The following is a 57,671-nucleotide window of genomic DNA, read 5'->3' on the forward strand; positions in this document are numbered from 1 at the left end:
GTTTGACCTTCTCCCAAAAAACCGGATCAGTTAAAAGTAGAGATTTTTCAAGAAATACTTAAATTTAAATAAAGAAAAATCTAATGAAACCTAACGCAATGGTTAGGCGTAGCCAAAAAGAGCAGATTTACAGAGAGTCAGATTATTTTTGCATTGAAGCAGTCTGAAACGGGGGTGAAAGTTGAAGAAGTTTGTCGTAAAATGGGTATAAGTGAGGCAACTTTCTACAATTGGAAGAAGAATCAGACAGGATCTGCAAATTATATCCCTATATAGATGTTTTTATGATTGTTATACATAATGTCAGCCACGATCTGCAAAAATTTTTTCAGGATATCTTAGAAAGTTTTAAAGACCTGCTCTCGGAAGTTCAGGAAGCGATCGATCGCAAAGAGATCAATTATCCTGATGCACAAGTATTTTTAAGCGATCTGTTTTCACTATCATCCTTTTCTTACATCTTTAACAATTTTTTTAGCACTTTGAAAATTCCTTTACATAAAAAGTCCATTTTTGATGATTGTAACAATAAGAACAGAAGAATTCTGAATATTCTTTTTGAAAGCAATTAAGTAATAAAAAGTTAGAATTACATTGATGATATAGTGTCGGATGTAAAGAGAGAATCTATCACCGTTTTTTGACAGGACCATTATTTTCTATAAGAGTTTATCTGGTAGAATAATTTTTTCATCACTTTCTTTTAATTCTTGTGCGTAGGGTATCTAGGGCTTGGAAATATTGAAAAGGAAGCAGTGACTTTGCTTATGCTTGTGACGGAGGAAGTGTTTTTCAAATAATAGTATTTTTACGTTAGATCATTCTGAGTAGTGAAAAAAAAGGATAAAAAAAAGGCGCCAACTGGAAACAGTTGGCGCCATTTGGCATTTTGTGACCTCGACAGGATTCAAACCTGTAACCTTCTGAGCCGTAATCAGATGCGCTATTCAGTTGCGCCACGAGGCCGTTAATAAAGGTTTGCAAATATAACACTTTTTTAGTTTCTTTGAAAGATGAAACCAAGAATTTTATTATTAATTGCATTTTTGACGCTAACTTCTTGTAAAAGAGAACAGAAAATTTCGGCTTCCGGACAGGCGGTGATCTCCAGCCTGGTGCAGTACAGCGAAAAAGACAGCATTTTGCATATCCAGTCGGGAAAGTTTACCTATGATCTTAAAGAAAATCAGCTTCCCCTGAAAAAAATTATTCTTCTGAATGCGAGCATGGCCGGATATATTTCAGCACTGGGAGCGGAAAACAGGGTAGCCGGAGTTTCAAGCCCGGAATATATTTATGATCAGAAAATTCACGATTTACTGAGAGGCGGCAAGATTCAGCCAGTGGGAAATGACCAGAAATATGATGTGGAAAAGATTATTTCACTGAAGCCCGATGCTGTCTTTACCAATTATATCCCAAGCTTTGACAATACCTACCAGCTGTTGAAAAATAACGGGATCCAGGTGATTTTCCTCGATGAATACAGGGAGCAGGAACCGTTGGAAAAAACGGCTTACCTCAAGCTGTTCGGAAAGCTCCTGGGGAAATCTGAAGAGGCTGAAAAAACATACCGGGAAATTGAGGAGCATTACAACGAGCTGAAGAAACTGGCCCTTCAGGCAAAAGAAAAGCCTGAGGTGCTGGCCAACGAAATGTATGGTGATGTCTGGTACCTTCCGGGCGGGAAGACGTCCGTCGCCCGTTTTATTTCCGATGCCAATGCAGAGTATATTCTGAAAAACAATACCGAAGAAAAAGCGGTGACCATGAGTTTTGAGGAAGTATTTGCCAAGTCGGCCGGTGTGCAGTACTGGATCAATGCAGGCAACCATAGCTCAAAAAAGGAAATGCTCAGCAAAAATCCTTTTTACAGCAAGATCAGTGCTTTTAATAAAGGCAAGGTATACAGTATTACAGGTAAGGAAAGAGGGCAGGCCAACGATTTTTTTGAAAGCGGCATCGTGCGGTCAGACCTGGTCCTGAAGGATTATATCAAAATCTTCCATCCCGGACTTCTGCCCGATGAGCCGCTTTCGTACATGAAAGAATTGCAATAACTCAGACTATTTCCTTATTTTTGGCATTCCTTTGTATAAAATTATGTGGAATAAAATTAAAAAAGTCATATTCATCATTTTGGTACTGAACGTCCTGTTTATTGTTTGGGGAAGGTTTTTTAACCCGCCCATCACCATTACCCAGATCGGTGGGCTTTTGGAATACGGAAGGCTTCAGAGGGATTATGTCTCTTACGATGACATGGGGAATAATGTGAAAAAAGCGGTCATTGCGTCAGAAGACCAGAATTTTTTTATTCATGACGGTTTCGATTACAAGGCCATCGAAAGAGCGATGAAGAGCAATAAACAGGGGAAAAAGCTGAGAGGCGGAAGCACGATCTCCCAACAGACCGCTAAAAATATTTTTCTTTGGCAGGGAAGAAGCTGGCTGAGAAAAGGGCTGGAAGCCATGTATACCTTCATTATTGAAAAAGTATGGACTAAAGATATTATTCTTGAAAGGTACCTGAATTCCATTGAAATGGGGCAGGGCGTATTCGGCGTGGAAGCCGCTTCCCAGTATTATTTCGGTAAATCTTCAAAAAGCCTCACCGTATCCGAAGCAGCCTGGATTGCAGCGGTTTTGCCCAATCCCAAGAAATATGATCCTAAAAATCCGTCAGCCTATCTCAGAAAGAAACATAACTGGATCATGAGACAAATGAGGAATGTGGGTTTGAAATAGTATCTTTGCACCGATGAAACTCTTTAACTCCAGCACCAATTTTGAGTCTGTTCTTAAAAAATATTTCTCTTTTAAGAATGAAACCCTCTCTCTGGAGCCGTTCGCGGAACTTCTGGAGAGCGTAAAGAGTGCGGATTTTACCGATGTTCTCAATTTTTTCAGGACCCATCCCCAGATCACGGAAAGCTTTAAACAGTACCTTCATCATATTTTTAGCGGGAAGACCTTTAACCTGTCATTGACCGAGGCCAATATTTTATCTGAAAATGCCTTCGTACCCGAGCTCAAAAAGAGGATCCTTAACAAAGTGCTGCCTCCGATTGTCAATGAAAAGACGATCTGGTACATGATCGACAATGTGAGCTTCCGCCCGAAAAATGATCTGAAATTCTTCCATAACCTTCCTGAAAATGAAATTGATGAGCTCTTTGTGATGCTTGGGATCTCAGATTTTATCATCATGCCGGAGGTAAAAAGGGAGATCCTTTTCTCCATGAATATCCTTTCATGGCGCGTAACGGGATCGGCGATGGAAACCGAAGTGGTAAGGATGGCCCCGGAATACCGTAATTTCGACAATCCGTTTCTGGCTTTGCAGAATGAGCTTGAAGACCTGGCCTCAGAGTTTGAGAAAAACCCTGAACTGCAGCTGCATTCCAAAGACAGCCGGTACAAACAGATCAAAATTTACATTGAACAGTGCCTGGAGTTTGTGAATATTGCCTTTAAGAATTCTTCCAAATACGGGATTTCAGGAAAAATCAACCAGTCGCTCATCAAAATCCGACAGCAGGTTCAGCGGATCTATGAGATCGTTCAGCTGCTGGTGATCGACGATGAAAAGGATATTTTAATCAATTCGAAAAGTTTAGTTTTCAACATTTTAAGATATAAATCCCACAGGAATAACATCTCGGAACTGATCAATGACAGTACGAGGCTGATTTCCCATCTGATTACCAACCACACGGCAGAAACGGGCACGCATTATATAACATCAACCCGGAAAGAATACATGACCATGTTCTACAAAGCCAGCGGCGGAGGGATTATTGTAGGGGCCTTATGCGTGCTGAAAATGCTGTACGGCTATATTCCGGGAAGCGATTTTTCGCATGCGTTTTTATATTCCATGAATTACGCCATGGGCTTTGTGATGATCTACCTGATGAGGTTTACTTTAGCCACGAAGCAGCCGGCTATGACCGCAGCCACCATGACCAAGGTGCTGTCGGAAGAGGGAAATATCAAAAGCGGCAGTACGGAATTTGCCCATCTGGTTTCAAAACTGTTCAGGAGCCAGTTTATTGCTTTTGTCGGGAATGTATTATTGTCCTTTCCGATTGCTCTGATCATTGTGTATGGCCTTGATGTATTCTTCTCACAGAACATGGCTGTGGAAAGGTCTGATAAGTTGTTGAAAGACCTTGACCCTTTCCAGTCCAAAGCAATTCTCCACGCCTGTATCGCCGGTTTTTACCTTTTCATATCCGGGATTATATCGGGAAATATCGGGAACAATTCTGTATTTTATCAGATCCCGGAAAGGATTTCAAAGAACATTTCCATCAGAAGGCTCCTGGGGAAAAACTTTGCGAAAGGAATGTCAGCGTATTATGCTAAAAACTGGCCTGGAATCGTGTCGAATTTCTGGTTCGGGGTTTTTCTGGGGGCTACCGCGCCGATAGGCTTGTTTTTGGGGCTGGACCTTGATATCCGCCACATTACCTTTGCGGCCGGAAACTTTGCGATCGGGCTGTACGGAAAAGATTTCTCCGTGGATTCCTATACGTTCTGGATCTCTTTTGTCACGGTTTTCCTGATCGGGTTCTTTAACTTCCTCGTGAGCTTCAGTTTATCCATGTTCCTGGCATTCAGGTCGAGAAAGCTGAACTTTGGTCAGGTCAGTGAAATTTATAAAGGCATTTTCAGGTATTTTATGAAAAATCCGCTGAGGTTTTTTATTCCGTTAAGTTCCGGCCTGGATAAAAGAGCGGATGATCTGATGAACAGCTCCCTTACTACAAAATCTGAAGATCGTTAAACCGGTCAGCTCCGAACTTATCCTGGAATTTTTTCAGATAAAAACTTTTGCGCATCTGGAAGTCATGTTTCAGCAGAGGAGAGTAGATACTGATGATAATCCGCTTATCTTCGATATTCACACTTTTGATTTCACAGAACAGGCTTTCATCAAGGTATTCTTCCAGGAAATCTTTGATCTCAAAGGCAACCAGCTTATTTTCAAAGCCATAAATCCTTGCGAAAGATTTCACAAGGTCGGATGACTGGTATTCGCGTCTTTTCTTTTTCATGTTCAGATTTCAAAAATGATGCTTTCTTCATTAATCTTTTTCACCACGCTTTCGGTACGTTCCCTGTGGGTATCCGTAATGAAAATCTGTCCGAAGTTTTCCTGGTTCACCAGCTCAATCAGCTGGGAAACCCGCGTATCATCCAGTTTGTCAAAAATATCATCGAGTAAAAGGATCGGGGTCTTGCTGGTGAGTTCTTTGATCAGGCTCATCTGTGCCAGTTTTAACGAAATCAGGAACGATTTCTGCTGGCCCTGGGAACCCGTCTTTTTAATTAATACCGAATCCATTTCAAAAAGGAGGTCGTCTTTGTGGATGCCTTTTGAAGTATACGTCAGCATCCGGTCTTTATCCAGGCTTTCCGTTAAAAGGTCGCGGAACTTCCGGTCAGGTTGGGCGGTATCAAAACCTTCAATGAGATGCGACTCATAAAGGACGGAAACGCTTTCCTTTCCGCCTGAAATGATCTTATAGAAACTCTGGACAATCGGGTTGAGCTTCTCGACAAAATCTTTCCTTTTGAGAAAAATTTTGGTTCCGGAACGGATGATCGGATCATCATAGATGTCTAAGGAATCTTTGTCCCAGACCCTGTTTTTGGCGAAATATTTTAATAAGGCATTTCTCTGCTGAACGGTTTTCTGATACTGGATCAGGTCAAAAAGATATCCTGAATCCGTCTGAGAAATCATGGAATCCAGAAATCTCCTCCGGCTTTCCCCTGAATCTGAAATCAGGTTGGAGTCATACGGGGAAATCATCACGCTCGGTAAATATCCGATGTGGTCGGCCAGCCGGTCGTAGCTTTTATCATTTTTTTTGATGGTCTTTTTCGCTTCTTTCGGCTGCAGTATTTTAATGAGGTCTTCGCTGCCGTCGTTCTGGATTTCAGCATCGATGGTGAAAAAATCTTCATCATTTTTAATGTTGTTAAGATCGGTATTCCCCAGGAAGCTCTTTCCGACGGAAAGATAGTGAAGCGCATCCAGGATATTCGTTTTTCCCACCCCGTTGTTGCCGACGAAGCAATTGATCTGCGGTGAGAACTCGAATCTTTTCTCCGAATGGTTTTTAAAATTGTACAGGGAAAGTTTCTTAATAATCATTCGTCAAAAATACTCCATTATAAGCAAAAATAAAAAGGGAAGTGCAGAACATGTTTCCACCCCGAATGAGAAATAAGCGTCATCCCGCTCATTTTCAGAGAAATAAATAAGAATATAAGTGACGATACCTGACAAATAAAAAGCAATGGAACTGTTGATGCTTAAATAACCGGCCGCAAGGATATTGCTTAGGAAGATCAGAACATAGGCAAGGTATTTCGTATTCTGAACACCGATGATCGCCGGGAATGTTTTTACCGTATCTGCTTTCATATCACGGATATCGAACGGCAGAACCAGAGCCGTAATAAAAAAGAAACTTATTAAAAATATAGGAATGCTGAATTCCGGCAGCGTAAGCCAGCAGTTCATCAGTGCCCAGACCAGCCCTACATAGAAAACTTTCAGCAGCGGGATCTTCCGGATGTAGGTGTCCAGGAAAAAACTGTTATACAGAAGCCCGAGAATCACAATGATGCCCCATTTCACCAGGCGTATTTCATTGTGGTTATGAATGATTAAAAAAGCGCAGACCATGCCGGTAATCACATTGAAAAGTAAAATTCCCGGAAAATGTCTGGTCTTCTGATATTTGGTATAGAGATAGCCGCTGAAATAAGTGATGAAAATAAAGCAGACCGTAGGATACCGGAAGGTATTTTGTTCATTCATGAAAAATACGGCAAAAAGAGTCCCCGTTAAGGATACGTAAAACTGACTGTCAATAACGGATTTTTTCAGTACTTTTAAGGTATTCATTTACCAAAAATAACACATATGAAAAGATTCTCCAAGATTTTTATGCTTTTGCTTCTCCTGCTGAATTGTTCGGGTATTTTTGCCCAGAAATATTATGATGAACAGTGGAAGGAGGTAGCGGAAGGATATAAAAACGGAATGTTTAAGTCGAGCTTTCCCATCATTCTGGAGATTCAGAAAAAAGCCATTCGGGATAAAAACGCATTACAGCTGATCCGTTCTCTGAAAGCAGAATTCGCCATTTATAAAGATACGCAGGACGATCCGAAAAATGATTACGCTTCGGTTTTCTTTTCTAAAATTAAAAATACTGAAAATCAGCTGAAAGGCGATGATCTGCTGTTTTTTAAAATATTGGAAATCGAGTTTTTTGAAGGCTACATGAATGCCAGCCAATGGCAGATTCTGCAGCGTACCAATCTTGCCAAAAGCGATATCACTGAACTGGAATCCTGGACGAAGCTTGATTTTAAAAATTATTACACGGAAAAATTAAGCGAATTAAATAAAGCGGATGCCCAACTGAAACAAATTCAGTTAGAAAAATATAAAGATGTTTTTGCCAAAGAAAAAGATTTTGAATTTTTTCCTACCCTTTATGATTGGAAAACAAAGAAAAATATTGAATTCCTGAAGAATGAGTTTTTGTTTACAAAGAATGAATTGAAGGAAAACCAAAAGACCATATTATCATTATATCAGGACCTGATTACTTTTAATAACAACAACCCGAAACTTTATTTTCAGTTTGAAAAATTAAATTTCCGGAATCAGATTGCTAATGATAAAAAGTATACCGATAAACTGAAAGAGCTCATCAATTCACCGGTAAAAGGAGATTACAAAATCATGATCGCCGTAACCGCAGCCTCTCTTCTGCATAACGAAAAAAACTCCCGGGAAGCCGTGCAGCTGATCGATCAGGTAAAAGCAGAATATCAGGATTCCCAATTCATCAATCATTTGATATCGCTGGAGAATAATATCAGAGCTTCCGGCCTGCAGGTTTTTTATGAAGAAAACAACCTGCCGGATCAGCCGGTTCACCTCGTTGCCAAGCATAGGAATGCAGATCATTTCAGCATTAAAATTTACCGGGTGAATGATTTTAAGAACCAGTTGCCCTATCTGCAATCCCTCGGCTACGATGAATATTATAAAAAAATAAATAAAACGCTATTCCGTACCAATACATTTACCTTACCGGGTCTGAACGATTACCAGGAGCATACAACGTCTCTGGAGATGAAATCTCTTCCCAAAGGAATGTACGTCGGTGAATACATCAACGGATCAGAAGTTTCTAAATTTTTGTTTGTCATTACCTCTTCAAGGGTCATTTTTGATGAAAAAAGAAATTATATACTGGTTTCAAGGGAAAACGGCGCCTCAAAGAACAATACCCTGCTCGAATATTACAGGTTTATGGATTATTCTAAAACCAGCGAAACACCGGTTCTGATAAAAACGGATGGGGCAGGGAAATTTTCAGGGCAATTAAACTGGAATGATTCAAATTATCTGGTCTATGCTCCCGGTTCCAATGATTTTAATATACTCAGAAGAGAATATAATGATTGGGAAAGGGAATGGAAACGGGATCCTCAAATTCAGATTTTCCTCGACAGACAAATTTACAGACCCGGGCAAACCGTTTATTTCAAGGCCATCGCAACATATCCTGACTATGAAAAAAGATCTGATTTTGTCATGAAGGATGATGAACAGGAAATTTCTTTGTATGATGCTAATGATCAGAAAATGACATCACAAAAATTCAAAACCAATGAATTCGGCTCTTACACCGGAAGTTTTGTCCTTCCCAAAGATCGTCTTAACGGAAAGTTTTCCCTTCGGGGCAGAAGTGAGACGAGAAGTAATATGGATGGATCTGTCGCTTTTTCAGTTGAAGAATACAAGCGTCCGAAATTTGAAATTATTTTTGATACGATTAAAAACGAATATAAATACGGGCAGGCCATCGAATTGAAAGGAAAAGTCATGACTTTTTCAGGAATCCCTCTGAGCAATTCAACCATTAATTTTGATATTAAAAGAGAAAACATCCGCTATAGGTATTTCTGGTGGTATCCGTATGATTCGGGCAATGAAAATACGGTTTTGGGAAAGGCCGAAACCAATGAAAAAGGAGAATTTACCATCAAAATCGATCTTAAAAAAGATGAAAATACGGAAGGAATCCAGGTACATAACTATCATGTGAATGCTTCCTTAACCGACGTCAACGGAGAAACCCAGTCTGCCGAAACGGATGTGAAAGTGGCTTCGGTTTCCCATTATCTGAAAGCGAATGATATCAAAGAGGAATTTGCCGAAAATGAGGTCAAACTCAAAGTGGAAGCTTTCAATTATAACGATATTGCCCTGACGAAAAGTTACCAGGTAAAACTGATGAAACTTCAGGAACCTCAACGGGTTTTAAGGGATAATTTCAAAAATGTGATCCAGGACCTGCCGAAACTTTCGAAAGAAGAATTCTTAGCAAAATTCCCGCATGACCGTTATGATAAATTTGATGATAAAAAGAACTGGAAAGTTGAAAGAGTTGTTTCAGAACGCATCGAAAATACCAAAAGCCTTAATCTGGGGAAACTGGAAGCCGGAGAATACCGGCTTGAGCTTTATAACATTGAAGGAAAAGATACGGTAAAAGTACAGCAGGATTTCGGGGTCTGGAGCAAGAAAGGTGTGGGAAAGAGCCAGTTTCCGTTTTTGAAAATTATCGGCCCGGAAGAGCCGGTTTCAAGGGGGGCTCAGGCTTTAGTCTATGTATATTCTAAAATTCCGGATGCTGTGGTCCATATTTATCTGCAGGATGGAACCGGCGATACTAAGTTTGAAAACGGTAAGTTTAACAATGGTTTATTGGTTTATAAACTTCCGGTTTCTCAGGATAAAAGGATTGTGAAATACAATGTTCAGTTTTCAGTTGTTCATTACAATGATGTTCAGAATCAGTTTGTTAATATCAATGTGAAAGACGCAGATGATCCGCTGAAAATTGAACTGACCACCTTCCGTGATAAGCTCGAGCCCAATTCAAAAGAAAAATGGAGCATAAAAATCACCGGGAAAAGCAAAGAAAAAACAGTTGCCGAAGTTCTGGCCAATATGTACGATAAATCCCTGGATAAATTTGCGCCCAACACTTATGCATTCAGCACCCTATATAAGCCTCAGAATATCGTAAGGGATTTTAATATCCGGTCTTATCCAAGCGTTTTATACTGGAACCAGAAAATCAAATACCTGGAAGGTAAAAATGTGTATCAGCCGCAATTTTCATGGTTTGATAAAAATATTTTCTTTGACCTGATGCTGAAATACGGATTGATAAAAGATACGGACGGTGACGGCGTAGACGATGAACACGACGAGTGTCCTACCGTTCCGGGACAGGAGTATTATAAAGGATGCCCTGCCTCATCAAGAAACGTACAATCAAGGATTTCTGAAGAAGTTGTTTTATCAAAGGTATCTGCAAGATTCGAGAGTACGGACGGAGACGGAGTCTTAGATAAAGACGATGCTCGTCAAAAAGCAGAAAAACCTAAAGAAGACCCGGAAAATGTTCAGGCCCGTAAAAACCTTAACGAAACCGCATTTTTCTATCCTCAGTTGAAAACCGATGCCAATGGAAACGTAAATTTTGAATTTACCACACCTGAAGCACTCACAAAATGGAAATTAATGTTTCTGGCTCATACGACAGATGCGAGAAGCGCGGTGTTGGAACAGGATATCATTACCCGGAAGAAATTTTCGGTGACACCGAATTATCCGAGATTTCTAAGAGAAGGGGATGAGCTGAATTTTCAGGCAAAAATTTCCAACCTTGAAGATAAAGCGCTTGCGGGTTCGGCATCTTTACAGATTTTAAATGCGGAAACCAATGAAGATATTTCCGCACTGTTCGGAATCATTTCTGTGCAGAATTTTGAGGTGAATGCGGCTGGAAATGCTGTCATAAGCTGGAATTTAAAGGCTCCTTTCAATAAAGTAAGCTCAGTTATTATTAAAGTGGTGGCCAAAGCAGGCGAATATTCAGACGGCGAACAGATTCCTGTCGGAATATTATCCAACAGAATGCTGCTGACAGATGCGCTTCCGGTTTTTGTAAAAGAAGGACAGACGAAAACGTTTACCCTGGAAAGTTTAAAGAATAATACATCCGCAACAGTAGCGAATTTCAGCAATACCCTGGAACTGAAAACCAATCCGGTCTGGGAAATTATTTTTGCGCTTCCGAATTTAAGCGACAACTTAAATATATCTTCCGATGCCATATTCAACACCTGGTTTGCCGATGTAGTGGGCTCTGAGATATTTAAAGCCAACCCAAGAATGCAGGCTGTATTCAGTGAATATAAAAATGCGGATCAGCTGAAAAGCAATCTTGAAAAAAATCAGGAGCTGAAACAATTGCTTTTGGAGGAAACCCCATGGGTACTGCAGTCCCAGTCTGAAACCGAAACGATGAACAGCCTTTCAAGGCTTTTTGATGTGAGTGCTATGAGAAGTTCAATCAATAAAGACTGGTCACATTTAAAACAATACCAAAACGGCGACGGCGGTTTCCCGTGGCTTCCCGGTTTTGAAAGTTCGTACACCAGTTCTTTATACATTCTGAGAAACTTAGGAAAAATGAATGAGTGGCTGAAAGACGATATTTCTTTGTACCAGACAGATCAGGATGCCATGGTTGCAAGATTGATCGGTTATATTGATTCTGAACTTGAAAAATACTGGAAAGAAAGCGAAGACAGTCCGTGGAGCAATTTTGCACTGGATTACCTGGATACCCGACGGTATTGGGAAAAGCAGTATCCGCTTTCAGGAAAAGGACAATTATTGAAATCGATGATCATCAACCGTTCTGAGAAGTTCAAATTTACAGATCTTACGTTCTACGGATTACACAGATCTGCATTGATTTTTGATCATTACGGCTTGAAAAAACCTTCCGACAGGCTGATCAGCTACATCAAAGAAACTTCCACCTCTTCGGAAACACAGGGCATTTACTGGAAACAGAATTTCAATGACTGGGGCTGGTACAATTCTAAAACCGTGAACCACGCCGGAGCCATAGAAGCTTTAAATAAACTGGATGCTAAAGATGTGAATTTTATTGAAGAAGCCAAAGTCTGGCTGGCCACTCAGAAAGAGGTGAATTCGTGGGGGAATTCAAGAAATACAGCAGAAGTTGTTTACGTTATGATGAATTCCGGGAAATCATGGACAGGAACAGAATCCGATAAAGCAACCGTTATTTGGGGTGGTAAAGAAGTGATTCCGCAGACAAAAACTACGGGATATCTTAAACAAACTATAAAAACTGATGTGTTGGATAAAAACTTAGGAACCGTTACCATAACAAAACCTGGCCCGGGAATTGTTCAGGGAGGATTATTCTGGCAGTATTTTGAAAACCTGGACGAGGTGAAATCTACCGAAACCTATATTGCTATGACAAGAGAATATTACAAAAAAGTAAAAACAACGAATGGCGATCAATTGGTTAAGATTGAGGAAAAAAGCCCGCTGACGGTTGGTGATAAAATAACCGTAAGAATGATTTTAGACAGCGACCGGCCGATGCAGTATGTGCATCTGAAAGATATGAGAGCAGCAGGACTGGAGCCTGTAGATGTGATTTCAGGTTACCAGTGGAAGAATAATCTTGGGTATTATCAGGCAACCAAAGATGCCTCGACGAACTTTTATATTTATTATATGCCGAAAGGAAAATATGTTTTTGAATACGATCTGATCTGCAACGCTTCCGGAAGTTTTTCAAGCGGTTTTGCAACGCTGCAGAATTATTACGCGTCTCAGATGAATGCCAGAACAAAAGGCAATAAAATTGAAATTAAAAAATCAACACCATAAATCAATGAAAAATATTAAGATTTTAATAATACTCATGTGCTTTGGAATTTTCAATACACTCCAGGCCCAGAAATATTATGATGAACAGTGGAAAAAAATAGAAGACGGCGACAAAAAAGGAGCATATAAATCTAATCTTCCCCTTATATTGGATATTCAGAAACGGGCCATGAAAGAAAATAATGCATTGCAGCTAATCCGGTCTTTAAAAGGCGAGTTCAGCATTGTGAACAGGACGGCAGATGATGACCAGAATGCTGCTGCCTCAAAATTTTTCACTAAAATCCAGAATGCCAGGAGACCTTTAAAAGGGGAAGACAAAATCATATTTGACGTTCTGCTCAACGGTTTTTTCCTGGATTATTACAACCAGAACCTGTGGAGGATAAACAGCAGAACCGGTTTGAATTCCCAGGATGTTTCACAAATAGAAACCTGGAGCAAACTGGATTTTAAAAATTACCTGATTAAAAATTTTCAGCAGCTTGATCAGCAGAAAGCTGAAATGAAAAAAACGGCTTTGGTAAAATATAAAGATCTTTTCCTGAATACAAAAGATATTAACTATTTCCCGACTTTAGCAGACTGGTATGCCCTGAAAAAAATTGCTTTCCTGTCCGGCAACGGGCTTTTCACAAAAAATGAGCTTGCAGAAAACAGAAAACAGATTGATGTTATTTTTGATGAGCTGATCGCGCAGAACAACGGAAATCCGAAGCTGTACTTTATGCATCAGAAGCTGGAAGAGAACTGCCGTTTCAGTCAGTGCAAAGATAAACTGCAACAGCTTCAGGCCCTTGTGAAATCAAGTACAGAAGGGGATTACAAGGTTTTAATAATGGATCAGATCATGTCTGAATTCATTGAGAAAAAGCAGGCAAAAGCAGCTTTGTCCATTGCCGCTGAAGCAAAGTCCCAATACCCGAAATCCCCTTTTATTGAAAATATTAAAAATACGGAAGCGCAGATCACCGTGCCTTCTCTTGTTTTTCATTATGAACAGCAGACGCAGCCCAACCTGCCGGTTCATTTTGTCGTGGACCACAAAAATGTTTCAGAATTTTCTTTAACTATTTATGAAGTAAAACAGGATTTTGCCTCTTTTTTTCCCTATGCCCTGAATTCTGATACAGGTTTATATGGGAATATTAAAAAAAGCCTGATAAGAAAAGAAACCTACCGGCTGACAGACTCCAAAGATTATCAGAGCCACTCGACTTCTCTGGAAATAAAACCTCTTCCTTCAGGAATTTATATCGCAGAATATACAGTCTCGGAAGGAAAGAGTGAAAACCGCCAGAATTTCTATTTCCTGATTTCCAATAATAAAATTATTTATCAGAACAAATCCGGTCGTAACACTGATTCTGACCAACTTAAACTGGTAAACAGTGAAAACGGCAAACCGGTTACCGGTGAAAACCTCACCTTTTATGAATCTGTAAATGGCAAAAGCCTGACCCGGACTTCCGGTAAAACAGATGAGAAAGGCGTTTTCAGATTTCCGGCAGGTAAAGAATATTACAGAACCTATCTCGTTCAGCAGGCCAGAACCAATGATTATCAGATCCTGCATGTTTACGGGGAATATAATTACGCTGATGAAAACCTTAATAAACAAACCCGAACCAAAGCTCAGATCTTTACGGACAGAGCCATCTACAGGCCCGGACAAACGGTTTATTTCAAAGTCATTGATACGAAAATTGATAAAGAAATCGAATCTGTAGCATCAGGATTAAAACAGAAGATCATTTTAACGGATGCCAACGGGCAGGAAATCTCCAGCCAAAACTTTACCACCAATGAATTCGGTTCTTACCACGGCAGTTTTATTCTTCCTAAAGGAAAGCTGAACGGAACCTTTTTTCTGAGAACGGATAATGAAACACAGGGATCTAAGGATATTCAGGTTGAAGAATATAAAAGGCCGAAATTCGAAGTGACTCTTGAGCCGGTAAAAGATGAATACAAATACGGGCAAACGATCGAATTAAAAGGGAAGGCAATGATGTTTTCCGGAGTTGCCCTGAGCAATACGACGGTACATTATGAAATTAAAAAACATAACATCCGCTGGCGGTATTTCAGCGGCTATCCTCAGGGTAATGATAATGAGAATTCGGTTCTGGGAGAGGCTGAAACCAATGAAAAAGGAGAGTTTACGATTCGCCTGGCTCTTAAAAAAGACGAAAATATTGAAGGCATTCAGATTGATAATTATGAAATCAATGCTTCGGTAACGGATATCAACGGGGAAAGCCAGTCAGCGCAAACGAACCTGAAAGTGGCCTCCGTTTCACATTACATCAAGGCAGATGAGATCAGAAATACCTTTACCGATGAAAATGTCAAACTGAAGGTCGAGACTAAGAACTATAATGAGCAAAGTCTTAAAAAGCCGTATCAGGTAAAGCTTTCCAGACTTGAGACACCGGACAGGTTTATAAGGAATAATTTTACAGCAGAAGTTCAGGATCTGCCGAAATTCTCAAAAGCAGAATTCATCAGCAGATTCCCGCATGATTTGTTTGATCAGAATGAAGAGGTAAAAAACCGGAAGGCCTCATCTGTTATTTTAGACGGAGTGAAGCGAAGTGAAGCATCTCTTGATCTCGGAAAATTGGAACCGGGGGATTATCAGCTCGAACTCTATAATATTGAAGGAAGAGATACGATAAAAAGTGCTCAGAATTTCAGTGTCTGGGATAAAGGCGCTTTAAAATCCGATCAGAAAACATTCCTGACGGTTGTGGAACCTGAAAATGAGTTTCCAAGAGGCGGAAAAGCAAAAGTGTATGTATATTCTGCAATTCCCGATGCGCTGGTAAATATTTTCATTCAGGACGGTTCGGGGAAAACCACTACGGATGTCCGAAGTTTCAGAAACGGTGTTCTGGAATATACCGTTGATATTCCCACTGATAAGACAGTTTCGTCTTTAAATATTCAGTTCCAGATAGCCGCTTTTAATGATGTTCAGACACAGGGGACAGATTTGAAAATAAAAAATTCTGAACAGCCCTTGAAAATAGAAACGGTTACTTTTAGGGATAAAATCGAGCCTGGTGCAAAAGAAAAATGGTCTGTAAAAATTTCAGGAAACCAGAAAGAGAAGATCAATGTCGAAGTTTTGGCCAGTATGTACGACCTATCTCTGGACCAGTTTGCAGTGAACCGGTTTGCCTGGCAGAATTTATATTCCCGTTATTCGGCCGTTTCTTCATACGATATGAGAAGCAGTCTCTTATCAGAATATTATGAAAAAAGGGCCGAATATTTTACTGGTAATGATGTAGAGGTCCCTGAGTTTAACTGGTTTGACTATTATATGTCTTATAACACGGTACAAAGAGGTCTGAGTGGGAGAGCCCCAGGAGTTGCAATCCGTGAAGCTGCGCTTCCTGCTCCCATGGCTATGGCAAAAATGAAAGTTGAATCTTCAAGAACGGATGATGAAGCAATAGATATTTTAAATTCAGGGAGACAGCTTACTAAGCAGGAAAAGAGTGGATTTACAGATTTGGACGCAGATAAAAATAATAGAGGGAATCTTGAAAAAATCCCCGTCCGTAAGAACCTCAACGAAACCGCTTTTTTCTATCCGGATCTGAAAACAGATTCCGAAGGCAACGTAAGTTTTAAATTTACTTCTCCGGAAGCTCTGACAAAATGGAAACTGATGTTTTTGGCCCATACCCAAGATGCGAGAGCGGCAACCTTGGAAAAAGAAGTGGTGACCCAGAAAGAGTTTTCAGTAACGCCGAACTATCCGAGATTTTTAAGAGAAGGGGATGAGCTGAATCTTCAGTCAAAATTATCAAACTTAACGAACAAAAAACTCAATGGTTCGGCAAGCTTACAAATATTAGATGCTTTCACAAACGAAGATATTTCATCTCAATTCGGTCTGAATTCAAGCGTCCAGAATTTTGATTTAAATGAAAACGGCAATACGGCTTTAACCTGGAAATTAAAAGTTCCAAACAATGTTTCCTCTGTCATTTTAAAAGTGATGGCACAGGCAGGCGCCTATTCTGACGGCGAGCAACAGGCTATTGCCATACTGCCGAACAGAATGCTGGTAACCGATGCCGTTCCGGTTTTCGTCAGGGAAGGCGAAACCAAAACCTTTGTTTTGGAAAACCTTAAGAATACCGGTTCAGCAACGGCTTCAAATGTGTCCAATACGCTGGAGCTGACGACCAATCCGATCTGGGAAATTATGTTTGCCCTTCCGGGCCTGAAGAATGATCAGAACAATTCTGCTGATGTCATCTTTAATAAATGGTTTGCCGATGTGCTGGCTTCTGAAATTTTTAAGGCCAATCCTAAAATGAAAACGGTTTTTGAAGAATATCAGACCAAAGGATTACTGAATTCAAATCTGGAGAAAAACCAGGAATTGAAGCAGCTCTTGCTGGAAGAAACGCCTTGGGTGCTGGAAAGCAGAAATGAAAGCGAGCAGATGCAGAAACTGGCATTGTTGTTTGATGCCAATACCATGAAAAATTCAATCGGTCAGGATTGGGATGATTTCAGGAAACTGCAGAATCCTGATGGCGGGTTCTCTTGGTATCAGGGATATCCGAGCTCGTACAGCACCTCCCTTTACATTCTGAAGAGTTTGGGAAAAATCAATGTATGGCTGAAAGAAAACGTGAAGGATTATCAGAATGTTGAACAGGATGAGCTGGTAGCGAAATTGGTTCAGTATGTAGACCATGAAATCAATACTTATGGTAATATAAAAGAAAACGTCTGGAATAATTCAGTGATCGATTATCTTGATACAAGGAATTATTGGGAGAAAAAATATCCTTTAAAAGGAAAAGGTGCCGCTTTAAAAGCATCAGTACAACAGAAAGCAAAAATGGCGAAGCTCACTGATTTCACCTTCTTCGGATTACACCGAATGGCTTTACTGATGAACAATTATGGGTTAAAAGATGTTTCAGATAGACTAATGGCTTATATGAAGGAAACCTCTGTCGACTCAAAAACCCAAGGCGTTTACTGGAAGCAGAATCTTGACGACTGGGGTTGGTTCAGTTCCAAAGTGGTGAACCAGGCCGGGGCTCTGGAAGCCTTCAATACACTGAAGCCGAACGATCAGAAATTCATTGAAGACATTAAAATCTGGCTGATCACCCAGAAAGAAGTGAATTCCTGGGGAAGTTCGAGAGGAACGGCAGAAGTGATTTTTACGATTTTAAATTCAGGGAAATCCTGGACAGGCGCAGAAAGTGATAAAGCCACCATCATTTGGGGCGGAAAAGAACTGCAGCCGCAGACTCAGGCAACAGGCTATGTGAAATCTTCTGTGAAAACGGATGTCGTGGACAAAAACCTGGCCACTGTTACGGTAACAAAACCTGGCCCCGGAATCGTGCAGGGCGGGTTATTCTGGCAGTATTATGAAGACCTTGATAAAGTTCAGTCTTCTGAAAACTACCTTTCCGTAACGAAAGAGCTGTACCGAAAGATTAAAACAGTCAATGGGGAAGAGTTACAGAAAATCTCTGCCGAAACGCCGCTGAAAGTCGGTGATAAGGTAACCGTAAGAATGATTCTGAATACAGACCGCGCAATGGAATTTATCCATATCAAAGATATGAGAGCAGCGGGATTTGAACCGGTAGATGTCCTTTCGGGCTATCAATGGAAAAATAATTTAGGCTATTACCAGTCCGCCAAGGATGCTTCAACGAATTTCTATATTCAGTATATGCCGAAAGGGAAATATGTATTCGAATATGATGTGATGGCGAATGCCTCCGGAATGTTCTCCAATGGGATCACTACCATCCAGAATTACTATGCGCCTCAGATGAACGCGCATACCAAAGGGATAAATGTCCGGATTGCGGAATAATAAAGATCATCAATATATTTAACTGAAGCTCCCCACAAACGGTGGGGAGCTTTTTTTGAATTGATGCGGGATAATGATCAGAAAAAACTGATATATTTGCCCTTTAAGAATCAGACAAACTATGGAAAACGTATTCGATGCGAAAGCGGCTCAGCATTATATTGACAGAATTAATAAGCTTACCCCGGAAACAGAAGGGCTGTGGGGGAAAATGACTGTTGATCAGATGCTGGCCCACTGTAATGTATCCTACGAAATGGTCTATGAACCCGAAAAACACAAAAAACCGGGAGGTATTGCAAAATTTATCCTGAAAACATTTGTAAAGCCTAAAGTGGTGGGCGAAAAAGCATATACACGGAACGGGCCCACTTCACCCCAGTTCCTTATTTCAGAAAGGAAAGATTTCGCTGATGAAAAGAAACGCCTGATCGGGTTTATCCAGAAAACACAGCAACTGGGCGCTTCGGCCTTCAACGGAAAAGAATCATTCTCATTCGGGAAACTGAAAGCGCAGGAATGGAGCAATATGTTTGCAAAGCATCTGAACCATCATCTGTCACAATTCGGCGTGTGATCACATGAAGAATATACTACGGTTGTTATGGGGATATGTTTCCCATTTTCTTTCGGGCAGCCGAATGATTTCCCTTTGAAAAATGAAGATTTCAGTTCCCTTTTAATGAATAATGAAATTCCTTTTCACGGGATGATTTCGTTTACGGGAGTTTCTGTAGAAGACAAACATTCATATCATATTCAAACAAAACAAGTATGAAACTAGGAGCATTTTCAATCAGTTTAAGTGTAAAAGACCTTCAGAAGTCCAAAGATTTCTATGAAAAATTAGGGTTCAGTGAAATGGGCGGAAACATGGATCAGAATTATGTGATCATGAAAAACGGGGATCATATCATCGGGCTTTTTCAGGCGATGTTCGAAGGGAATATGCTCACGTTCAATCCGGGATGGGACCAGAATGCCCGGAATCTGGAGGCTTTTGATGATGTCCGGGATATTCAGAGACAGCTACAGGAGCATGGCATTGAACTTCAGAAAGAAGCTGATGAAACTACTTCCGGACCGGAACATATTTATCTGAAAGATCCGGATGGAAATATGATTTTAATTGATCAGCACAGATAATCAGCTTGAACAGCTTTTGCATCCAAATCTTTTGATTCAAAAATAAAGATTAATCAAATTCAAAACGAAAACTAAACTTTAGATAAAACTATGGCAACGGTAAATGTATATTTAACATTCAACGGAAACTGCAGGGAAGCTTTCGATTTTTATAAGTCGATTTTCGGAGGTGAATATCCTTACGTGGGAACTTTCGGGGACATGCCTCCGGTGGACGGTAAAGAAATTCCTGAGGAAGACAAAAACAAGATTATGCACATTACGCTTCCGATCTCCAGGGAAACCATGCTGTTGGGAAGTGATACAGGCGGGGAATGGGGTTCCCATCATCATCAGGGAAACAATTTCTCAATCTCGATCAATGCGGACTCCAAAGAAGAAGCAGACCAGCTTTTCAACGGCCTTTCCGGAGGAGGAAAAGTAACCATGCCTATGGAAGATACATTCTGGGGGGCTTATTTCGGAATGTTTACCGATAAATTCGGGATCAACTGGATGGTTAATTATGATGATCCTGCAAAAGTGCAGCAGCATCCGTAATTTTTAATCAGATATATATCATAGCCGGCAGAATATTCTGTCGGTTTTTAGTTTTAATAATCTGAAGAGATTAAAATCTGTTTTAAATGATCTGAATATATATTCTTCTGCTTCGGTAAAAAGATAATTTTGCGTATTATTGATAATCGATATTGAATTTTAATTATTTAATAGATTTTAATAATAAAATTACAGGAAATGAAAAGGATAAGATCGTTGGCTTTAGGCATTTTTATGCTGGGTGCTCCATTTTTAAAAGCTCAGAAAAGTGACTTGGGAGCCTGGTATATGTATTTCGGAAATAATAAAATCAGTAAAAAACTGAATTTCCACAATGAAATCCAGTACCGGAATTTTGATGCAGCAGGAGATCTGGAGCAACTTCTGATCCGTACCGGAATCGGGTATGACCTTACGGAAAACAACAATAATGTTTTGCTGGGCTACGGTTTCATCCTGAGCAGGCCGTATGTAAACGGTGAAAAAACTGAAAATACGGAGCACAGGATTTTCCAGCAGTATATCACGAAGCAAAAGTTCGGGCGGTTCAACATCCAGCACCGCTACCGGCTGGAAGAAAGGTTTCTTGAAGAGGATTTCAGGATGAGGTTCAGGTATTACTTAGGCTTCAATATTCCGATCAGCAGTAAAGAAATGCTGCCGAAAACAATTTATGCATCGGCGTACAATGAAATATTCCTGCATCTTGATAGTCCGGTTTTCGACAGGAACAGGGTGTACGGGGCATTGGGCTATGTGATTAATAAAAATATGAGGATCGAAGTCGGCTATATGAACCAGATCCAGGAAAATAAAAACCGGGGACAGATCCAGATCGGTTTTTATAACAACATCCCGTTTACAAAAAATTAAGAATCAGGGCTAAATTTAAATCCGGTCTATCATCATGCAGTTTAAGTTGTCCTACCACACAGGCTACAATTTCTTCAACATCTTCGTGAAATTGGCAGTGGGCAATAAAATTTTACTAATTTTGGAGAAATTATTTTAAAAATTAAATGAAAAAAAATATTATAGCAGGTTTTGCCGCAATTTTGTTGCTGGCAGCCTGTAAAGATGATAAAAAGATTCTGGATTCCCTGGCAGATTACAATAATTCGATGGAGCAGAAAGGCTACCATTTCGGCGATAAGCTGGCCCTGCCGGAAGAGGTGACCGGTGATGCGGAAAGTATCTCGATCAGCTTCGGGGATAAAGAAACTTCGAACCTGACCGTCGATCCTAAATTTTTCACGTTGGGGGACAATGCCGTAACATTCAACATCAAGACAAAAGGAGGGGAAACGCTTACCCAGGATGCAACGATTAATGTTTTTGCAAAAAATCCTGAAAAGAGTATTGCCTACGAGATCGTGGCGGAATATCCCCATGATCCGAAGAATTTTGTTCAGGGATTCCAGGCGGAAGGAAACACGATTTATGAAAGTGACGGGCAGAACGGTTCCTCACAGATCCTGAAATATACATTGGGGACCACGACCCCTCTGGCTTCGACAAAACAGGGGCAGCAGGATTTTTCTGAGGGAAGTACGATTGTAGGCGATAAAGTCTATCAGCTGACCTGGCAGAGCAAAAAAGGGTATGTTTATGATAAGAATTCCTTGAAATTATTATCTGAATTCGCTTACCCGAATGTCCTGGGAGAAGGCTGGGGGCTTACGTATGACGGTAAAAACCTGATTGCATCAGACGGAAGCAAGCTGCTGTATTTCCTTGATCCTGCGGATCCGTCCAAACTGGTAAAATATATTGCCGTAGCGGGAAGCTCGCAGATCTATGATCAGCTTAATGAGCTTGAATACCACAACGGATTTATCTATGCCAACGTATGGCAGAAACCCGTTATTCTTAAGATCAATCCATCCAACGGAGAAGTAGTGGGAACCTTTGATTTTACGGAGATTGCCAAGCAGAATACCAAAGGAAGCGATGATGTGCTGAACGGAATTGCCTTTAAAGGGGAAAATATGCTGGTTACCGGAAAGAACTGGTCGAAAATTTATGAAGTGGCCGTCAAATAATTTCTGATCCATTACCATTAACTTGAAAAAAAGTCTGATCACAGGCTGTGCTGCTGTTTTGCTGCTGCTCTCCTGTAACAATGATAAAAAAATGCCTGATGCACTGGCGGATTATACCCATTCGATGGACGATAAGAGGTTCCATTTCGGTGACAAACTCATGCTTCCGAAAGAGGTGACTGACCGTGCAGAAAGTATATCCATCAGTTTTGGAGACCGGGAAACTTCAGATTTGACGATTGATCCGAAGTTTTTTGAATTCGGGGATAATGAAGTTACCTTCAACATCAAAACGAAAGGGGGCGAAACGTTGAATCAGGATGTCAACATTAGGATCTTTACAAAGAATCCCGAACAGAACATCGCGTACGTAATTGTTGCAGAATATCCTCGTGACCCCAGAAATTTCGTAGAAGGCTTTCTTCTTGAAGGGAACACCGTGTATGAAAGTACCGGGATGAAAGGGGAATCCCGACTTGAAACATATGCTCTGGGAAGTACCACTCCGGCCTTATCTGAAAAACAGGCTCCTGAAATTTTTTCAGAGGGCTGTACCATCGTCGGGGATAAAATGTATCAGCTGACCTATCAGAATAAAACCGGGTTTGTTTACGATAAAAATACTTTTAAGAAGATTTCAGAATTTCCTCTGCCTGATGAATTTGCCGAAGGCTGGGGACTAACGTACGACGGAAAATACCTTATCGCAGATACCGGTTCAAACGACCTGTATTTTTCAGATGCCGGTAACCCTTCAAAAGTCATGAAAAAGCTACCGGTCGGCGGAAATAAGGATGTTTATGACCAGATCAATGAACTGGAATACTACAACGGATTTATTTATGCCAATGTCTGGCATCAGCCCTTTATTGTAAAGATCAATCCGGCAAACGGGGAGGTCACCGGGAGGTTTGATTTTACAGAAATCACGGAGGAAAATACCCGGAATAACAGCGAACACGTTTTAAACGGAATTGCTTTTAAGGGGGACCATATGCTGGTGACAGGGAAAAACTGGCCGAAGATATATGAAGTGGCCATTAAATAGTTAAAATTGAATAACAATACAATAAATTAAGTAAATTGGCAGCGTTGCTTAGGGAACGCTTCTTTAGTAAAACAAGTTGAGAAGACTACATTTAATATTCATATTGCTTTTCTGTTCATTATCTGCGCAGAAAGTACTTCCGTTAGACACACTGAAGCTGAAGGAAGCCAAAGATATGCTGGCCGATGATTACGGAAATCTGTATATCTATAAAAACAAGGACTTCAGTCTGACCAAGTACGATTCGCTGGGAAAGCAGCTGGGGCAGATGATGCTTACGGTTCCTTATAAAATACAGTCCGTACAAAATCCGTTAACCGTCGCGCTGTTTTCTGAAAACGCCCAGGAAATGAAATTTATAGACCAGAATATGAATGAAATCCAGCGGGTGGATTTCAGGAATAAATTCGGCTTTATCAAAATGGCCTATGCTGAAGACCTGCAGCAGCTTTGGCTGCTGGATGACAGTACCAAACGCCTGATCCAGTATAATTTCAGGAATGAAACCATTATTAATTCCTATCCTTTCGATGCAAGCTTTGATGAGCTGTCTGACCTTTTGGTGTATGAAAACAGGGTGTATATCCTGACGAAAAAACAGATCCGGGTCTATACGTTTAAGTTTGAAAAGATTTTTGAAGCCGATCTTGAGAACGGAAAGCGTTTCAGGAGAGAAAATGAAGCGGTATTGGTCATCACAGACCATTCGGTTGTCAAGTACGTTCCCGAAAAAGAACTGGTAACGGTTTTTACCCATCCCGAGGCGCGGATTGTGGATAAAAATACGCTTTCTTATTTTGAAATCAAAGCCAACAAACTTTATCTTTACAGCCTGGAAAAGAACGAAGAAAGGATGCAGGATGCCGGCCTTCAGACGGAGCCTGACCCTAAGCAGAAAGATACGGTACAGGATGCAGAACGGTCAGAGGAAAAGTCTGCGGAACCCGACAGCCCGGAAGGGAAACTGGAGAAGAAAACAGACGATATCGAAAGTAAAAACCCGGCAGAAAGCTCACTGCAGAAACTGATTGAGGATTCTTCGGAAGTACAGTCTGCCGGCGTTTAATTTATTCATCAACATTATAATAGTAAGGGAAACATATGCATATTGCAGTTACAGGAAACATTGGCGCAGGCAAAACGACATTGACGACCATGCTTTCGAAACATTACGGCTGGGATGCCCAGTTTGAAGACGTGGACCACAATCCTTACCTGGAAGATTTCTATGCCGATATGAGCAAATGGAGCTTTGCCCTGCAGATCTACTTTTTGGGAAGCCGGTTCCGCCAGGTGAAGGAAATCAGGGAAAGCGGGAAAAATATTATCCAGGACCGTACCATCTATGAAGATGCTCACATCTTTGCGGAAAACCTGAATGATATGAAACTTCTTTCAGACAGGGATTTCAATAATTATGTAGCAGTTTTCAGCCTGATGAAATCATTCGTATCCGCGCCTGATCTTTTGATTTATCTTAAGTCTGATGTGCCTAACCTAGTGAAGAAGATTTACAAAAGGGGAAGGGAGTATGAAGCCTCCATCAGCATCGAATACCTCTCCAAGCTGAACCAGAAATATGAAAAATGGATTTCCGATTATACGGAAGGCAAATTGCTGATTATTGAAGTGGATGACCTGGATTTTGTGGAAAAACCGGAAGACTTCGGATTTATTCTGGAAAAAATAGAAGGGGAACTGAATGGCCTGTTTTAGGAAATAAACGCAATCTTATTGATTTAACCTGATTTCTCCTTAACTTTACGGTAAACAGAACAAGTTTAATTTTTAAAGGCAACTGAATACATATGGTAGTGAAAGTTTTACATAATGGCAGCTGTTCAAAATCCAATGCGGTTTTGGAATATCTTGACGAAAACGGAGTTCCGTTCGAGATGATTAATTTTATGGAAGAGCCGCTGAGTGTGTTGGAAATTAAAACGCTTTTAAAAAAAATGAACCAGAACGTTTTCCATATCATCAGAAAGTCAGAAAGACTGTATAGGGAAAAATTCGCCGATAAAAACCTTTCTGAAGAAGAATGGATCAAAGTATTATCCGAAAACCCTTCATTGATCCAAAGGCCTATTCTGATCAAAGGTTCTGTGGCCATGTTGGGGAGGCCTGTTGAAAACGTAAAGTTTTTTATTGAGAAATAAATGAGAGTAAAATAAAATAAAAAAGTCAGCAGCAACGCTGACTTTTTTGTGTTCTATAATAAAATAACGCCTTCTATTTTGGCGACTTCTTTATAAATAGCAATGACCTGATCGGCATCTAAAACAAATGCATTGATATTGCACGCCGTATATTTTCCGTTTTTGCTTTCGCGGTTTCCCAGTGTGAATTTAATGCCGTCGAAAACCTTATAGATTTCGGTCAGTTTTGCCTCGTCAGTCGGAATAATAAACTTAAATAAATAATCTTCCGGAAAATCATGATGATCTTCCAGTTTCTCCTTCAAAGACTTATAAAAATCCTCAGGATTCGCATGCGGGTTCCCTTGTAATATGTCCATCTACAAATTTTAAATATAAATATACTGAAGATTTTTTTATTTTCCAAGCGGCCCTAAAAGCGACTTCGAGTTTTCAACTTCGTAATTTTCAATAATATTGAACATGCCGTTCACCAACTGTTCGGAAGCCAGCTGTGTTAAACCTCCGGCATTTACTGTTGTTTTGTTTCCGCCTAATAAGCTCCCTAGAAGATTACCTCCTGCCAGAGCCGTATTGATGCTCTTAACAATCCCGTACTGATTCAGCTGCTCGTCAACCTTCGGCGCAATGGCCGCAATCAGTTGCTGGGATGTTTTTTCTTTCAGAATCTGGGTGGCTGTGCCTTTCTCTCCCTGGATGATGCGGGTTACATCCTGTGCATTCAGGCTGTTTACGGCACTGACTAAAATCGGTTTTGAAATATTTACGGTATATACCGCTGCATCTGCAATATAGGCCCTCTCTTTAGCGACCAGTGAAGGGGCTACTTTTTCCAGCATGGCATTGATTTCTCTCAGCTGCTTGGGAAGCGCCTTGTCCACCATGTTGTTCTGAAGAAACGACTCCCTGTTGCTGTAGACACTGACCCCTTTATCAATTCCGTTTAAAAGGAATCTTTTAATAATGGACAGGCCTACATCCGTTGTTGCCAAAGTGCTGCAGGATTGCAGGGTGGTATGGATAACAGTCCCTGTTCCTAATATAAGGGCAGCAGCAATAATATATTTTTTCATTGATATTGATTAAATTGTATGTACCTTCAAATAACGAACCAAAGATTATAATAATCATTCTTTTAACGCATTTTTAAATAAGTGTTAATTTCATTATATCCAAAGTTAATATTTAAAATATTTTAATTCATTTTATGATAAGTAACGGGAAGCGTTATTTAATTTGATTTAAGATGCAATTTTGGGTATTCATTTTAAATTATATCTGAAATTGGAGTTATTGTTGATAATTCGTTAAAAATCAAAACGTATGCTGATTGTTTGTTCAAATTGATTGGGTTAAAAATCAGGCAAAATTATTAAGTGAAATTAACATTATTGAAGATATTTTTATAATTTTGGCTAATGTCTTTTTATGAGAAAAGGTTATTATGAGGTGAAACTGTAAAATAATAATCTCCTCTCTATTTTGATTGTACGAATAAAATTAAACTATATGAAACAAAGTGATTTAAAGTATTCATGTCTCATTGCTGTTCTCTACTTCGGTATGAACGTCAATGCGCAGACTGCACCACGCGATACGGTTGCCAAAGAGCAGAAGATTGAGGAGGTAGTGATGATCGGGTATGGTAGCCGTAAGAAAGTGGATAATACTACATCAATTAGTTCCATTGGTGCTGAGGAAGTAACGAGAACTAAAGTTCTTAATGCGTCTCAAGCTATTCAGGGAAAAGCTGCTGGGGTACAAATAACAGCGTCGGATTTACCAGGATCTACGCCTACTGTTATGATTAGAGGACTTGGAACTGTTTTAGGTGGAAGAACTCCATTATATGTTGTAGATGGAATGTTCATGGAGAATATTAATAATATCAATTCCAATGACATTCTTTCGTATGATATTTTAAAAGACGCTGCTGCATTAGCTATTTATGGTAACAGAGCAGCGAATGGTGTGATTATAATCACTACAAAATCTGGTAGAGGAAAGATTAATGTAGAATATGATGGATTTGTCGGTGTGCGAACTCCTTTGAAAAAAGTGAAAATGGCAAATGCTAGCGAGTTTATAAACTATAATAATACTGCTAATAATTATCTAATTCCTCCTGGAAGATCATTTTCTACAAATCAACCATATAATACCAATTGGTTTAAAGAAATTACAAGAACGGGTATTTATAATCAACATAACGTTGCTATTTCTGGTTCATCAGAAGCTGCCAAATACTTCTTTAGTTTAAGTAACTATGATGAACAATCTATATTAAAAGGAACTGATTATAATAGAACTACTGTTAGAACAAATAATGAGTTTAAGATTTCTAAAAAAATAACATTATCTCAAAATCTAAGTGTTGCATTCACTAATACTACACCGAAACCTCTTAGTGCTTTTACCAATGCTTATAAACAATCTCCGCTAGTTCCAGTTTATTATCCATCAGGCCAATATGGTCAACCAATTTACGATGCTAATGGAAACATCAGTTATTCAGGAGGACGATTTAATAATGTAGGAAATCCTGTTAGTCAATTAGACTTTAACAATGAAAAAAATAGGAGCATGCTAATGCAGGGAGGTCTGAAGTTAGATGTGGAAATTGTGAAAGGGTTAAAATTTACTTCTCAATTTTCAGGTGAATATTCAAACTACAAAGCATATAATTTCTCTGATGATTTAGGGATTTGGCTTGCTGCAGATCCAACGAGGATTCCTTCTTTGTTTGATGGAAATGCAAAGAATACTTTGACTAATACTAAACAAGATTATTACAATTGGTCTCTAACAAATTATTTGAATTATAACAGGACATTTGGTGATCATAACATTGATGTAACGTTAGGAACAGAATCTTTTGTTAAGAATGGAATTGAAGAATTGATCGTAAAAAGAAAAGACTTAGGAACTGTTGCTAATTATTGGGATCTTTCAGGAACTGAATACATCAACAGTATTTTGTCTTTTAATTCTGTAAAATACAATAAGAATACGACAAATTCTTATTTTGCAAGAGCACAATATAAATTCATGAACCGATACCTTGTAAGTGCAACTGTTAGAAGAGATGGTTCTTCTCAGTTTGCAGAAGGTAACAAATGGGGAACTTTTCCATCATTTGGTGCTGGATGGATAGTTTCCGAAGAGTCATTTATGGAGGAAGGTTTCTTTAACCTACTTAAGTTAAGAGGAGGTTGGGGAAGATTAGGGAATCAGAATGTACCATTAAATTATCTCCCTTTGGCTTCTGGTAGTTCTTATAATTATGCATTTGGGTCTAACCCTGTAAGTAATGGAGTTACTATTAATAAGGGGCTTGATCCTAACTTGGGATGGGAGATTACTGAAGAGTCATCTTTAGGCTTGGATTTTGGTATTCTTAATAATAGATTAACGGGTACGTTTGATTTATATAACAGAAAAACAACGAATCTTATTCTTGATGTTTCAAACTATTTGACATCAGGTCAAAGTGATAAATTCAATTCACATGTAGGTTCTGTATCTAATAAAGGAGTTGAGGCATCACTAAACTGGTCAGATAAAGTAGGGGAAGATTTTACTTATTCAATAGGAGCTAATTATTCATATAATAAGAATGAGTTAACCCGTGTAAATGATGCTAATATTTCACCAATAAATGGTGGTAATTTAGGAAATGGTCAATCAACTAAATTATTTAATACCACAACAGTTGGGCATGCATTGGGGAGTTTTTACCTTTGGGAGTTTGATGGCTATGATGCTAACGGTAATATGAAATATAAAGATAATGATGGTGATGGTATTACAGGATCAGCTGATGCAGCTGATAGAAAATATTTTGATTCTTATATACCGAAATCCACTTTAGGATTAAATATTTCAATGGCATACAAAAATTGGGATTTCAACCTTAGTGGTTATGGTGCTTTTGGATTTAGTGTTTATAATGGTAAGAAAGCACAACGAACTTCTGGAGAAAATGTTGAAGCTTCTATAGCTAATGATTTCTGGACAACTTCAAATACTAATGCAGGTAATCCAAAACCATATACAACTATTCCTATTGCCTCTACATTTTTCTTAGAAAAAGGGGATTATTTTAGAATTAATAATATTTCCGTTGGATATACTATTAAAAATATAGTGGATTATGTGAAATCAGTAAGATTGTATGTTAGTGCGATTAATCCTTTTATTTTTACGAAATATTCAGGATATAATTCTGAGCTAAATGCTGATGGAAATCCTTATAACCTTACGGGTGTTGAGTTGGATTCTTATCCCTCACTTAGAACTTTTGTATTTGGTTTAAATGTTAATTTTTAAGAAAATGAAAAAGAAATATATAATAATATCCGCTCTTCTTCTAACAGGTGTTTTTAGTCAAAGCTGTAGTGATGACTTTATAGATGTATCTCCCACTGAGCAGGTAAGTGTAGAGGATTTATCACTTTATAATAATAATTCAGGAGCAACTGGTTTTGTGAATGCTATCTATGCTAAGTTTTTAGATTGGGATATGAGTACATTTGCTTGGATTGGTGTCACTTCCATAACTTCTGACGATGCAGATAAAGGTAGTACAGCCGGAGATGCAGGAACAGATAAGGATATTTTAGATGCCCTAACTTTTACGCCATCTACGCCTTCTTTTGAAAGTTTGTTTTCTTCAAACTACCAAGGAATCAACAGATGTAATCAAGCTCTTAAATATCTTCCTCAGCTAAATAATGCAGATGAAAGTTTAAGATCCAGATTAACGGGAGAAGCTAAATTTCTTCGTGCTTTTATGTATTTTACTTTAGTAAAATCGTTTGGAGGGGTCCCATTAATAGATCATGTTCCTACTTCAAGTCCCGAAGATGTGGAAATGCAATTAACGAGAAAAACTAAGGAAGAAATTTATGCTTTTATTGAAAAAGATTTAATAGAAGCAGCAGCTGCATTACCAGATAGAACAACTTACGGAGGTAGTGACGCTGGTCGTGCATCTAGAGGTGCTGCCCATGCATTACTTGCTAAAGTTTATCTTTATCAGAAAAAATACCAATTAGCAGTTGATCAGTGTAATCTTGTTACTGGTTATTCTCTTACGCCTAACTTCATTGATATATATAAACTTTCTGGTGAGAACAATGCGGAATCTATTTTTGAGATACAAGGTTCTGGTATTGAAACAGGTAAGGGAATTAAGCAATATACACAGGTTCAGGGAGCTAGAGGCACAGGTGGTTGGGGTTGGGGCTTTAACACACCGACTCAAAACTTGTACGATGCTTATACTGCAGAAGGTGATACCGAAAGAAGAGATGCAACTATTATCCGTAAAGGTATGACATTATATGACGGTAGAGTTGTTGGGGCAGATGCAGATAATGAATACTATAGTTATAAAGCATACTCATCTGCATATACCACACAAGAGTTTACAGATACTAATATTCGTTATCTTAGATATGCGGAAATATTATTGATTAAAGCAGAAGCTTTGAATGAACTTGGTCAGACCTCCACAGCAATTCCATTATTGAATCAAGTTAGACAAAGAGCAAATATAAGTAATACTACTGCCTCTTCACAATCAGAAGTTAGAACGGCAATTTGGAAAGAGAGAAGATTAGAATTGGCATTTGAACATGATAGATGGTTTGATTTGGTGAGAACAGGCCAAGCTCAGTCTGCTATGGCTGCTAATGGAAAGACATTTATAGTTGGAAGGCATGAAGTTTTTCCTTTGCCTCAAACATTTATTACTGAAGCTAAAGGTCGTTCAGCTCAAAATCCCGGCTACTAAAAATTTTTATATAACTTGAGAGGAGAATGAAAGTTCTCCTCTTCTTTTAGTATTAAAAAAAGATTTCATGAAAAGGATTATACTGTCAATTGCCGCCATCTCGTTTCTTGCCGGTTCATGTAAAAACGCTCGTATTCTCAAACCCGGTTCTTCCGGAACGTCAGCAGTTCAAAGCAGCATCACTGACAATCAGCTGATGGATAAAGTGCAGAAAGATGCACTGAAATATTTCTGGGACTATGCAGAGCCCAATTCTTTGCTGGGAAGAGAACGCTATCACGAAGATAATATCTATCCGGATAATGATAAACACGTGGTTACCACGGGCGGTTCAGGATTCGGTCTGGCAACGATTTTAGTCGGGGTGGAGCGAGGGTTTGTTCCGAGGAAAGAAGCGGTGAAACGATTGACTGTCATGATGGATTTCCTGGCAAAAGCAGATCGCCACAAAGGCGCTTGGTCCCACTGGATCAACGGCGAAACCGGGAAAACGGTTCCTTTCGGCAAAAAAGATAACGGCGGGGATCTGGTAGAAACCGCATTCCTGACATCGGGCATCCTGATGGTCCGGGAATATTTTAAAAACGGAAATGCCGAAGAGAAGGCGTTAGCCCAAAAATGTGATGAACTCTGGAAAGGGGTTCAGTGGAACTGGTACACCAAGGGCGGAGAAAAAGTGCTGTACTGGCACTGGTCGCCGGATTACCAGTGGGAAATGAATTTCCCGTTGCAGGGGTACAACGAATGCCTGATTACCTATATCCTGGCAGCATCGTCACCCACCTATTCCATTGATGCCGAAACGTATTATAAAGGCTGGGCCAGAAACGGGACCTTCCTTTCTGATAAAGAAAAATACGGGCTTCCCATGTACGTAAAACACAATGGCGCAGAAGAATACGGCGGGCCGTTATTCTGGGCTCATTATTCTTATATCGGTTTAGATCCGACCAATTTATCCGATAAACTGATAAAAAATTACTTTGACTTAAATAAAAATCAGGTGTTGATCGACTACCGGTACTGCATCGAAAATCCAAAACAATGGAAAGGATACGGGCCGGATTACTGGGGATTAACGGCAGGCTATTCAAGAAATCAGGACGGAAGTGCTGGCTACGATGCCCACTTTCCACAAAATGATCATGGGATAATTACTCCGACTGCCGCATTGAGCAGCTTTCCCTATACACCGAAAGAATCCATGGATTTTTTAAGATTTATCTACACGCAGAAACCTGAGTTTATCGGTTCCGCAGGGCCTTATGATGCGACTTCCATCCATTATAATAACTGGACGACTCCAAGATATCTGGCCATCGACCAGGGAACCATTGCCCCGATGATTGAAAATTACCGCACCGGATTTTTGTGGAAACTGTTCATGAATGCACCTGAAATTCAACAGGGACTGAAGAAATTAGATTTTCATTCCAAAAGGTATGGATGGTAGAAATATGATAAATTTTTTCAGGAATGTAACATTTCAAAGCATAATATTTTATACATTTTGTTGCTTAGCGGTGTTGATTTTGGATTATTTTTTTCCGGGTGGATCTCATACTCCAGGTTTTGGGATTCTTATTATTCCTTTAACCATGATCATAGCCTTAATTTTTTCTTTATTATGTTTAGTTAAATTTTTAAAAGGTAATAAAAATTATATATTGCCATTTATCATCCATCTTTTCGTATTTACAGCGATTTTTGGATTATTTATAACATCAATATAAGTCTCATTATAGAATTAACTTACATTTATCTCAAAATATTAAAAATGAATTTGAAATTAAATAAACTGCTTCTCTTACTGTTCCCATTTTCTCTAAGCGTAAACGCTCAGGAAATAAACGCGGAACTTAATAAAGAAGTCAGAAGTCAGGAAAAAATATCATATATTCTGGACTATCCCCAACCAGCCAAAGGAAATGTCCCTTTGATCGTATTCCTGCACGGGTCAGGAGAACGGGGCAATAATCTGGAAATCGTAAAGACACACAGCCCGTTTACCTATAAAAAACTGATCAAAGAACCGGTCGCGATTTTAGCACCGCAGTGCCCGGAAAATACCTGGTGGGATACCGTAACGGTGTATCATCTCATTAAAGAAATCCAGGCAAAATATAAAATAGACCCTTCCCGGATTTACCTTACCGGGCTCTCCATGGGAGGCTGGGGGACCCTGAAGCTGGCTATGGAACATCCTGAAATGTTTGCCGCCGTCGTTTCGGTGTGCGCTCCTACAGACCGGGTGATGTATGCCAACATCGACCAGTATAAAAACCTGCCGATGAAAATATTTCACGGCGGAATGGATGATGTCGTTTTACCCGAAAATGCTTTGAATTTTTATCAGGCCCTTCATCCGGTAAACCCAACGGCAGAATTAACCATTTTCCCGAACGATAATCATAATTCCTGGGATTCAACCTATTCGAATCCTGCATTGTATGAATGGATGCTGAGTAAAAAATTGAATAAATGAATTTAATTTTTATTGCATTAGATAAACCAGATGATGATATTCTTCTTAATGAAGAATTATTTAACGAAAAATATATTTTTGCAAGCGAAGAACTCTCTTTTGAAAGCAAATTTATTAATGATGAAAATTTTTCTAATTTTTTAAATTTTGTTTTTCAAACTGAAGTGAAAATTAATAAAGTCAAAGAATCGGAGAATAGAAAACTGATTGATTTCTCTCGTTATAAAGGAACCCATCTTCATCCAGATGATTTTGAAAAAAAATATTTAGAATGGTTAAATATTTCCAAAAATGATAATACAATGACTGAGTACGGAAGTTTTATTTGTGTTTTAGGATATTTGGAAATCAATAAAAAGAAAGACGAGCTATACTTAATTATAGAATAGCTTAAAAATTGATAAAATATAATTTAAGAAGATAGATATATGAAAAAGTTAATTGTAATCGCCACTCTGGCGCTGGCTCCGATGTTTTCGGCACAGGAAATGGTCACCAAGCCTGTTCAGTCTTACCAGACTGCCAAGTATCAGTCAAAGAAAAAAGCTTTTGTTGAAAACCTTTTGTCTAAAATGACACTGGATGAAAAAATAGGACAGCTCAATTTGCCAAGTTCAGGTGATTTTACGACAGGGCTGGCAAAAAGCTCAGACATCGGTAAAAAAGTGGAGCAGGGATTAGTCGGTGGACTGTTCAATATAAAAGGGGCAGAAAAAATCAAAGCCGTTCAGAAAGTAGCCGTTGAAAACAGCCGACTGAAAATTCCCTTGATTTTCGGGATGGATGTGATTCACGGTTATGAAACCACTTTCCCGATTCCGTTGGGATTGGCCGCTTCATGGGATATGAACCTGGTGCAGCAGTCGGCCAGAGTAGCGGCCAGAGAAGCGGCGGCAGACGGAATCAACTGGACGTTCTCTCCGATGGTGGATATTTCCCGTGAACCGAGATGGGGGAGGGTTTCCGAAGGCTCCGGGGAAGACCCGTATTTAGGCAGCGAGATTGCCAGGAATATGGTATACGGCTACCAGGGGAAAGACCTTGCCAACGGGACCAATATCTTAGCCTGTGTTAAACATTTTGCTTTATACGGAGCCGGGGAAGCGGGAAGGGATTACAATACCGTAGACATGAGCCACGTAAGAATGTTCAATGAATATTTCCCGCCTTACAAGGCCGCTGTTGATGCAGGGGTTGCCTCGGTAATGGCTTCTTTCAATGAAGTGGACGGTGTTCCCGCTACCGGAAACAGATGGCTTCAGACGGAAGTACTGAGGAACCAGTGGAAATTCAAAGGCTTCGTCGTGACCGATTATACCGGGATCAATGAAATGGTGGACCACGGAATGGGAGACCTTCAGCAGGTTTCTGCATTGGCGCTGAAAGCCGGGGTTGACATGGACATGGTGGGTGAAGGCTTTTTAACCACCTTAAAAAAATCTTTGGCTGAAGGAAAAGTTACCCAGGCTGAAATTGATATGGCAGCCAGAAGGGTTCTGGAATCAAAATACGACTTGGGCTTATTCGATAATCCATACAAACATGGTGATGCCAAATTAGCGGCAAAAGAAGTCTACAGCATGGAAAATCGCAATATCGCAAGAAATGCTGCTGCCCAGTCGATGGTACTGATGAAAAACGACAACCAGGTACTGCCGTTGAAAAAGTCAGGAACTGTGGCCGTAATCGGTCCGTTGGTGAATAACTCGATGAACATGGCCGGAACCTGGAGTGTGGCCACAAAACATGCCATTTCTGTTAATCTGATGCAGGGACTTGAAGCAAACTATGGCAAAGAAGTGAAATTCCTGTCTGCAAAAGGAGCCAACATCGATTACGATGCCAAACTGGAAGATATTTACGCGGCACACGGCAAGAAAACCGACAGGGACAACCGTTCCAAAGAAGCTTTATTAAAAGAAGCGGTAGATATTGCCAACAAAGCAGACGTTATTGTTCTGGCCATCGGGGAATCTGCGGAAATGAGCGGTGAATCTTCATCAAGAACTGAAATTACCATTCCCCAGTCTCAGGTAGATTTACTGAACGAATTGAAAAAGACCGGAAAACCGATCGCCATGGTATTGTTTACGGGCCGTCCGTTAGCCTTAACCAATGTGAAAGATACGCCTGATGCCATCCTGAATGCATGGTTCCCGGGATCAGAAGCGGGAAGCGCTATTGCAGATGTCCTTTTCGGAAAAGTAAACCCTTCGGGAAAACTTCCGATGACATTCCCGAGAAGCTTAGGGCAGGTGCCGATCTATTACAATGCAAAGAATACAGGCCGTCCGCTGGATCAGAACTTGACCGATAAATGCGAATACCAGAGATTCCGTTCCAATTATATGGATGAGTGCAATACGCCGCTGTATCCTTTTGGTTACGGATTGAGCTATACAAAATTCAATTATTCGGATATCACGGTTTCCAATGCCAATCCGAAAGGAAACCAGACCGTTCAGGCATCCGTAACCGTTACGAACTCCGGAAATTACGACGGGGCGGAAGTGGTGCAGCTGTACATCCGGGATTTGGTGGGAACCATCACGAGACCTGTCAAAGAGCTGAAAGGCTTCCAGAAAGTAATGCTGAAAAAAGGGGAATCTAAAAAAGTAACTTTTGATATTACCCCCGAAAACCTGAAATTCTATAATGGCGACCTTAAATATGACTGGGAACCGGGAGAATTTGATATTATGATCGGAACCAGTTCCGAAGAGGTGAAACATTCAAAAATCAACTGGACCAAATAATCCATACAGGCCACTCAGACAGGAGTGGCTTTTTTATTGGCTTCAGTTTTTATGATATGGAATCATGACATTATTTCCTGTTTATGCCTTATCTTCTTTCATCAGTCTGTATGGGTCATGTATCCATGGGCTGAAGAAAGTGAGGTGAGTTGAATATCTTAATGAAAAGGCCGTTGTATGGAAGCCCTCCGTAAAAAAGCATTTTTCTCTCTCAACCAAAATCCGTATTTTTGTGCATCTAAAAGTAAAAGAAGAATGAATTCCTACAAAAATCCATTGGAAGAGCGCTACTCCAGCGAAGAAATGTTATTTAATTTCTCACATAATAACAAATTCCGTACTTGGAGACAGCTTTGGATTGCTCTTGCTGAAATCGAAAAAGACCTCGGGCTTGACATCACAGATGAGCAGATCGCTGAGTTAAAAGCCAACGCAGAAAACATCGATTACGATAAAGCAGCGGAGTATGAGAAAAAATTCCGTCATGATGTAATGGCTCATGTTCATACCTATGGTGATGTGGCGCCTTCAGCAAAAGGAATTATCCATCTGGGAGCTACTTCGGCATTTGTAGGAGACAACACCGACTTAATTCAGATCCGTGACGGGCTTTTGATCTTAAAGAAAAAGCTGGTGAATGTGATGAAAAATCTTTCTGATTTTGCCATCCAGTATAAAGATCTGCCGACTTTAGGTTTTACGCATTTTCAGCCGGCTCAGTTAACAACTGTCGGAAAAAGAGCAACGCTTTGGTTACAAAGTCTGGTTCTTGATATTGAAGAACTTGATTTCTTCCTGGAAACACTGCGTTTCAGAGGCGTAAAAGGAACTACGGGAACCGCTGCAAGTTTCCTGGAGCTTTTCAACGGTGATTATTCCAAAGTGAAACACCTGGATAAAGAGCTTTCAAAAAGATTCGGTTTCGAAAAGGTTTTCGGCGTTTCCGGACAGACATACGACCGTAAAATTGATGCGAAAGTAGTGGCTTTACTAGGAAATATCGCACAGTCTGCACACAAATTCACCAACGATTTACGGTTACTCCAGAATCTTAAAGAAGTTGAAGAACCGTTCGAGAAAAACCAGATCGGTTCATCGGCCATGGCCTACAAGCGTAACCCGATGAGAAGCGAAAGAATCGGGGCACTGGCAAAATACGTAATGTCTTTAACAACAAGTTCTGCCATGGTAGCCTCAACCCAGTGGTTTGAAAGAACACTGGATGATTCGGCAAACAAGAGACTCACCATTCCGCAGGCGTTTTTGGCGGTGGATGCGATCCTGTTAATCTGGAACAACATCATGAACGGAATCGTAGTATACCCGAACAGGATCAACAAACATATTATGGAGGAGCTTCCTTTCATGGCGACGGAATACATCATCATGGAAGAAGTGAAAGCCGGCGGTGACCGTCAGGAAATCCACGAAGTGATCCGGGTTCATTCCATGGAAGCTTCCAAGAAAGTAAAAGAAGAAGGGAAAGAAAATGACCTGATCGAAAGGATCTTGAACGATCATTCCTTAAAACTGGACAAATCAAAATTAAAAGAAGTTTTGGATCCTAAGAACTTTATCGGTTTTGCACCGATCCAGACGGAAGAATTCATTGCTAATGAAGTTCAGCCGATTCTGGACCAGAATAAAGACCTGATAGGATTGGAAGCTGATCTTAAAGTATAAATCAATATGCAGTCTTCCCGGCTGCATTTTTATTTTGTCGGAACCTGAAAGCCAGATATAAAAGATCCCTATTCGAGTTAACGTCATGAGTATTCAGCAATACATTTAAATAATTTCACTGTGTATGAAAAAAGTACTTTTAACAGGTTTATTGATTCCAATGATTTCTTTTGCCCAGAAGAAAGAAGTTTTAAAGTATTTCATATCAAAAGATTCTTTGGTCGGGGTGAAAAATCAGGAGGGTAAAATCATCGTTCCGGCTCAGTTCAGAATTTTTTCGAATATTGAAAACGGTGAATTGGCAGATGGGGAAACCATTTATTTTGACGGTGTTAAAAAAGATGAAATAAAAGAAAAAAATGCATGGGGATATGTGTACGACAAAAAAGGAAATTTCCTGTACAGGCCGTTCTTTTATGACAATGGAGCCGATTATTTCTCAGAAGGGGTAAGAAGGTTTGTCAAAAACGGGAAGGTCGGTTTTGCAGACCGGAACGGTAAAACCATTATTAAAGCCGAACATGATTTTGCATCACCTTTTAATTACGGATATGCGGCATTCTGTGACGGTTGCGACTGGGAAAAAACCGAGGATGAGCATAAATCTATTGTGGGCGGAATCTGGGGAGTAATGAATTTCAAAGGGGAAATCGTTCGGCCTATTGCAAACTCTGAAAATGCAGTAGAGGTTGAAGGTAAATATTTTCCGTATCCGTTCAGTTACAGTGAAAAAGAGAAGGCGGTTCTTGAGTTCTTTAATAAACAGAATAAGAAGCTTTCAGAGATCTATTATGTCAACCACTATACAAAATTAAGGGATAATGAAAAGAACCTCTACTTTGAAATTGTAGAGAGGCCTAAGGAGAACTTTCCGTTTTATCAGGTTAATACCTATGATTACAGAAAAATGGAAGTCGGAATATCCAGTTTTAAATTTCTGGTTTCGGAGAATGGGCATGAGGTTTTTGCGCTGGAATATGATAATGAAAAGGTTCCCTTTGAAAAATGGCTGAAAAATGAAATGAAGGAAGCTGAAAATTTTCAGAAAGAACATCCGGATAATCCGAATAAATTAAGTAAATAAGTCTAATAATACTAAATATCTGACATCTAATGTCTCAAAACAAAAGAATTTTCGTAGAAAAAAGAGGAGTTTTCGATGTGGAAAGTCCAAAAATTTTTGATGAAGTACAGGCGGTAGCTCCGGACGTAAAAGGAGTGAAAGTGTACAATATATATGATATCTTCGGATTGAATGACGGAGAATTTGAAAAGGTGGTCAACAGCACTTTTGTAGATCCGGTTACGGATATTTTACATACCGAGAATCCTGCAGCTTCCGTTCAGTTTGCCATGGAGTTTTTACCGGGGCAGTATGACCAGCGTGCCGATTCTGCGCAGCAATGTATTGCATTACTCACAGAGAATGAAAAATCCAAAGTGAGAAGCGGAAAACTGATTCAGTTTGAAGGAGTTTCCGAAGCTGATTTGGTGAAAGTAAAAGACTTGGTAATCAATAAGGTAGAATCACAGGAGAAAGATTTATCAGTACTCAGTATCCCTGCAGAGGAAAAGCCGTCAGAAGTTCTGGTGCATGAAGGATTCATTAATTTTGATGATGCCCAGCTTGAAAGTTTCTACGGCAACCATGGTTTTGCCTTGGGACTGGATGATTTAAAATTTATTCAGGAATATTTCAAGACTGAAAAAAGAAATCCTACGGAAACCGAACTGAAGGTACTGGATACCTATTGGAGCGACCACTGCCGCCACACCACTTTTGAAACGGAATTGTCAAATATTGAATTTGAAGGACCGTTTAAACATACCCTTGAAACGATTTTCAATGACTATATTGAAAAAAGGAAATTATTAGGCCGCGAGCTGAAGCCCATTTCTTTAATGGACCTCGCAACGGTTTGTGCAAGATACTTCCATAAAACAGGCAATCTGGAAAACCTGGTGGTTTCAGACGAAATCAATGCCTGTACCATCCAGATCGAAGCGGAATACGACGGTAAAAAAGAACCGTGGTATCTGTTATTCAAGAATGAAACCCACAATCACCCGACGGAAATTGAACCTTTCGGGGGAGCTTCTACCTGTTTAGGCGGTGCCATCAGAGATCCGTTGTCCGGACGTTCTTACGTTTTCCAGGCGATGAGACTGACAGGGGCTGCTGATGTTCTGGAACCGGTTGACAAAACATTACCGGGAAAATTACCGCAGAAAACCATCACAAAACAGGCGGCCAACGGATATTCTTCGTATGGTAACCAGATCGGCCTGGCCACCACCATGGTTTCTGAAATCTACGATGAAGGCTACAAAGCCAAAAGAATGGAAGTAGGCTTTGTAACCGGGGCAGTTCCTGTGGACTGGGTGCGACGTGAAAAGCCGGAAGCCGGAGATTCTATCATCATTCTGGGCGGCGCAACAGGCCGTGACGGTGTTGGCGGTGCCAGCGGAAGTTCAAAAGAACAGGATGAAACGTCGATCCATACCATGAGTTCCGAAGTTCAGAAAGGGAATGCCGTGGAAGAGCGCAAGATCCAGCGTCTATTCAGGAATCCTGAAGTGACGAAACTGATTAAAAAATCAAATGACTTCGGTGCCGGAGGGGTTTCCGTAGCCATCGGTGAAATCGCCGATTCTCTTGAGGTTAATTTAGATGTTCTGCCTTTAAAATATGAAGGGCTGAACGGGACCGAGCTTGCCATTTCCGAATCTCAGGAAAGAATGGCAGTTGTGGTGGAACCGAAAGATAAGGAACCGTTCATCAGATTCTGTGAAGCTGAAAATATTGTGGCTGTTGAGGTGGCAAAAGTAACGGATTCCGGAAGAATGCAGATGTTCTGGAAAGGAAATAAAATTGTAGACCTTTCAAGGGAGTTTTTAGATACCAACGGCTGTTCAAAAAGCCAGGAAGTAAAGATCACCCATCTTAACGAAGTGAAAACGGAACACCAGCCTTTCACAAAAGAAGCGCTACTGGAAATCCTGAAAGATAAAAATGTAGCTTCCCAGAAAGGACTGCTTGAAATGTTTGATTCGTCCATCGGGGCAACAACCGTTGCAATGCCTTTAGGTGGGAAATACCAGCAGACTTTAATGGAAGGGAGCGTTCAGACCTTACCAATCTTAGGAGCGAAAGATATCGAAACGGTTTCTTTGGCAAGCTGGGGATTTGATGCCGGAATTTCAAAACAGAATTCATTGCTGGGCGCATCTTACGCGGTCGTTGAAAGTGTGGCGAAAATCGTTGCGATGGGTTGCGATTACAGGAATATCAGATTAAGCTTCCAGGAATATTTTGAAAAATTAGGCCAGAATCCTGAGAAATGGGGCAAGCCCTTAGCCTCGCTTTTAGGAGCCTATGATGCGCAGATCAATCTTGGCCTGGCTGCCATCGGAGGAAAAGATTCCATGAGCGGAACCTATCAGGACCTGAATGTGCCGCCGACATTGATTTCTTTCGCCTGTGCAAACGGTGAAAAGAAAAATATCATTTCTCCTGAATTTAAGAATGAAGGCAGTAAAATCTATTTCTTTAACCATACGGCCCAGGAAAACGGGCTTCCAAATTATAATGCTTTAAAAGAAGTTTTTGAGCTGGTTTTTGAAAACATCAAATCTGGAAAAATCATTTCCGTAAAAACGGTTAAAGAAGGCGGTGTTGCCGTAGCTTTGGCAAAGATGGCCTTCGGGAACAGACTGGGTGCTGAAATTACAGTTGATGAAAACGTTTTACTGACTAAAAATATCGGCAGCCTAATCATTGAATCCAAAGAAGACTTGAGCACGGTTAACCTTCAGCTCATCGGTGAAGTTAAAGATTCCGGAGTGTTGAATATCAACGGTGTTGAATCTCAGATCTCCGATCTTGAATCTGCTTATACCGGGACTTTTGAAAATCTTTTCCCGACCGTTGAAAAAGAAAAACTAACGGTTGAACTGGATGAAAAATTAAACTCAGTCAACCCGAGAAATATCATCATCAAAAAACATGGAATTGCCCAGCCGAAAGTATTTGCACCGGTTTTCCCTGGAACCAACTGTGAATATGATACCCTGAATGCCTTTGCAAAAGAAGGAGCCGTGGTGAGCAGCTTGCCGCTAATCAATATCAACCACCAGTTACTTGATGAAAGTATTGATGCGTGGGTGGAAGAAATCAGAACTTCGCAGATTTTAGCTTTCTCCGGAGGTTTCTCAGCGGGTGATGAACCGGACGGTTCTGCAAAATTCATTGTGAATGTTCTTAAAAACGAGAAGATGAAAAATGCTGTTCACGAATTGCTGGAGAGGGACGGAATGATCATCGGGATCTGTAACGGTTTCCAGGCTTTGGTAAAATCAGGCTTGCTGCCTTACGGAAAAATCAAGGATCTGGATGAAAATTCTCCTACATTGGCTCACAACGCCATCAGGAGGCATATTTCCCAGATGGTTAACGTAAAGGTGCTGAATGATGAAAGTCCGTGGCTGAAAGGAATGAAAGGACAGGCGTTCACCATTCCGATTTCTCACGGGGAAGGCCGTTTCATGGCTTCGGAAGCAGAGATTCAGAAACTGTATGAAAACGGGCAGATTGCCACACAATACCTGGATCTGGAAGGGAATATTGCCCACGGCATGCCATTCAATCCGAACAACTCCTTATTCGGGATCGAAGGAATTACCAGTACTTGCGGTAAGATCTTCGGAAGGATGGGGCATCCGGAACGTTTTGCAGAAGGACTGATGAAAAATATCCCGACCGCAAATTACCACAACATATTTAAAAATGGAGTCGAATACTTCAAATAAAAATAACAAGAAAATGGCTGTCATTAATGGCAGCCATTTTTCTGATCTGGCCGGTTTCTATGAAGAGATCTCCGGAGTGCTGATGAAAGATGCGGACTGGAAGGTAGGAACGTTAGATGGTTTCGATGATATCCTGTACGGCGGTTTCGGAGTGTTTGAAAACAATGAAGACATTGAAATCATCTGGAAAGATTCAGACAGATCGAAAAAGGATTTAGGCTTTGAACTGACCAAAGAATTTTATGAGCATAAAATCAGGCAGGGGAAAACTTTCAATCCTGATCTAGCGCAGCAGAAACTTGACGAATTGCTTGCCGGAACCGGACAGACCCTATTTGAAATTTTAATTGAAATCATAGAATCGCATAACAATATCACATTGATTTTAGACTGATTATTTAAAACGCATAAAATGTAAATTAAAAAATGAAATACGGATTATTCTTCGGGGACAGTATCACTTATGGCGAATATGACGGAGTATTCGGAGGCTGGGTGGATATTCTGAAACGGTATGCCTTACAGAAATTCAATGAAGGAAGTGATGAGCTGATTCTTTTTAACCTGGGAATCGGAGGGGAAACCACGGAGGCCCTTTTAAAACGGTTGCCTCATGAAATGAGTGCCAGGAATGCAGCGGACGGGAACATCATTTTTCTGGGTTACGGTACCAATGATCTTGCTGTAAAAGACGGTGTCCAAATGGTAAACCGCGAACAGTTTAAAAACAATATGATCAACGCCGTTCAGCATGCAAAACAATACGCTGAAGAGATCTGCCTCGTGAGCATCCTTCCGTTTTCCAATAAAGTTGACGGTATAACGGCAGCTTCCGGAAAGCTGAGGACCAATACAGAAGTCCTGACGTACAACCAGATTCTGAAAGACATAGCAGATGAACATGCTGTACAGTACATTGATTTTCATACGGCATTCTTACCGGATAAAGAAATTTTATTATCGGGAGACGGTGTGCATCCCAATGAAAAAGGATATGGCCTGATGGCCGAAACTGCAATTCCCATTATTGAAAAATATATATAATGACTTATTTATTTTCTTACGGAACTTTGCAGAAAGAGCGGGTTCAGATTGAGACTTTCGGAAGGATTTTAGAAGGAAATCAGGATATTTTAACAGGCTATAGACTTGAAATGCTGGAAATCAAGGATCTTGAAGTCTTAAAGAAAAGCAGCCAGAAATTTCATCCTGTTCTGATATTGTCAGGTAATCCTGAAGATGAAATAACAGGCATTTTATTTGAGGTTACCGATGAAGAAATCCTTCAGGCAGATGAATACGAAGTAGACGATTACCAAAGGATTGAAACTGGTTTTGAATCCGGCAGATCAGGATTTGTTTATGTTGGAAAATAATTATTTATTATAATTAAAGATAAAGCCTGTTAAAAAAGATTAACAGGCTCTGATATTTCTTTATTTATTGAACGTTTATCCATAAATCACCACCTAATGTAAATGCATCCGCATGGAAATTATAGTTTATGCCATTCAGACTGCCGGAGCCACCAATATTGGCGGGAATACCTGAGCAGCTTTGATAAAAACCTACAGATCCGCCGAGTGTTGGAACAATTTGTCCGGGATTGGTGGGATCTTCAAGTTCAAATTTTATATAGGTCCATCTTTGGGCATTTGATACAATGGGCGGAAGGCCAATCATATTAGGAGACCAGGTATCAATAGGATAGGGGTGCCCTGCTGCTGAAGTGGAGTTGTTAAAAGTAGAATAGCTTGCCAGTTCGTTAGGAGGTAAATACACCAAATCCAATGCCTGTGCACCACCGCTGCAAGTAGAAGGGACAATGGTGAAAATAGTAAAATATAAATCGAGTTTATGATTGGTTATATCATTATAGATATGAAGATTTCCGGAACCGTTTTGTGCAAATACAGAAGTCCCCAGGCTAAGACCGAGGATAATGGTTAATATTTTTTTCATCGTATTAGTTTTTAGAATTTTGATTGATTTTTTCAAGTTTTTCATTGTAAACCTTTACAGCCCAGGTAAGGATTTTATCACGATCTCCTTCTGTGGTTTTTGCAATTTCTTTATCCGTAGTGCCTGTAGATTTTATTAATTCTAAAGCTGATGGAATAAGGATATCTTTTCTTCTGTCACTGAGTTCTAAAGATTGTTGGGTTCTCAACTCTTCCGGAGTGGCACGGTTTTCAGGTTTTGAAAGGCTTTTTATTGATCTTTCAAAGTTTAAAACCTGTTCACTCTTTGTAGTCTGGTAAGGATCAATTACTGAAGTTTCGGTACTGCACGAAATAAATGCTGACAGCAGTACTGCATAAAGAAATTTGTTTTTCATGATATTATTATGATTTAGTTAAAAACAAATATATTAAAATTTATCTTAATAAAGTGAAAAAATGAATAACATATATAGTATCCATTTGTAAAAATGTATTAAAATGAAATTTAAATTGATGTATTGATAATTAATTTGAAGAAATATATTTTGGATATATGATAATTGCCACAATAACAGCAAGGATAGCTGCCAAAACAACCGCTCCTGCAGAAATATCCTTAATAAATCCAACTCTTGTATCAAATTCAGGCTGGATTATATCACAGATCTTTTCAATTGCCGTATTAAGAATTTCCGCAACCAGGACGCCGAAAGAAACCACCAGAATACAAACGGCATCGGCAGATGAAAGTTTCAGGTAAAAAATCAGAAAAAGATTAATCAGGAAAGCCGAAACTTCAATCTGAAAATTCCGTTCACTTTTCATCATCAGGAAAATACCCCGGAAAGCATTAAGGAAACTTTTATGGATAGGCGGTTTGCGCATTGCTTAATTTTTACAAAGATAACAAGTATTTTAAGGGTAATTATTTTATAAGGTTATCTTTGGATAATATAATACCGTCATGATGAAAAAAACAGGGATTTTTTTAGCCGCTTTGCTATCGGTTTTAGGGTTTTCCCAGGATTACAAAACCAGGATTGCCAAAACTACCTGTGAATGCTTTACCCAAGCCAAGGCAGGGAATCCTGATGCAAAGACTCTGGAGATAAAACTGGGGCTCTGCATTATACAGGGAGCCCAGCCGTACGCTGAGGAACTTAAAAAAGATTATAATCTGGATATACTCCGGGATGATTCTTCGGAAACAGGAAAACTCGTGGCCACCTGGCTCATGAAAGAATGTCCGGATACTTTTATTGAGGTTTTCAAACTCGGTGAGAATGATAAAAACAAAGAAAGCCGGCATTCAGAATTGCTCATCAGCGGTACGGTTATAAAAATAGAGAAAAATAATTTTGTGGTTTTTCACATGGCTGGGGATAATAGAATCCTGAATAAGCTGTATTGGGTGTTTCCGGTAGAATCCAATCTGGACCTGCCGAAGGAATACAGCGCCCTTTTACATAAAAAAGTAAATGTAAGCTATTATCCGGGTGAGATTTTTGATGCCGGAATTAATGACTACAGGAAAGTAAACATAATCTCAGTGCTGAAAACAGATTAATGATCTTTGTGAAAAACTCCTTTGATTATTTCTTCTTAATCTATTTTCTATTTATTATATTTGTAAAAACTTATTTTTAAATCTATGAAATTTATTATTTCAAGTGGTGAACTGCAGAAAGCTTTGCAAACTGTAAGTGGCGTAATATCAAGTTCTCAGTCGAGACCGATTTTAGAAAACTATCTTTTTGAGTTAGACGGCAATAATGTTACCATTACAGCATCTGATGGCGAAACGACTCTGGTAACCTCTCTTGATGTAAAGTCTGACGACAGCGGCAAATTTGCTGTCCCTGCCAAGATTTTTCAGGATTTCATCAAGACGTACGGAGAACAGCCGCTTACACTGGCGGTAAGAGACAATGCAGAGGGAACGGGAAGCCAGCTTGAGATCTTAGATGAAAAAGATAATTTTGCCGTGGCCCTGGATAATGCAGATGATTATCCGGAACTTCCGGAATTTGATGCGGCCCAGAGTGTAACCATGTCGGCAGGCGTTTTGTCTGATGCATTGGCCAATACGCTTTTTGCTACCAGCAACGATTCGCTCCGTCCGGTAATGACAGGGGTACTGTTCCAATTCGGGGAAAATGAAACCAATTTTGTTTCTACCGATTCCCACAGGCTGGTCGTGTACAAAAGAACGGATCTGATGAATGCCGAGCCGATGGAATTCATTATGCCTAAAAAGCCTCTGAATATTTTCAAAAATATTCTGGCGAGTTCAAATGAAGACGTAACCATCGATTTCAATGAAAACATGGCCAAGTTTACTTTCGGAAAGCATATCTGGATCTGCAGGCTGATTGACGGGAAATACCCGAACTATACAGCGGTAATTCCTAAAGAAAACCCGAATGTACTGACCATTAACAGGAATCTTTTGTTAGGTGCTATCAAAAGGGCATCGATCATGTCTAATAAATCCACCAATCAGGTACGTTTTAAACTGTCTGCCAATATTCTCCACCTTCATGCAGAAGATACGGAATATGCAAACAAAGCAGATATGCAGATCCCTTGCGACTATAACGGTGAAGATATCAATATCGGGTTCAGCTCCAAGTTTTTAACGGAAATGTTAACCATTCTGGGATCAGACGATATCACGATGAAAATGTCCCAGCCGAACAGGCCGGGAATTATCGAACCTCTTGACGGTCTTGAAGAAAACGAAAACATCTTAATGCTCTCAATGCCGGTGATCGGTTTGTAGTACAGTAAGAAAGAAATATAAAATAAAGAAGAGGTTTTGAGATTCAAAGCCTCTTTCTTTTTGTAACAGGTTAGCTTAAATATAATAATCCTGCAGGCCATCAATGAAAGCTGTATTTTCAGTCTTTGGTAAACCGATTGATATCTGAGGACTTAAAGAATGTATCCATCAGCAAATCTGACGATGCAAACATCAAAACTATTTGTTTTATAACCCTTAAAATTTCTCTGTTTCTCAAAAAAACACGACATTTGTAACTCGAAAAATTCAAATAAAATTTTCAAAATATATTCAATGAAGATATCAAACAACTGGCTTAAGGACTTTATCAAAACAGAAATCAAAACGGAAAGAATCGGTGAGTTTCTTACAGATATAGGTCTTGAAGTTGAAGGGATAGAAAAATTTGAAAGTATACAAGGCAGTCTGGAAGGAATTGTGGTTGGAAAGGTTCTGACCTGCGAAAAACACCCGAATGCAGACAAACTGAAAAAAACGACGGTCGATGTAGGAAACGGAAAAGTACTGCACATCGTATGCGGAGCTCCTAATGTGGAAGCCGGACAAACAGTACCTGTCGCTGTTGTAGGAACGAAGATTTATGATAAAACCGGGAATTTTTTCGAAATCAAAGAGGCAAAGATCAGAGGCGAAGTATCTCAGGGAATGATCTGCGCAGAAGATGAGCTGGGACTAAGCAATGACCACGGCGGGATCATGGTTCTTGATGAAGAAAAATTTGAAACCGGGAAAAAGTTTGCTGATTATTTTGAATTGACCAGCGATGAGGTTTTCGAAATCGGTCTGACACCGAACAGGACAGATGCTATGTCGCATTATGGGGTGGCCCGGGATCTGAACGCTTTCCTTTCTACCAACCAGCAGAAAGCCGAATTTGAAAAAGTATCCTCTGTTGCCTTAAGCAGCGAAGGGACCCATGATTTTACGCTGCAGGTTGAAGATGCTGAATTGTGTCCGAGATACATCGGAGCTGTTATTGAAGGGGTAAAAGTTACCGATTCGCCGGATTGGCTGAAAGCCAGGCTGAGAGCCATTGGGTTAAGCCCTATCAATAACATTGTAGATATCACCAATTATATCCTTCACGGCTACGGACAGCCGCTTCATGCTTTTGATGCAGATAAGATAGCAGACAGGAAAGTGAAAGTGGGAACGGTAGTGGAAGGAACGAAATTCACTACGCTGGATGGCGTGGAAAGGACTCTGAACGGTTCCGAGATCATCATCAAAGACGGAAAAGATAATCCGATGTGTATTGCCGGCGTGTTCGGGGGTGCAGATTCCGGGGTTTCCGGTGAAACAAAAACCCTGTTTCTGGAAAGCGCCTATTTCAATCCGGTGGCCATTAGAAAAGCGGCTAAGTTCCATGGCTTGAATACGGATGCTTCTTTCAGGTTTGAAAGAGGCGTTGATCCGAACATCACCAGAACAGCCATTACGCACGCCATCAAGCTGATCCAGGATCTGGCGGAAGGAAAGCTGTCAGGAGATCTGCTGGAAGAATATCCGAAAAAAATAGAAGACAGCTATGTGATCATCAGGTTCTCGAAGATCGAACAGATTTTAGGGACGAAGATCCACAGGGAAAAAGTAAAGGAAATCCTTAAAGCGCTGGATATCCAGGTGCTGAATGAGATCCAGAACGGACTGGAAATCTCCGTTCCGGCTTACAGGGCTGATGTTACGCGGGAAATTGATGTTATTGAAGAGATTCTGAGGATTTACGGCTATAATAAAATTGACGCTCCGCAGAAAATATCCTTTACTCCGGTTAAATTAAACGCCCAGGATCAGGACGAGTTGGAAAATAATTGGGCCAGAACTTTACAGGGGTTGGGCTTTAACGAAGTGATGAATAATTCACTGACTTCCGTAAAAGATGAAACCGATGCCGTAAAGCTGCTGAACCCTCTAAGCAATGATCTTGCATTTATGAGGAAGTCTTTGCTGGAAGGCCTTTTACAGAATGCCATCTACAATATCAACAGGAAGAATCAGGATATCAAGTTTTTCGAATTTGGGAAAATTTATCATAAAAGAGAAAAATACGAAGAAAGAAAACAGCTGGCCCTGCTGGTTTCCGGGCGAGAAGTGTCAGAAAACTGGCTGCAGCCGAAATCTGCAACAGGATTCTACAACCTGAAAGCATATGTAAAAGTCTTACTGGAAAAATTAGCCATCGATTATAAAGAAACCGCTTTGTCTGATGAAAGGTTCTCCGATGCTCTGGCTTATGAAGCAGACGGAAAAGTTTTGGTAAGAATCGGGAAGGTAGCGCCTCAGATGCTGAAGGATTTCGATATCGACCAGGAATGTTTCTATGCTGAAATTGAGCTGGAATATGCACAGGAACTGCGTTCTGAAAATGAACTGAAATTTAAAGATATTCCGAAATTCAACAAAATCAGAAGAGACCTGGCATTGCTGATTGATAAGAATGTCAATTACGAAGATCTTTATCAGGCAGCCCGGAAAAACAAATCCCCTTATCTTAAAGGTATCAACTTATTTGATGTGTATGAAGGTAAAAACCTTCCTGAAGGCAAGAAATCTTATGCGATGAGCTTTGAGCTTCTTAATGAAGAGAAAACCCTTGAAGAGAAAGAAATCACAGCGGTTATGGATTCTCTGGTTAAATCTTTCCAGAAAGAATTCAATGCAGAACTGAGAGGATAGTTTAATGTTAATAATCAGGATTAAAATAAATCAATATAAACGGGCTTCGGCCCGTTTTCTGTTTTTAGCACTGAGCTGTATTTCCGGAAATAATCCTTCTTAAAAAAACAATAAAATCTCCTGAAGGCCGTTTAATAATAGAATATTTACGTAAATTTGATTTAAATCAAAAAGGAAAAAATGAAAAATCTTTTTTTTAGTATATGTACGGCAGTCGTTTTGGTTTCCTGCGGAACCATGACCAGTTCTTCTGCTTCTAAAGTAGGGAAGGCCCAGCCTTCTTTAACAGGGACGAAGTGGGCCTTAGCCGATAATGTAAAAGGAAAAATCCCGACCCTGAATATTGACGGTGAAAAGATTAACGGGAACACCGGATGCAACAATTATTTCGGGACGGCAAAAGTTGATCCCTCTGCAGGTAATTTTTCGGCCGGACAGATGGGGTCTACCAAAATGGCGTGCGATAACATGAGCGTAGAAAGAAACTTTATGGATATGATGGCGAAAGCGAATAAATATGTCCTTACCGGAAGCGTTCTGGAACTTTATCAGGACAACTTATTGCTGTTAAAATTCAATAGAGCTGAATAATATAATTCAAGTTAAGGATTAATATATAATAAAAGAGCTTGGATCTATGATCCGAGCTTTATTTGTGTCATTATGAGAAAGCCAGTTTTTAATCAGGATGATTTCCTAACATCATTGTGATTAAAAAATAAAAGGAACTCAGTGGCTGAGTTCCTTTTTTATGTTTAGAATGGATTGATTACTATTCTCCTTCTTCCTCTTCTTCGTCGTACTTAGCCAACTCTTCATCACACCATTTGAATGCAGCTTCCACTACTTTTGTAGCCTCATCTGCCATGGTCTCTTCATCATCTCCTTCCAGATCATCCAGCCATTCAACCTCTTCCTCCTCAACATTCAGGATAAATCTCGGATATTCAGTATGAACTACGAATAAATCTTCTGGAAATTCCGAATTATCTGCTAATAAAAACTTTGGTAATTTCATTTTTTTTAATGTTTTAACTTTGAATCAAAGATAATAAAATTATTGGTATTTGTTCTTGTTGATCTTAATTTTTTGCAAAACTTTATACCTTGTTAATCTAGCCTTTTTACGGCTGTCTTCCGGTTTGAAAGTAAGAGATTATAGTACTTATTAGGCACCAGCTGAACTATAACTTACAACCCCAGACTTAGAACTTAATGATTATTTTGAAAACATTTTTGACACTTTTTCCGCCTTTTTGCTTTCAGAATAATCGTAGAAACCTTCTCCGGATTTCACGCCTAATTTTCCGGCCATGACCATATTAACCAGCAGTGGGTTCGGTGCATATTTAGGATTTTTAAAACCGTCATACATTACGTTCAGGATGGCTAAACAGACATCAAGGCCAATAAAATCGGCCAATTGAAGCGGTCCCATCGGATGGGCCATTCCCAGTTTCATCACGGTATCGATTTCTTCTACACCTGCTACGCCGTTATAAAGCGTCTCAATAGATTCGTTGATCATTGGCATCAGGATCCTGTTGGCTACAAATCCCGGATAGTCATTTACTTCTACAGGAACCTTTCCTAAGGTTCTGCTCATTTCATACACGGCATCAAAAGTTTCTTTGGAAGTAGAATAGCCCTTGATAATTTCCACCAGCTTCATAATCGGTACCGGATTCATAAAGTGCATCCCGATGACCTGGTCAGGCCTTTTCGTGGCAGCAGCAATTTTGGTGATGGAAATGGATGAAGTATTGGTAGCCAAGATACAGTTTTCAGGCGCAAATTCGTCCATCTGCCCGAAAATTTTCAGTTTCAGTTCCTGGTTTTCGGTAGCCGCTTCAACAACAAGGTCAGCATTACCGACCGCATCCCGAAGGGCTGTGAAGGTTCTGATGTTTCCTAACGTTTCCGCTTTTTTTTCTTCTGTAAGGTTTCCTTTTGCAATTATCCTGTCAAGATTGGTGGTAATGGTTTTCAGTCCTCTGTCTAAAGCTTCCTGTGAAACGTCTACCAGGTTTACGGCAAATCCGCTTTGTGCAAAAGTATGGGCGATCCCATTTCCCATGGTTCCTGCTCCGATAACTACAATGTTCTGAATCATTTTTCCTTATTTAATTAAATTATTTTTTATAAACCGTTAAGTTTTTTGCGTTGGCAAGGTCTGCTTTTTTAAGCGTTTCAGCCTGATCAAAATTCACCATTCCGTCACTGTTTTTCTTTCTGGAATTATTCTGGGTATTAATGGTTGATTTTAATCCCGTAATAAACTTTGCTTTTTGGGTTCTTGAAAGTCTGTCCGTTCCTACATACAGGTTGTATTCCCCTTCTCTTCCGAGACCGCTCTGCCTGTAGACTTCCAGTGCCTTTATTCTGTTTTTCTTTTGAAAGCGGTTAAGGTAATCCATCACGGGCTTATCGGAAGGCGTTCCGCAGCAGACGCTTGAATAGCCGATCTGCAGGTAGTTTTCACTTTTCTGGGCAAAGAAAAAGGTACTGCTGAATAATGCTATTGCTACTATTAATTTTTTCATAATAAATCGGTTTAAAAATAAGCTTAAAATTTTAATTATTAAAATAATCCCAGACGGTCTTTGAAATATCTGAAATCATTTTACAGTTCACAGCATCCGTTTCCGTTGAATTACTGACCAGTACAGCTATTGCATAATGCCTGCCATCGGGTAAAGTAATGATCGCAATCTCATTTTCAGCACCTGTTAAGCCTGCATTATTCTTTCCGGAAGCTCCCGTTTTCCTTGCCACAGGCGTATTTTCCGGAAGCTGTTCGATCAGTTTGTTTTTTCCGGTAGAGGTGGAGAACATAACCTTCATCAGATAATCCGTGGACTTTTTGGATAATAATTTCCCGTCATAGAACTTTTTCAGGACATCAACCGCCGATTTTGCAGTGGTATAATTTTCATACTGGGCATTCCAGTCTTTGTGCATTTCCGCTTCGTTATATTTGATCCGGAACCCTTTTACTCCTTTTGAATCCATGAATTTCTGAACGGTCTCAGTACCTCCAAGTAATTTAAGTAAGATATCGCAGCCGTTATTGTCACTTTTGGCTACAGTATATTCCAATATTTCACTCAAGGCTACTTCTGCATTCTTACCGGAATATTTGTCGCGTAGCGGCGACCATGTATTTTCCATCAGGTTAGAGGCATCCAGTGTTACTTTCTGGTCCAGGGAAAGTTTTCCTTTGTCCACAAAGTCCAGGACGGCTGCGGCGATGTGAAATTTAAAGACACTTTGCATCGGAAGCTTTTTATCTGCATTTTGATGATAGCTGAAACCATTTTCGAAATTTAGGACAGAGATTCCTGCCGTTGCGTTTTTACCTTTTACGATAACATTTATTTTTTCTGCCAGTACAGATTGCTGGGCAAAAGAAAAGGCTGAAATCAGAAGAAAGATTAGTCCCGTTTTTTTCATAATATTTGTTTAAAAATAAATCCCTTTCAGTTTCTGAAAGGGATTTGCAATTTAAGGTTTTTTCTTATTTCAATTCGAAATAATTCAGGCTGACACCGCCATTCTCAAAATAGATGCGGATTTTATTCTCGCCTTTCTTCAAGCTGATTCCTTTTGCAGATATGGTTTTCCATACTTCATTTCCTCCTGTTTGAGGCAATGCAACAACAGCCAGGGGTTTTCCGGAAGCGTTCTCAATCCTTACTTTTGCATCATTAATGGCTGCATAGTTTATGGCGAAAGTGTAGGCTTTATCCGCTTTAGCATGAATGGTGTACTGAAGCCATTCCCCGCTTTCCGTTTTTCCTACGTAATATTGGTCGTCTTTCGTTTGGTAAATATCCACTCCGTCATTCCTCAGCTGGTTTCCGGAATTCCATTCAGACCTTTTGGCAGGGTCGCTCACCCAGAGATTGACAAAATCTTTGTCCTGATAGGCAGAACCGATTCTTCCCAGGTCATAATCCGTTGCGGAGATCTTTCCCGGGGCCTGATGATTTTTAAAAGGCTTTGTACTGCTGTCAGTAGTCTGTCTGAATAGGGCATCGATCACATCATTTTTGATTTCAACATTGCTGAACTTATAATTTTCCGCGATCTGCATCAATGCTTTTTCTGCGAATGTCTTTGAAGGTTTTTCGCCTCCGTTTTTCCAGTAATTCAGCAGCTTCTGGTATTCAGGCGTGATTTTTACGTTGGTGATCCCGGCAATATTATCAATCTTTTTCATCGGCCAGAAGGCATAACCGATATTGTGTTTATCGAGGAGCTGAATCAGTTCCGTAAACCAGACATTGGAATTTTCCCCGGTTTCTCCCAGCCAGACCGGTATGTTGTGCTTTTCCCTAAGGTCTAAAACAGATTTTAGTGTGGCATCATCGTTATTGTTCCAGTATTTATGAAAACTGAAAACCATATTGCTGTCCCAAAGAGGTGTCAGCCCATTATAATTATTGCCCCAAGCATTGCCTTCGATAATGATGATATGCTTTTTGTCAACCTCACGGATAGCCTGGGTAATATCCTTCTGCAGCTTCCATAGCGGTGCATTGGACATTTCATCCGTTCCGTTCGGGTTTTTTCCGGTGAAATTGATATTCGGTTCGTTGATCAGGTCATAGCCTCCGATCCACGGCTCATCTTTATACCGTTCCGCCAGCTTTTTCCAGAGGGCCACTGTTTTTTTCCGATTGTCTTCACTTTCCCAGAGGGACGGTTTCGTTTTGTCATTGTCAGAAATATTCACGTCATTGCCCTGTCCGCCTGGCGCCGCATGAAGATCCAGGATCAGGTACAACTTATTGTCGGCACACCACTTCAGAAGATCGTCGGTCATTTTAAATCCTTCTTCCAGCCAGGTATTCTGGCCTTTTACCGGTTCTTTTTCAATCGGTAAGGTGTACAGATTGTAATGCATCGGAAGCCTTATTGAATTGAATCCCGCTTTTTTCAGAAAATCAATATCCTGTCTGGTAATCCCGTTTTTTAAATAAGCTTTGTAAAAACGTTCCATGTCGTCTTGTCCGATCAGTTCTGCGATTTTTTCCTTGATTTTATATTGCGGACCGGCAAAATCAGCAGTCTTCAGCATATAGCCTTCCTGCAGCATCCATCCGCCCAGACCGAGGCCCCGAAGCTGGATATTTTCACCTTTATCGTTAATAATTTTCTGGCCGCTGGTCTTTAATAACTGTGATGTCCCAAATTGAGACAATAATAAAGCGGATAATAGAATAGTTCTTTTCATAGATGTTTAATTATTTGGATTGTAGGGGATTGTTTAGAATTTTATTGTTAAGTAATGACAAATATATTTAAAATTACCAAATACTTTGTCAAAAAATTAAATCCGGATTCTATTCTGCGGGTAGAAGCTTCAAACTCATTCCGGAAAAAGAGAAAATGATTAATTTAGCAGGAATATTTTTAATTTTATGTAAGAAGATGCTGAAACAACTGGGAAACTTTTCGGACGCAGAAACAGAACTGCTCAATAACAGTTTGCGCAAAACATATTTGGATAAGAATGAAATTTTAGTTGCAGAAGGTGAAGTTTCAAAATCTGTATATTTCGTTGTGAAAGGTTCTTTTTACCAGTTTTTTAATAATCTGGACCGTGAAGAAGAGGTAATCACAGATTTACATATTGATAATGAATGGATGTTTAATGGTGAAAGTCTCATTAATCAGATCCCATCAAAGGCAGCCATTATGTCTTTTGAACAGTCGGAAGTGTTGGAGCTGACACTGGAACACCTTCACCGGCTTATTGCGGTTTCCCAGAAATTCCTGCAGTTTAATAAACTTTTCAACCTGTCGCATTCCAAAATGGTTTTCTATGACGGGAACCTGAATCCTGCTGAAAAGTATGACTATATTTTGAAAACGAAGCCCCGGCTTTTGCAGGTATTTCCACTGACGATGATTGCTTCTTACCTGAAGATCAGGCCTGAGACTTTAAGCCGGGTAAGGGCCAATGTTATTATTTGATTTTGATCAAGTATTACTGTTATATATTATATTCATCTTTGAAGAAAAAAGATGATGACATCAATCATTCCGAAATTGCCGATGCGCAATAAGGAACTAACCAGAAATTTTTATGAAAATTTAGGATTTAAAGCCTCTGAAAATGATTTCCCCGGCTATCTCATGATGAAGAACGAAACCTTGGAAATCCATTTTTTTGAATTTGCGGATTTGATTCCCGCTGAGAATTACGGCCAGGTTTACATACGCAGTTCAGAGATAGAAACACTCTACAAAAGGTATTTGGAGCGAAATATTGAAATTCATCCGGCAGGAAATCTCGGCAAAAAATCATGGGGACAAAAAGAATTTTCAATACTGGATCCGGATAAAAATTTAATAACATTTGGCCAGACATCGGAATAATAACGATGCCTGATGAAAGGCTAGATCTAGTGTATGAGCCTGTTTAATATTGAAAATTTGTCAATATTTTGCAGTTTAATCGTTAATTTTATTCCCGCAGATTTTTAGATTGAGCAGATTTAAATGCATATAAAAATCTACGGGAAATTATTTTTTTGAAATAAATGTAAACAGGCTCTTATTAAGATCAATATCATTATTTTGGAATCACGAAATCAGTTCCATAATTTTCAGGGCCACTTTCAGGGCTTCCGTACCGTCTTCAAGGGAAACTTCGACATGCTTATTTTCGGTAATGGAGTCTGCAAAAGAATTCAGCTCATCAAGAATCGCATTGTTCGGCTGGATGTCCGGGTATTCAAACAGGATCTGATTTTTTTCGCCCTCTGCATTTTCAATAATCATATCAAACGGGGTAGGGTGTTCAGGGGCGTCTTTCATCCGGATCACTTCTGCTTTCTTTTCCAGGAAATCAACTGAGATATAAGCATCTTTCTGGAAAAACCGGCTTTTTCTCATGGCTTTCATGGAAATCCTTGAAGTGGTCAGGTTTGCCACGCATCCGTTTTCAAACTCAATTCTGGCGTTGGCAATATCCGGGGTTTTGCTGACTACGCAGACACCGCTGGCATGGATATTTCTGACTTTGGATTTCACAATGCTTAATAAAATATCGAGATC

General features: G+C 39.9%; 47 protein-coding genes, 1 tRNA gene and 1 pseudogene (1 of these 49 running past the window's edge). 34 read left to right on the forward strand and 15 right to left on the reverse strand.

The genetic code is table 11. From position 1 onward, the window contains the following. Nucleotides 1-114 precede the first annotated feature (114 nt). Nucleotides 115-252 (forward strand): annotated as a pseudogene (locus H561_RS23695) (transposase); the annotation flags it as partial. Nucleotides 253-284: 32 nt separating this feature from the next. Next, nucleotides 285-572, forward strand: coding sequence for a hypothetical protein (locus H561_RS0117135; RefSeq protein WP_081411685.1), 288 nt, complete (start codon nucleotides 285-287; stop codon nucleotides 570-572). A 320-nt stretch (nucleotides 573-892) separates the two neighbouring features. Here the strand turns inward: H561_RS0117135 and H561_RS0117140 are convergent. Beyond that, a tRNA-Arg gene (locus H561_RS0117140) sits at nucleotides 893-966 on the reverse strand. Nucleotides 967-1,013: 47 nt separating this feature from the next. On the opposite strand from H561_RS0117140, the gene H561_RS0117145 reads away from it, so the two are divergent. The 3 genes from H561_RS0117145 to H561_RS0117155 are packed head-to-tail and all read left to right on the forward strand — an operon-like array spanning nucleotide 1,014 to nucleotide 4,792. After that, nucleotides 1,014-2,060 carry an ABC transporter substrate-binding protein gene (locus tag H561_RS0117145; protein ID WP_027388121.1) on the forward strand — a complete coding sequence of 349 codons (1,047 nt, stop codon included), beginning with the start codon at nucleotides 1,014-1,016 and terminating at the stop codon, nucleotides 2,058-2,060. 43 nt (nucleotides 2,061-2,103) lie between these two features. Further along, a complete protein-coding gene (mtgA, locus tag H561_RS0117150) occupies nucleotides 2,104-2,748 on the forward strand; it encodes a monofunctional biosynthetic peptidoglycan transglycosylase (protein WP_027388122.1) in 645 nt (214 codons plus the stop codon). A gap of 13 nt (nucleotides 2,749-2,761) precedes the next feature. Further along, on the forward strand, nucleotides 2,762-4,792 hold the full coding sequence (locus tag H561_RS0117155; RefSeq protein WP_027388123.1) for a recombinase: 2,031 nt from the start codon (nucleotides 2,762-2,764) through the stop codon (nucleotides 4,790-4,792). Here the strand turns inward: H561_RS0117155 and H561_RS0117160 are convergent. From H561_RS0117160 to H561_RS0117170, 3 genes are read right to left on the reverse strand one after another with little or no spacing between them, the layout of a single operon-like run. Further along, nucleotides 4,770-5,063, reverse strand: coding sequence for a hypothetical protein (locus H561_RS0117160; protein ID WP_027388124.1), 294 nt, complete (start codon nucleotides 5,061-5,063; stop codon nucleotides 4,770-4,772). The two genes, H561_RS0117155 and H561_RS0117160, sit on opposite strands and share 23 nt — an antisense overlap. 2 nt (nucleotides 5,064-5,065) lie before the next feature. Further along, on the reverse strand, nucleotides 5,066-6,169 hold the full coding sequence (recF, locus tag H561_RS0117165) for a DNA replication/repair protein RecF (protein WP_027388125.1): 1,104 nt from the start codon (nucleotides 6,167-6,169) through the stop codon (nucleotides 5,066-5,068). Between the two features lie 3 nt (nucleotides 6,170-6,172). Further along, nucleotides 6,173-6,928, reverse strand: a complete 756-nt coding sequence (locus H561_RS0117170) for a UbiA prenyltransferase family protein (protein ID WP_027388126.1) — start codon at nucleotides 6,926-6,928, stop codon at nucleotides 6,173-6,175. Between the two features lie 18 nt (nucleotides 6,929-6,946). Here H561_RS0117170 and H561_RS0117175 point away from each other — a divergent pair, with 18 nt between their 5' ends. The 11 genes from H561_RS0117175 to H561_RS0117230 all read left to right on the forward strand — a co-directional run bounded on the left by H561_RS0117175 (nucleotide 6,947) and on the right by H561_RS0117230 (nucleotide 25,651). Then, a complete protein-coding gene (locus H561_RS0117175) occupies nucleotides 6,947-12,841 on the forward strand; it encodes an alpha-2-macroglobulin family protein (RefSeq protein WP_027388127.1) in 5,895 nt (1,964 codons plus the stop codon). A gap of 4 nt (nucleotides 12,842-12,845) precedes the next feature. Then, a complete protein-coding gene (locus H561_RS0117180) occupies nucleotides 12,846-18,716 on the forward strand; it encodes an alpha-2-macroglobulin family protein (protein WP_027388128.1) in 5,871 nt (1,956 codons plus the stop codon). 121 nt (nucleotides 18,717-18,837) lie between these two features. Further along, entirely contained in the window at nucleotides 18,838-19,293 is a 456-nt protein-coding gene (locus H561_RS0117185) for a DUF1569 domain-containing protein (RefSeq protein WP_027388129.1), read from the forward strand. 197 nt (nucleotides 19,294-19,490) lie between these two features. Then, on the forward strand, nucleotides 19,491-19,862 hold the full coding sequence (locus H561_RS0117195) for a VOC family protein (RefSeq protein ID WP_027388130.1): 372 nt from the start codon (nucleotides 19,491-19,493) through the stop codon (nucleotides 19,860-19,862). 90 nt (nucleotides 19,863-19,952) lie between these two features. Next, nucleotides 19,953-20,402, forward strand: a complete 450-nt coding sequence (locus tag H561_RS0117200) for a VOC family protein (RefSeq protein WP_027388131.1) — start codon at nucleotides 19,953-19,955, stop codon at nucleotides 20,400-20,402. 198 nt (nucleotides 20,403-20,600) lie between these two features. Then, nucleotides 20,601-21,275 carry a DUF2490 domain-containing protein gene (locus H561_RS0117205; protein ID WP_027388132.1) on the forward strand — a complete coding sequence of 225 codons (675 nt, stop codon included), beginning with the start codon at nucleotides 20,601-20,603 and terminating at the stop codon, nucleotides 21,273-21,275. 146 nt (nucleotides 21,276-21,421) lie between these two features. Further along, nucleotides 21,422-22,444: a glutaminyl-peptide cyclotransferase gene (locus H561_RS0117210; RefSeq protein ID WP_027388133.1), complete on the forward strand. Its 1,023-nt coding sequence runs from the start codon at nucleotides 21,422-21,424 to the stop codon at nucleotides 22,442-22,444. Nucleotides 22,445-22,466: 22 nt separating this feature from the next. Then, nucleotides 22,467-23,492: a glutaminyl-peptide cyclotransferase gene (locus H561_RS0117215; RefSeq protein WP_027388134.1), complete on the forward strand. Its 1,026-nt coding sequence runs from the start codon at nucleotides 22,467-22,469 to the stop codon at nucleotides 23,490-23,492. Between the two features lie 76 nt (nucleotides 23,493-23,568). After that, entirely contained in the window at nucleotides 23,569-24,558 is a 990-nt protein-coding gene (locus H561_RS22720; RefSeq protein WP_051349430.1) for a hypothetical protein, read from the forward strand. A gap of 35 nt (nucleotides 24,559-24,593) precedes the next feature. After that, nucleotides 24,594-25,208 carry a deoxynucleoside kinase gene (locus H561_RS0117225; protein WP_027388135.1) on the forward strand — a complete coding sequence of 205 codons (615 nt, stop codon included), beginning with the start codon at nucleotides 24,594-24,596 and terminating at the stop codon, nucleotides 25,206-25,208. A gap of 92 nt (nucleotides 25,209-25,300) precedes the next feature. Then, nucleotides 25,301-25,651 carry an ArsC/Spx/MgsR family protein gene (locus tag H561_RS0117230; RefSeq protein ID WP_027388136.1) on the forward strand — a complete coding sequence of 117 codons (351 nt, stop codon included), beginning with the start codon at nucleotides 25,301-25,303 and terminating at the stop codon, nucleotides 25,649-25,651. Between the two features lie 53 nt (nucleotides 25,652-25,704). Here H561_RS0117230 and H561_RS0117235 read toward each other — a convergent pair whose 3' ends face one another. Next, the gene (locus H561_RS0117235; protein WP_027388137.1) at nucleotides 25,705-26,010 is read right to left on the reverse strand and encodes a DUF493 family protein; all 306 of its coding nucleotides are present in this window, start codon (nucleotides 26,008-26,010) and stop codon (nucleotides 25,705-25,707) included. Between the two features lie 36 nt (nucleotides 26,011-26,046). After that, nucleotides 26,047-26,724: a DUF4197 family protein gene (locus H561_RS0117240; RefSeq protein ID WP_027388138.1), complete on the reverse strand. Its 678-nt coding sequence runs from the start codon at nucleotides 26,722-26,724 to the stop codon at nucleotides 26,047-26,049. 436 nt (nucleotides 26,725-27,160) lie between these two features. On the opposite strand from H561_RS0117240, the gene H561_RS0117245 reads away from it, so the two are divergent. The 12 genes from H561_RS0117245 (at nucleotide 27,161) to H561_RS0117305 (ending at nucleotide 44,557) form a co-directional block, all read left to right on the forward strand. After that, nucleotides 27,161-29,980, forward strand: coding sequence for a SusC/RagA family TonB-linked outer membrane protein (locus H561_RS0117245; RefSeq protein ID WP_027388139.1), 2,820 nt, complete (start codon nucleotides 27,161-27,163; stop codon nucleotides 29,978-29,980). A 4-nt stretch (nucleotides 29,981-29,984) separates the two neighbouring features. Then, on the forward strand, nucleotides 29,985-31,448 hold the full coding sequence (locus H561_RS0117250; protein ID WP_027388140.1) for a RagB/SusD family nutrient uptake outer membrane protein: 1,464 nt from the start codon (nucleotides 29,985-29,987) through the stop codon (nucleotides 31,446-31,448). 67 nt (nucleotides 31,449-31,515) lie between these two features. After that, on the forward strand, nucleotides 31,516-32,901 hold the full coding sequence (locus tag H561_RS0117255) for a glucoamylase family protein (RefSeq protein WP_027388141.1): 1,386 nt from the start codon (nucleotides 31,516-31,518) through the stop codon (nucleotides 32,899-32,901). Nucleotides 32,902-33,225: 324 nt separating this feature from the next. Further along, entirely contained in the window at nucleotides 33,226-33,933 is a 708-nt protein-coding gene (locus tag H561_RS0117265) for a carboxylesterase family protein (protein WP_027388143.1), read from the forward strand. Continuing rightward, on the forward strand, nucleotides 33,930-34,322 hold the full coding sequence (locus H561_RS0117270; RefSeq protein WP_027388144.1) for a hypothetical protein: 393 nt from the start codon (nucleotides 33,930-33,932) through the stop codon (nucleotides 34,320-34,322). The genes H561_RS0117265 and H561_RS0117270 overlap by 4 nt, the downstream gene beginning before the upstream one ends. A gap of 39 nt (nucleotides 34,323-34,361) precedes the next feature. Continuing rightward, nucleotides 34,362-36,689 (forward strand): beta-glucosidase BglX, encoded by a 2,328-nt coding sequence (gene bglX, locus H561_RS0117275; RefSeq protein WP_027388145.1) that lies wholly within the window; start codon nucleotides 34,362-34,364, stop codon nucleotides 36,687-36,689. Between the two features lie 255 nt (nucleotides 36,690-36,944). Further along, nucleotides 36,945-38,372 carry an adenylosuccinate lyase gene (purB, locus tag H561_RS0117280; protein WP_027388146.1) on the forward strand — a complete coding sequence of 476 codons (1,428 nt, stop codon included), beginning with the start codon at nucleotides 36,945-36,947 and terminating at the stop codon, nucleotides 38,370-38,372. 124 nt (nucleotides 38,373-38,496) lie between these two features. Then, the gene (locus H561_RS0117285; protein WP_027388147.1) at nucleotides 38,497-39,456 is read left to right on the forward strand and encodes a WG repeat-containing protein; all 960 of its coding nucleotides are present in this window, start codon (nucleotides 38,497-38,499) and stop codon (nucleotides 39,454-39,456) included. Nucleotides 39,457-39,485: 29 nt separating this feature from the next. Then, the gene (locus H561_RS0117290; RefSeq protein ID WP_027388148.1) at nucleotides 39,486-43,181 is read left to right on the forward strand and encodes a phosphoribosylformylglycinamidine synthase; all 3,696 of its coding nucleotides are present in this window, start codon (nucleotides 39,486-39,488) and stop codon (nucleotides 43,179-43,181) included. Beyond that, on the forward strand, nucleotides 43,159-43,575 hold the full coding sequence (locus H561_RS0117295) for a barstar family protein (protein ID WP_051349431.1): 417 nt from the start codon (nucleotides 43,159-43,161) through the stop codon (nucleotides 43,573-43,575). The genes H561_RS0117290 and H561_RS0117295 overlap by 23 nt, the downstream gene beginning before the upstream one ends. Before the next feature lie 32 nt (nucleotides 43,576-43,607). Further along, nucleotides 43,608-44,225, forward strand: coding sequence for an SGNH/GDSL hydrolase family protein (locus H561_RS0117300; protein ID WP_027388150.1), 618 nt, complete (start codon nucleotides 43,608-43,610; stop codon nucleotides 44,223-44,225). After that, nucleotides 44,225-44,557, forward strand: coding sequence for a gamma-glutamylcyclotransferase family protein (locus H561_RS0117305; protein ID WP_027388151.1), 333 nt, complete (start codon nucleotides 44,225-44,227; stop codon nucleotides 44,555-44,557). The genes H561_RS0117300 and H561_RS0117305 overlap by 1 nt, the downstream gene beginning before the upstream one ends. 64 nt (nucleotides 44,558-44,621) lie before the next feature. Here H561_RS0117305 and H561_RS0117310 read toward each other — a convergent pair whose 3' ends face one another. From H561_RS0117310 to H561_RS0117320, 3 genes are all read right to left on the reverse strand, one after another. Next, on the reverse strand, nucleotides 44,622-45,143 hold the full coding sequence (locus H561_RS0117310) for a hypothetical protein (RefSeq protein ID WP_155845834.1): 522 nt from the start codon (nucleotides 45,141-45,143) through the stop codon (nucleotides 44,622-44,624). A 4-nt stretch (nucleotides 45,144-45,147) separates the two neighbouring features. Then, nucleotides 45,148-45,519 carry a hypothetical protein gene (locus H561_RS0117315; protein WP_027388153.1) on the reverse strand — a complete coding sequence of 124 codons (372 nt, stop codon included), beginning with the start codon at nucleotides 45,517-45,519 and terminating at the stop codon, nucleotides 45,148-45,150. A gap of 130 nt (nucleotides 45,520-45,649) precedes the next feature. Beyond that, complete coding sequence (locus H561_RS0117320; RefSeq protein ID WP_027388154.1) at nucleotides 45,650-46,009, reverse strand: diacylglycerol kinase; 360 nt, start codon at nucleotides 46,007-46,009, stop codon at nucleotides 45,650-45,652. A gap of 79 nt (nucleotides 46,010-46,088) precedes the next feature. Between H561_RS0117320 and H561_RS0117325 the strand changes: the two genes are divergently transcribed. The 4 genes from H561_RS0117325 (at nucleotide 46,089) to H561_RS0117340 (ending at nucleotide 51,194) form a co-directional block, all read left to right on the forward strand. Next, nucleotides 46,089-46,691: a hypothetical protein gene (locus H561_RS0117325; RefSeq protein WP_155845835.1), complete on the forward strand. Its 603-nt coding sequence runs from the start codon at nucleotides 46,089-46,091 to the stop codon at nucleotides 46,689-46,691. Between the two features lie 84 nt (nucleotides 46,692-46,775). Beyond that, a complete protein-coding gene (gene dnaN, locus H561_RS0117330; protein ID WP_027388156.1) occupies nucleotides 46,776-47,906 on the forward strand; it encodes a DNA polymerase III subunit beta in 1,131 nt (376 codons plus the stop codon). 294 nt (nucleotides 47,907-48,200) lie between these two features. Next, a complete protein-coding gene (gene pheT, locus H561_RS0117335; RefSeq protein ID WP_027388157.1) occupies nucleotides 48,201-50,603 on the forward strand; it encodes a phenylalanine--tRNA ligase subunit beta in 2,403 nt (800 codons plus the stop codon). Between the two features lie 180 nt (nucleotides 50,604-50,783). Then, entirely contained in the window at nucleotides 50,784-51,194 is a 411-nt protein-coding gene (locus H561_RS0117340; RefSeq protein ID WP_027388158.1) for an META domain-containing protein, read from the forward strand. Nucleotides 51,195-51,375: 181 nt separating this feature from the next. On the opposite strand, the gene H561_RS0117345 is transcribed toward H561_RS0117340, so the two are convergent. The 5 genes from H561_RS0117345 to H561_RS0117365 form a co-directional block, all read right to left on the reverse strand. After that, nucleotides 51,376-51,621: a hypothetical protein gene (locus H561_RS0117345; protein WP_027388159.1), complete on the reverse strand. Its 246-nt coding sequence runs from the start codon at nucleotides 51,619-51,621 to the stop codon at nucleotides 51,376-51,378. Between the two features lie 201 nt (nucleotides 51,622-51,822). Beyond that, on the reverse strand, nucleotides 51,823-52,713 hold the full coding sequence (locus H561_RS0117350; protein WP_027388160.1) for a 3-hydroxybutyryl-CoA dehydrogenase: 891 nt from the start codon (nucleotides 52,711-52,713) through the stop codon (nucleotides 51,823-51,825). Nucleotides 52,714-52,735: 22 nt separating this feature from the next. Further along, entirely contained in the window at nucleotides 52,736-53,146 is a 411-nt protein-coding gene (locus H561_RS0117355) for a hypothetical protein (protein WP_027388161.1), read from the reverse strand. A 31-nt stretch (nucleotides 53,147-53,177) separates the two neighbouring features. Next, on the reverse strand, nucleotides 53,178-54,056 hold the full coding sequence (gene bla-A / locus H561_RS0117360; protein WP_027388162.1) for a CGA/CIA family class A beta-lactamase: 879 nt from the start codon (nucleotides 54,054-54,056) through the stop codon (nucleotides 53,178-53,180). 64 nt (nucleotides 54,057-54,120) lie between these two features. After that, nucleotides 54,121-55,842: a cellulase family glycosylhydrolase gene (locus tag H561_RS0117365; RefSeq protein ID WP_027388163.1), complete on the reverse strand. Its 1,722-nt coding sequence runs from the start codon at nucleotides 55,840-55,842 to the stop codon at nucleotides 54,121-54,123. A gap of 197 nt (nucleotides 55,843-56,039) precedes the next feature. Between H561_RS0117365 and H561_RS0117375 the strand changes: the two genes are divergently transcribed. Continuing rightward, nucleotides 56,040-56,585: a Crp/Fnr family transcriptional regulator gene (locus tag H561_RS0117375; RefSeq protein ID WP_051349432.1), complete on the forward strand. Its 546-nt coding sequence runs from the start codon at nucleotides 56,040-56,042 to the stop codon at nucleotides 56,583-56,585. Nucleotides 56,586-56,636: 51 nt separating this feature from the next. Beyond that, complete coding sequence (locus tag H561_RS0117380; RefSeq protein WP_027388165.1) at nucleotides 56,637-56,990, forward strand: bleomycin resistance protein; 354 nt, start codon at nucleotides 56,637-56,639, stop codon at nucleotides 56,988-56,990. Between the two features lie 207 nt (nucleotides 56,991-57,197). Here H561_RS0117380 and H561_RS0117385 read toward each other — a convergent pair whose 3' ends face one another. Further along, a protein-coding gene (locus H561_RS0117385; protein ID WP_027388166.1) for a Gfo/Idh/MocA family protein crosses the window boundary here: on the reverse strand, nucleotides 57,198-57,671 show its 3' end. The gene runs 489 nt beyond the window's last position; only the last 474 of its 963 coding nucleotides appear in the window; its start codon lies beyond the right edge, outside the window; the stop codon is at nucleotides 57,198-57,200.

It is taken from the genome of Chryseobacterium gregarium DSM 19109 (assembly GCF_000430845.1).
Lineage (GTDB): Bacteria > Bacteroidota > Bacteroidia > Flavobacteriales > Weeksellaceae > Chryseobacterium > Chryseobacterium gregarium.

Bases quoted from the DNA above. Each gene is read 5' to 3' on its own strand.
- H561_RS0117135 (WP_081411685.1), top strand. From the start codon at position 285: ATGATTGTTATACATAATGTCAGCCACGATCTGCAAAAATTTTTTCAG.
- H561_RS0117145 (WP_027388121.1), top strand. From the start codon at position 1,014: ATGAAACCAAGAATTTTATTATTAATTGCATTTTTGACGCTAACTTCT.
- mtgA (WP_027388122.1), top strand. From the start codon at position 2,104: ATGTGGAATAAAATTAAAAAAGTCATATTCATCATTTTGGTACTGAAC.
- H561_RS0117155 (WP_027388123.1), top strand. From the start codon at position 2,762: ATGAAACTCTTTAACTCCAGCACCAATTTTGAGTCTGTTCTTAAAAAA.
- H561_RS0117160 (WP_027388124.1), bottom strand. From the start codon at position 5,063: ATGAAAAAGAAAAGACGCGAATACCAGTCATCCGACCTTGTGAAATCT.
- recF (WP_027388125.1), bottom strand. From the start codon at position 6,169: ATGATTATTAAGAAACTTTCCCTGTACAATTTTAAAAACCATTCGGAG.
- H561_RS0117170 (WP_027388126.1), bottom strand. From the start codon at position 6,928: ATGAATACCTTAAAAGTACTGAAAAAATCCGTTATTGACAGTCAGTTT.
- H561_RS0117175 (WP_027388127.1), top strand. From the start codon at position 6,947: ATGAAAAGATTCTCCAAGATTTTTATGCTTTTGCTTCTCCTGCTGAAT.
- H561_RS0117180 (WP_027388128.1), top strand. From the start codon at position 12,846: ATGAAAAATATTAAGATTTTAATAATACTCATGTGCTTTGGAATTTTC.
- H561_RS0117185 (WP_027388129.1), top strand. From the start codon at position 18,838: ATGGAAAACGTATTCGATGCGAAAGCGGCTCAGCATTATATTGACAGA.
- H561_RS0117195 (WP_027388130.1), top strand. From the start codon at position 19,491: ATGAAACTAGGAGCATTTTCAATCAGTTTAAGTGTAAAAGACCTTCAG.
- H561_RS0117200 (WP_027388131.1), top strand. From the start codon at position 19,953: ATGGCAACGGTAAATGTATATTTAACATTCAACGGAAACTGCAGGGAA.
- H561_RS0117205 (WP_027388132.1), top strand. From the start codon at position 20,601: ATGAAAAGGATAAGATCGTTGGCTTTAGGCATTTTTATGCTGGGTGCT.
- H561_RS0117210 (WP_027388133.1), top strand. From the start codon at position 21,422: ATGAAAAAAAATATTATAGCAGGTTTTGCCGCAATTTTGTTGCTGGCA.
- H561_RS0117225 (WP_027388135.1), top strand. From the start codon at position 24,594: ATGCATATTGCAGTTACAGGAAACATTGGCGCAGGCAAAACGACATTG.
- H561_RS0117230 (WP_027388136.1), top strand. From the start codon at position 25,301: ATGGTAGTGAAAGTTTTACATAATGGCAGCTGTTCAAAATCCAATGCG.
- H561_RS0117235 (WP_027388137.1), bottom strand. From the start codon at position 26,010: ATGGACATATTACAAGGGAACCCGCATGCGAATCCTGAGGATTTTTAT.
- H561_RS0117240 (WP_027388138.1), bottom strand. From the start codon at position 26,724: ATGAAAAAATATATTATTGCTGCTGCCCTTATATTAGGAACAGGGACT.
- H561_RS0117245 (WP_027388139.1), top strand. From the start codon at position 27,161: ATGAAACAAAGTGATTTAAAGTATTCATGTCTCATTGCTGTTCTCTAC.
- H561_RS0117250 (WP_027388140.1), top strand. From the start codon at position 29,985: ATGAAAAAGAAATATATAATAATATCCGCTCTTCTTCTAACAGGTGTT.
- H561_RS0117255 (WP_027388141.1), top strand. From the start codon at position 31,516: ATGAAAAGGATTATACTGTCAATTGCCGCCATCTCGTTTCTTGCCGGT.
- H561_RS0117265 (WP_027388143.1), top strand. From the start codon at position 33,226: ATGAATTTGAAATTAAATAAACTGCTTCTCTTACTGTTCCCATTTTCT.
- H561_RS0117270 (WP_027388144.1), top strand. From the start codon at position 33,930: ATGAATTTAATTTTTATTGCATTAGATAAACCAGATGATGATATTCTT.
- bglX (WP_027388145.1), top strand. From the start codon at position 34,362: ATGAAAAAGTTAATTGTAATCGCCACTCTGGCGCTGGCTCCGATGTTT.
- purB (WP_027388146.1), top strand. From the start codon at position 36,945: ATGAATTCCTACAAAAATCCATTGGAAGAGCGCTACTCCAGCGAAGAA.
- H561_RS0117285 (WP_027388147.1), top strand. From the start codon at position 38,497: ATGAAAAAAGTACTTTTAACAGGTTTATTGATTCCAATGATTTCTTTT.
- H561_RS0117290 (WP_027388148.1), top strand. From the start codon at position 39,486: ATGTCTCAAAACAAAAGAATTTTCGTAGAAAAAAGAGGAGTTTTCGAT.
- H561_RS0117295 (WP_051349431.1), top strand. From the start codon at position 43,159: ATGGAGTCGAATACTTCAAATAAAAATAACAAGAAAATGGCTGTCATT.
- H561_RS0117300 (WP_027388150.1), top strand. From the start codon at position 43,608: ATGAAATACGGATTATTCTTCGGGGACAGTATCACTTATGGCGAATAT.
- H561_RS0117305 (WP_027388151.1), top strand. From the start codon at position 44,225: ATGACTTATTTATTTTCTTACGGAACTTTGCAGAAAGAGCGGGTTCAG.
- H561_RS0117310 (WP_155845834.1), bottom strand. From the start codon at position 45,143: ATGAAAAAAATATTAACCATTATCCTCGGTCTTAGCCTGGGGACTTCT.
- H561_RS0117315 (WP_027388153.1), bottom strand. From the start codon at position 45,519: ATGAAAAACAAATTTCTTTATGCAGTACTGCTGTCAGCATTTATTTCG.
- H561_RS0117320 (WP_027388154.1), bottom strand. From the start codon at position 46,009: ATGCGCAAACCGCCTATCCATAAAAGTTTCCTTAATGCTTTCCGGGGT.
- H561_RS0117325 (WP_155845835.1), top strand. From the start codon at position 46,089: ATGATGAAAAAAACAGGGATTTTTTTAGCCGCTTTGCTATCGGTTTTA.
- dnaN (WP_027388156.1), top strand. From the start codon at position 46,776: ATGAAATTTATTATTTCAAGTGGTGAACTGCAGAAAGCTTTGCAAACT.
- pheT (WP_027388157.1), top strand. From the start codon at position 48,201: ATGAAGATATCAAACAACTGGCTTAAGGACTTTATCAAAACAGAAATC.
- H561_RS0117340 (WP_027388158.1), top strand. From the start codon at position 50,784: ATGAAAAATCTTTTTTTTAGTATATGTACGGCAGTCGTTTTGGTTTCC.
- H561_RS0117345 (WP_027388159.1), bottom strand. From the start codon at position 51,621: ATGAAATTACCAAAGTTTTTATTAGCAGATAATTCGGAATTTCCAGAA.
- H561_RS0117355 (WP_027388161.1), bottom strand. From the start codon at position 53,146: ATGAAAAAATTAATAGTAGCAATAGCATTATTCAGCAGTACCTTTTTC.
- bla-A (WP_027388162.1), bottom strand. From the start codon at position 54,056: ATGAAAAAAACGGGACTAATCTTTCTTCTGATTTCAGCCTTTTCTTTT.
- H561_RS0117365 (WP_027388163.1), bottom strand. From the start codon at position 55,842: ATGAAAAGAACTATTCTATTATCCGCTTTATTATTGTCTCAATTTGGG.
- H561_RS0117375 (WP_051349432.1), top strand. From the start codon at position 56,040: ATGCTGAAACAACTGGGAAACTTTTCGGACGCAGAAACAGAACTGCTC.
- H561_RS0117380 (WP_027388165.1), top strand. From the start codon at position 56,637: ATGATGACATCAATCATTCCGAAATTGCCGATGCGCAATAAGGAACTA.